The organism is Kitasatospora sp. NPDC058048 (assembly GCF_042885555.1).
Lineage (GTDB): Bacteria > Actinomycetota > Actinomycetes > Streptomycetales > Streptomycetaceae > Kitasatospora > Kitasatospora lactacystinica.
Genome location: NZ_JBHVRT010000023.1, coordinates 83,786 through 138,322 on the forward strand (window position 1 = coordinate 83,786; position 54,537 = coordinate 138,322).

Annotated in this window: 59 protein-coding genes (1 of these 59 running past the window's edge); 30 read left to right on the forward strand and 29 right to left on the reverse strand. The window is 73.4% G+C overall.

From position 1 onward, the window contains the following. The 4 genes from ACFVVA_RS23970 to ACFVVA_RS23985 form a co-directional block, all read right to left on the reverse strand. The coding region (locus ACFVVA_RS23970) for a DUF397 domain-containing protein (RefSeq protein WP_387692440.1) at positions 1-190 on the reverse strand (190 nt) is incomplete at its 3' end. Positions 191-340: 150 nt separating this feature from the next. Then, the gene (locus ACFVVA_RS23975) at positions 341-547 is read right to left on the reverse strand and encodes a DUF397 domain-containing protein (protein WP_387692442.1); all 207 of its coding nucleotides are present in this window, start codon (positions 545-547) and stop codon (positions 341-343) included. A 174-nt stretch (positions 548-721) separates the two neighbouring features. Then, positions 722-934: a DUF397 domain-containing protein gene (locus tag ACFVVA_RS23980; RefSeq protein ID WP_380356069.1), complete on the reverse strand. Its 213-nt coding sequence runs from the start codon at positions 932-934 to the stop codon at positions 722-724. Then, on the reverse strand, positions 931-1,761 hold the full coding sequence (locus tag ACFVVA_RS23985; protein ID WP_380356071.1) for a helix-turn-helix domain-containing protein: 831 nt from the start codon (positions 1,759-1,761) through the stop codon (positions 931-933). Before ACFVVA_RS23985 ends, ACFVVA_RS23980 begins: the two co-directional genes overlap by 4 nt. Before the next feature lie 344 nt (positions 1,762-2,105). Between ACFVVA_RS23985 and ACFVVA_RS23990 the strand changes: the two genes are divergently transcribed. The 3 genes from ACFVVA_RS23990 to ACFVVA_RS24000 all read left to right on the forward strand — a co-directional run bounded on the left by ACFVVA_RS23990 (position 2,106) and on the right by ACFVVA_RS24000 (position 3,745). Continuing rightward, positions 2,106-2,594, forward strand: coding sequence for an NUDIX domain-containing protein (locus tag ACFVVA_RS23990; RefSeq protein ID WP_387692445.1), 489 nt, complete (start codon positions 2,106-2,108; stop codon positions 2,592-2,594). Positions 2,595-2,758: 164 nt separating this feature from the next. Then, complete coding sequence (locus tag ACFVVA_RS23995) at positions 2,759-3,169, forward strand: ATP-binding protein (RefSeq protein WP_387692447.1); 411 nt, start codon at positions 2,759-2,761, stop codon at positions 3,167-3,169. A gap of 15 nt (positions 3,170-3,184) precedes the next feature. Then, complete coding sequence (locus tag ACFVVA_RS24000; RefSeq protein WP_387692449.1) at positions 3,185-3,745, forward strand: hypothetical protein; 561 nt, start codon at positions 3,185-3,187, stop codon at positions 3,743-3,745. Between the two features lie 559 nt (positions 3,746-4,304). Here ACFVVA_RS24000 and ACFVVA_RS24005 read toward each other — a convergent pair. Next, positions 4,305-5,054, reverse strand: a complete 750-nt coding sequence (locus ACFVVA_RS24005; protein ID WP_387692451.1) for an SDR family NAD(P)-dependent oxidoreductase — start codon at positions 5,052-5,054, stop codon at positions 4,305-4,307. Between the two features lie 92 nt (positions 5,055-5,146). Here ACFVVA_RS24005 and ACFVVA_RS24010 point away from each other — a divergent pair, with 92 nt between their 5' ends. The 4 genes from ACFVVA_RS24010 (at position 5,147) to ACFVVA_RS24025 (ending at position 8,666) form a co-directional block, all read left to right on the forward strand. Continuing rightward, the gene (locus tag ACFVVA_RS24010) at positions 5,147-5,557 is read left to right on the forward strand and encodes a winged helix-turn-helix transcriptional regulator (RefSeq protein ID WP_387692550.1); all 411 of its coding nucleotides are present in this window, start codon (positions 5,147-5,149) and stop codon (positions 5,555-5,557) included. A gap of 75 nt (positions 5,558-5,632) precedes the next feature. Then, positions 5,633-6,298, forward strand: a complete 666-nt coding sequence (locus ACFVVA_RS24015; protein WP_387692453.1) for an SMI1/KNR4 family protein — start codon at positions 5,633-5,635, stop codon at positions 6,296-6,298. Further along, positions 6,283-6,792, forward strand: a complete 510-nt coding sequence (locus ACFVVA_RS24020; RefSeq protein WP_387692455.1) for a PH domain-containing protein — start codon at positions 6,283-6,285, stop codon at positions 6,790-6,792. Before ACFVVA_RS24015 ends, ACFVVA_RS24020 begins: the two co-directional genes overlap by 16 nt. Positions 6,793-6,953: 161 nt before the next feature. Next, a complete protein-coding gene (locus ACFVVA_RS24025; RefSeq protein ID WP_387692457.1) occupies positions 6,954-8,666 on the forward strand; it encodes a DUF4157 domain-containing protein in 1,713 nt (570 codons plus the stop codon). An 80-nt stretch (positions 8,667-8,746) separates the two neighbouring features. On the opposite strand, the gene ACFVVA_RS24030 is transcribed toward ACFVVA_RS24025, so the two are convergent. Together ACFVVA_RS24030 and ACFVVA_RS24035 are read right to left on the reverse strand one after the other, a co-directional pair. Beyond that, positions 8,747-9,052 (reverse strand): hypothetical protein, encoded by a 306-nt coding sequence (locus ACFVVA_RS24030; RefSeq protein ID WP_359910675.1) that lies wholly within the window; start codon positions 9,050-9,052, stop codon positions 8,747-8,749. A gap of 204 nt (positions 9,053-9,256) precedes the next feature. Beyond that, the gene (locus ACFVVA_RS24035) at positions 9,257-9,754 is read right to left on the reverse strand and encodes an aegerolysin family protein (RefSeq protein WP_359910672.1); all 498 of its coding nucleotides are present in this window, start codon (positions 9,752-9,754) and stop codon (positions 9,257-9,259) included. Positions 9,755-9,969: 215 nt separating this feature from the next. On the opposite strand from ACFVVA_RS24035, the gene ACFVVA_RS24040 reads away from it, so the two are divergent. Continuing rightward, on the forward strand, positions 9,970-12,975 hold the full coding sequence (locus ACFVVA_RS24040; protein WP_387692459.1) for a BTAD domain-containing putative transcriptional regulator: 3,006 nt from the start codon (positions 9,970-9,972) through the stop codon (positions 12,973-12,975). A gap of 31 nt (positions 12,976-13,006) precedes the next feature. Here ACFVVA_RS24040 and ACFVVA_RS24045 read toward each other — a convergent pair whose 3' ends face one another. Beyond that, entirely contained in the window at positions 13,007-14,920 is a 1,914-nt protein-coding gene (locus ACFVVA_RS24045) for a protein kinase (RefSeq protein WP_387692461.1), read from the reverse strand. A gap of 499 nt (positions 14,921-15,419) precedes the next feature. Between ACFVVA_RS24045 and ACFVVA_RS24050 the strand changes: the two genes are divergently transcribed. Further along, on the forward strand, positions 15,420-16,301 hold the full coding sequence (locus ACFVVA_RS24050; RefSeq protein WP_387692463.1) for a MerR family transcriptional regulator: 882 nt from the start codon (positions 15,420-15,422) through the stop codon (positions 16,299-16,301). A gap of 452 nt (positions 16,302-16,753) precedes the next feature. After that, on the forward strand, positions 16,754-18,160 hold the full coding sequence (locus ACFVVA_RS24055; protein ID WP_387692465.1) for an MFS transporter: 1,407 nt from the start codon (positions 16,754-16,756) through the stop codon (positions 18,158-18,160). Between the two features lie 160 nt (positions 18,161-18,320). On the opposite strand, the gene ACFVVA_RS24060 is transcribed toward ACFVVA_RS24055, so the two are convergent. Then, positions 18,321-19,256 carry a hypothetical protein gene (locus tag ACFVVA_RS24060; RefSeq protein WP_387692467.1) on the reverse strand — a complete coding sequence of 312 codons (936 nt, stop codon included), beginning with the start codon at positions 19,254-19,256 and terminating at the stop codon, positions 18,321-18,323. 282 nt (positions 19,257-19,538) lie between these two features. Here ACFVVA_RS24060 and ACFVVA_RS24065 point away from each other — a divergent pair, with 282 nt between their 5' ends. Continuing rightward, the gene (locus ACFVVA_RS24065) at positions 19,539-20,642 is read left to right on the forward strand and encodes an NADH:flavin oxidoreductase/NADH oxidase (protein ID WP_387692469.1); all 1,104 of its coding nucleotides are present in this window, start codon (positions 19,539-19,541) and stop codon (positions 20,640-20,642) included. Between the two features lie 70 nt (positions 20,643-20,712). Here ACFVVA_RS24065 and ACFVVA_RS24070 read toward each other — a convergent pair whose 3' ends face one another. Further along, entirely contained in the window at positions 20,713-21,240 is a 528-nt protein-coding gene (locus ACFVVA_RS24070; RefSeq protein ID WP_387692471.1) for a hypothetical protein, read from the reverse strand. Between the two features lie 275 nt (positions 21,241-21,515). On the opposite strand from ACFVVA_RS24070, the gene ACFVVA_RS24075 reads away from it, so the two are divergent. Continuing rightward, a complete protein-coding gene (locus tag ACFVVA_RS24075) occupies positions 21,516-21,956 on the forward strand; it encodes a carboxymuconolactone decarboxylase family protein (protein ID WP_380636383.1) in 441 nt (146 codons plus the stop codon). Between the two features lie 24 nt (positions 21,957-21,980). On the opposite strand, the gene ACFVVA_RS24080 is transcribed toward ACFVVA_RS24075, so the two are convergent. Together ACFVVA_RS24080 and ACFVVA_RS24085 are read right to left on the reverse strand one after the other, a co-directional pair. Further along, the gene (locus tag ACFVVA_RS24080) at positions 21,981-22,394 is read right to left on the reverse strand and encodes a hypothetical protein (protein WP_387692473.1); all 414 of its coding nucleotides are present in this window, start codon (positions 22,392-22,394) and stop codon (positions 21,981-21,983) included. 98 nt (positions 22,395-22,492) lie between these two features. Then, positions 22,493-23,503, reverse strand: coding sequence for a zinc-binding alcohol dehydrogenase family protein (locus ACFVVA_RS24085; RefSeq protein ID WP_387692552.1), 1,011 nt, complete (start codon positions 23,501-23,503; stop codon positions 22,493-22,495). 191 nt (positions 23,504-23,694) lie between these two features. Here ACFVVA_RS24085 and ACFVVA_RS24090 point away from each other — a divergent pair, with 191 nt between their 5' ends. Then, positions 23,695-24,075 carry a winged helix-turn-helix transcriptional regulator gene (locus tag ACFVVA_RS24090; protein WP_387692475.1) on the forward strand — a complete coding sequence of 127 codons (381 nt, stop codon included), beginning with the start codon at positions 23,695-23,697 and terminating at the stop codon, positions 24,073-24,075. A gap of 74 nt (positions 24,076-24,149) precedes the next feature. Beyond that, the gene (locus tag ACFVVA_RS24095; RefSeq protein ID WP_387692477.1) at positions 24,150-24,569 is read left to right on the forward strand and encodes a hypothetical protein; all 420 of its coding nucleotides are present in this window, start codon (positions 24,150-24,152) and stop codon (positions 24,567-24,569) included. Here the strand turns inward: ACFVVA_RS24095 and ACFVVA_RS24100 are convergent. Genes ACFVVA_RS24100 through ACFVVA_RS24110 form a run of 3 tightly spaced genes read right to left on the reverse strand, consistent with a single transcriptional unit; the run spans position 24,560 to position 26,884 of the window. Further along, positions 24,560-24,901 (reverse strand): hypothetical protein, encoded by a 342-nt coding sequence (locus ACFVVA_RS24100; RefSeq protein ID WP_387692479.1) that lies wholly within the window; start codon positions 24,899-24,901, stop codon positions 24,560-24,562. The genes ACFVVA_RS24095 and ACFVVA_RS24100 overlap by 10 nt on opposite strands. Positions 24,902-24,959: 58 nt before the next feature. After that, complete coding sequence (locus ACFVVA_RS24105; RefSeq protein ID WP_387692481.1) at positions 24,960-26,192, reverse strand: sensor histidine kinase; 1,233 nt, start codon at positions 26,190-26,192, stop codon at positions 24,960-24,962. Further along, complete coding sequence (locus tag ACFVVA_RS24110; RefSeq protein ID WP_387692483.1) at positions 26,189-26,884, reverse strand: response regulator transcription factor; 696 nt, start codon at positions 26,882-26,884, stop codon at positions 26,189-26,191. Before ACFVVA_RS24110 ends, ACFVVA_RS24105 begins: the two co-directional genes overlap by 4 nt. Positions 26,885-27,029: 145 nt before the next feature. Between ACFVVA_RS24110 and ACFVVA_RS24115 the strand changes: the two genes are divergently transcribed. Continuing rightward, positions 27,030-27,704, forward strand: a complete 675-nt coding sequence (locus ACFVVA_RS24115) for a M15 family metallopeptidase (RefSeq protein ID WP_387692485.1) — start codon at positions 27,030-27,032, stop codon at positions 27,702-27,704. Between the two features lie 236 nt (positions 27,705-27,940). Then, a complete protein-coding gene (locus ACFVVA_RS24120; protein ID WP_387692487.1) occupies positions 27,941-28,840 on the forward strand; it encodes an endonuclease/exonuclease/phosphatase family protein in 900 nt (299 codons plus the stop codon). A gap of 44 nt (positions 28,841-28,884) precedes the next feature. On the opposite strand, the gene ACFVVA_RS24125 is transcribed toward ACFVVA_RS24120, so the two are convergent. The 6 genes from ACFVVA_RS24125 to ACFVVA_RS24150 form a co-directional block, all read right to left on the reverse strand. Next, the gene (locus tag ACFVVA_RS24125) at positions 28,885-29,550 is read right to left on the reverse strand and encodes a GDSL-type esterase/lipase family protein (protein WP_387692489.1); all 666 of its coding nucleotides are present in this window, start codon (positions 29,548-29,550) and stop codon (positions 28,885-28,887) included. 124 nt (positions 29,551-29,674) lie between these two features. Beyond that, positions 29,675-30,322, reverse strand: a complete 648-nt coding sequence (locus ACFVVA_RS24130) for a hypothetical protein (protein WP_387692491.1) — start codon at positions 30,320-30,322, stop codon at positions 29,675-29,677. A gap of 171 nt (positions 30,323-30,493) precedes the next feature. Next, positions 30,494-31,537 carry a hypothetical protein gene (locus ACFVVA_RS24135; RefSeq protein ID WP_387692492.1) on the reverse strand — a complete coding sequence of 348 codons (1,044 nt, stop codon included), beginning with the start codon at positions 31,535-31,537 and terminating at the stop codon, positions 30,494-30,496. Next, complete coding sequence (locus ACFVVA_RS24140; protein WP_387692494.1) at positions 31,534-32,472, reverse strand: hypothetical protein; 939 nt, start codon at positions 32,470-32,472, stop codon at positions 31,534-31,536. Before ACFVVA_RS24140 ends, ACFVVA_RS24135 begins: the two co-directional genes overlap by 4 nt. Further along, complete coding sequence (locus ACFVVA_RS24145; RefSeq protein ID WP_387692496.1) at positions 32,469-33,359, reverse strand: hypothetical protein; 891 nt, start codon at positions 33,357-33,359, stop codon at positions 32,469-32,471. Before ACFVVA_RS24145 ends, ACFVVA_RS24140 begins: the two co-directional genes overlap by 4 nt. Before the next feature lie 64 nt (positions 33,360-33,423). Next, the gene (locus ACFVVA_RS24150; RefSeq protein WP_387692498.1) at positions 33,424-34,377 is read right to left on the reverse strand and encodes a hypothetical protein; all 954 of its coding nucleotides are present in this window, start codon (positions 34,375-34,377) and stop codon (positions 33,424-33,426) included. A gap of 387 nt (positions 34,378-34,764) precedes the next feature. On the opposite strand from ACFVVA_RS24150, the gene ACFVVA_RS24155 reads away from it, so the two are divergent. Then, on the forward strand, positions 34,765-35,412 hold the full coding sequence (locus tag ACFVVA_RS24155; protein WP_387692500.1) for a hypothetical protein: 648 nt from the start codon (positions 34,765-34,767) through the stop codon (positions 35,410-35,412). Then, a complete protein-coding gene (locus tag ACFVVA_RS24160; protein WP_387692502.1) occupies positions 35,409-36,131 on the forward strand; it encodes a helix-turn-helix domain-containing protein in 723 nt (240 codons plus the stop codon). The genes ACFVVA_RS24155 and ACFVVA_RS24160 overlap by 4 nt, the downstream gene beginning before the upstream one ends. On the opposite strand, the gene ACFVVA_RS24165 is transcribed toward ACFVVA_RS24160, so the two are convergent. Continuing rightward, positions 36,107-36,763, reverse strand: coding sequence for a class I SAM-dependent methyltransferase (locus tag ACFVVA_RS24165; RefSeq protein WP_387692503.1), 657 nt, complete (start codon positions 36,761-36,763; stop codon positions 36,107-36,109). The two genes, ACFVVA_RS24160 and ACFVVA_RS24165, sit on opposite strands and share 25 nt — an antisense overlap. Before the next feature lie 34 nt (positions 36,764-36,797). Here ACFVVA_RS24165 and ACFVVA_RS24170 point away from each other — a divergent pair, with 34 nt between their 5' ends. Then, complete coding sequence (locus tag ACFVVA_RS24170) at positions 36,798-37,016, forward strand: hypothetical protein (protein ID WP_387692505.1); 219 nt, start codon at positions 36,798-36,800, stop codon at positions 37,014-37,016. Here the strand turns inward: ACFVVA_RS24170 and ACFVVA_RS24175 are convergent. Beyond that, the gene (locus ACFVVA_RS24175; protein WP_387692507.1) at positions 37,013-38,446 is read right to left on the reverse strand and encodes a PucR family transcriptional regulator; all 1,434 of its coding nucleotides are present in this window, start codon (positions 38,444-38,446) and stop codon (positions 37,013-37,015) included. The genes ACFVVA_RS24170 and ACFVVA_RS24175 overlap by 4 nt on opposite strands. A 281-nt stretch (positions 38,447-38,727) precedes the next feature. On the opposite strand from ACFVVA_RS24175, the gene ACFVVA_RS24180 reads away from it, so the two are divergent. Then, positions 38,728-39,777: an alpha/beta hydrolase gene (locus tag ACFVVA_RS24180; RefSeq protein WP_387692509.1), complete on the forward strand. Its 1,050-nt coding sequence runs from the start codon at positions 38,728-38,730 to the stop codon at positions 39,775-39,777. 54 nt (positions 39,778-39,831) lie between these two features. Here the strand turns inward: ACFVVA_RS24180 and ACFVVA_RS24185 are convergent, their stop codons facing one another. The 3 genes from ACFVVA_RS24185 to ACFVVA_RS24195 form a co-directional block, all read right to left on the reverse strand. Beyond that, entirely contained in the window at positions 39,832-40,812 is a 981-nt protein-coding gene (locus ACFVVA_RS24185) for a helix-turn-helix domain-containing protein (protein ID WP_387692511.1), read from the reverse strand. A 255-nt stretch (positions 40,813-41,067) separates the two neighbouring features. Further along, entirely contained in the window at positions 41,068-41,289 is a 222-nt protein-coding gene (locus tag ACFVVA_RS24190) for a DUF397 domain-containing protein (protein ID WP_387692513.1), read from the reverse strand. Then, positions 41,286-42,131, reverse strand: a complete 846-nt coding sequence (locus ACFVVA_RS24195) for a helix-turn-helix domain-containing protein (RefSeq protein ID WP_387692515.1) — start codon at positions 42,129-42,131, stop codon at positions 41,286-41,288. The genes ACFVVA_RS24190 and ACFVVA_RS24195 overlap by 4 nt, the downstream gene beginning before the upstream one ends. A 305-nt stretch (positions 42,132-42,436) precedes the next feature. Here ACFVVA_RS24195 and ACFVVA_RS24200 point away from each other — a divergent pair, with 305 nt between their 5' ends. Both ACFVVA_RS24200 and ACFVVA_RS24205 read left to right on the forward strand, forming a co-directional pair. Further along, positions 42,437-42,853 carry an ATP-binding protein gene (locus ACFVVA_RS24200; protein WP_387692517.1) on the forward strand — a complete coding sequence of 139 codons (417 nt, stop codon included), beginning with the start codon at positions 42,437-42,439 and terminating at the stop codon, positions 42,851-42,853. Next, complete coding sequence (locus ACFVVA_RS24205; protein WP_387692518.1) at positions 42,850-43,116, forward strand: hypothetical protein; 267 nt, start codon at positions 42,850-42,852, stop codon at positions 43,114-43,116. Before ACFVVA_RS24200 ends, ACFVVA_RS24205 begins: the two co-directional genes overlap by 4 nt. Before the next feature lie 328 nt (positions 43,117-43,444). Here the strand turns inward: ACFVVA_RS24205 and ACFVVA_RS24210 are convergent, their stop codons facing one another. Further along, on the reverse strand, positions 43,445-44,428 hold the full coding sequence (locus ACFVVA_RS24210) for a hypothetical protein (RefSeq protein ID WP_387692520.1): 984 nt from the start codon (positions 44,426-44,428) through the stop codon (positions 43,445-43,447). Between the two features lie 216 nt (positions 44,429-44,644). Here ACFVVA_RS24210 and ACFVVA_RS24215 point away from each other — a divergent pair, with 216 nt between their 5' ends. The 4 genes from ACFVVA_RS24215 to ACFVVA_RS24230 all read left to right on the forward strand — a co-directional run bounded on the left by ACFVVA_RS24215 (position 44,645) and on the right by ACFVVA_RS24230 (position 48,634). Further along, positions 44,645-45,796, forward strand: a complete 1,152-nt coding sequence (locus ACFVVA_RS24215; protein ID WP_387692522.1) for an alpha/beta hydrolase — start codon at positions 44,645-44,647, stop codon at positions 45,794-45,796. Between the two features lie 40 nt (positions 45,797-45,836). Continuing rightward, positions 45,837-46,946, forward strand: a complete 1,110-nt coding sequence (locus ACFVVA_RS24220) for an RICIN domain-containing protein (RefSeq protein WP_387692524.1) — start codon at positions 45,837-45,839, stop codon at positions 46,944-46,946. Positions 46,947-47,313: 367 nt separating this feature from the next. Next, complete coding sequence (locus ACFVVA_RS24225; RefSeq protein WP_387692526.1) at positions 47,314-47,838, forward strand: RICIN domain-containing protein; 525 nt, start codon at positions 47,314-47,316, stop codon at positions 47,836-47,838. A gap of 244 nt (positions 47,839-48,082) precedes the next feature. After that, a complete protein-coding gene (locus ACFVVA_RS24230; RefSeq protein WP_387692528.1) occupies positions 48,083-48,634 on the forward strand; it encodes a ricin-type beta-trefoil lectin domain protein in 552 nt (183 codons plus the stop codon). A gap of 52 nt (positions 48,635-48,686) precedes the next feature. On the opposite strand, the gene ACFVVA_RS24235 is transcribed toward ACFVVA_RS24230, so the two are convergent. Continuing rightward, on the reverse strand, positions 48,687-48,932 hold the full coding sequence (locus tag ACFVVA_RS24235) for a MerR family transcriptional regulator (protein ID WP_387692530.1): 246 nt from the start codon (positions 48,930-48,932) through the stop codon (positions 48,687-48,689). Positions 48,933-48,993: 61 nt separating this feature from the next. Beyond that, the gene (locus ACFVVA_RS24240; RefSeq protein WP_387692532.1) at positions 48,994-49,470 is read right to left on the reverse strand and encodes a hypothetical protein; all 477 of its coding nucleotides are present in this window, start codon (positions 49,468-49,470) and stop codon (positions 48,994-48,996) included. Between the two features lie 438 nt (positions 49,471-49,908). On the opposite strand from ACFVVA_RS24240, the gene ACFVVA_RS24245 reads away from it, so the two are divergent. From ACFVVA_RS24245 to ACFVVA_RS24260, 4 genes are all read left to right on the forward strand, one after another. Continuing rightward, positions 49,909-50,952 carry a Pvc16 family protein gene (locus ACFVVA_RS24245; RefSeq protein WP_387692534.1) on the forward strand — a complete coding sequence of 348 codons (1,044 nt, stop codon included), beginning with the start codon at positions 49,909-49,911 and terminating at the stop codon, positions 50,950-50,952. Positions 50,953-51,010: 58 nt separating this feature from the next. Next, a complete protein-coding gene (locus ACFVVA_RS24250; protein ID WP_387692536.1) occupies positions 51,011-53,122 on the forward strand; it encodes an ATP-binding protein in 2,112 nt (703 codons plus the stop codon). A 65-nt stretch (positions 53,123-53,187) separates the two neighbouring features. Further along, on the forward strand, positions 53,188-54,327 hold the full coding sequence (locus tag ACFVVA_RS24255) for a phage tail sheath family protein (RefSeq protein ID WP_387692538.1): 1,140 nt from the start codon (positions 53,188-53,190) through the stop codon (positions 54,325-54,327). A gap of 15 nt (positions 54,328-54,342) precedes the next feature. After that, positions 54,343-54,537, forward strand: partial view of a phage tail sheath C-terminal domain-containing protein gene (locus ACFVVA_RS24260; RefSeq protein ID WP_387692540.1) — the start only. It continues 1,509 nt past the right edge of the window; 195 of the gene's 1,704 nt are visible here — the first part of the coding sequence; the start codon lies at positions 54,343-54,345; its stop codon lies beyond the right edge, outside the window.

Here is a 54,537-nt window from a genome sequence, read left to right on the forward strand (position 1 = left end):
CGAACTCGCCGCTGCGGACGGCCGCGACGAATGACACCCAGGCCTCCGCCGGGAAGACAAGAGCCGGGCCCTGAGGATCCTTGGAGTCACGGACCCTGCCCGGATGTGCATCATCCACCTCGACACAGTTGCCACCCTGCTGGCTGTACGTGCTCTTCCGCCACCTGGCGTCGGCGAGGTCGAGTTCCATAGCGCTCACAGCCCTTTCCGTGCCCTCCCCCGCACGCACAAAAACGCTCGGCTGGGGCATCCCCCAGCCGAGCGCCCGACTACCTCTTCACAGCCTCGACTCGGACGGCAACCAACCACGTGCCGCCATGTCCGGAGACCGCCTCCCGCCTCAGATGTCGCCGAACTCGCCACTGCGGACAGCGGCGACGAACGACATCCAGGCCTCGGCCGGGAAGACAAGAGCCGGACCGTCGGGGTCCTTCGAGTCACGAACGGGAGCAAGACCCGGGAAGTCCGCTGCTACCTCGACGCAGTCGCCGCCTTGCTGGCTGTACGTGCTCTTCCGCCACCTGGCGCTGGCCGGATCGAACTCCATAGCGCTCACAGCCCTTCCGTGCCCTCCCCAGCGCACACAAAAACGCTCGGCTGGGGCAACCCCCAGCCGAGCGCCTGACTGTCTGTTCACAGCCTGACCCTGGTCAGCCGGCCACGTGACGCCATGCCCCCGGAAACTGCCCCCAAGCGGGGGCCGCCTCTTCCGGGATCGGACTCAGACGTCGCCGAACTCGCCACTGCGGACAGCCGCGACGAACGACTTCCATGACTCGGCCGGGAAGACGAGAGCCGGGCCCTGAGGGTCCTTGGAGTCACGGACAGGAGTCAGGCCGGGGAAGTCGGGAGCCACCTCGACGCAAGACCCGCCATTATTGCTGTAACTGCTCTTGAACCATGCGGCGTCTGACAGGTCTACAGGGGAAATCATGACGTTCCTCTCACGCCTTGCTTGCGGATCATCTCCAGTGACGCGGCCTTCGACAGCGCTTCCACCTGGAGCTGATGGTAGTCCCGTTCCCAGGCCTGGGCCGTATCAGCGTCTCGCGCGAGGAAGCCGCGCAGCTGGCACTCCGAGTATGCCAGGAGTGATCGATCCACCAGGGTAAGCAGCGTGACCATCATGGTGAACGGCAGCTCTTCTGCGAGCGAGAACGGCGCCACCTGGATGGTGACGTTCGGACGGCTCGCGAGGTCTTCAAGGTGCGCCAGCTGCCGCGCCATGACCCTGGGCCCTCCCACCCTTCGCAGGAGCGCACCTTCATCCAGGACGAAGTGCAGGCGCGGAACCGACCGCTGGTCGAGCAGCTTCTGCCGTGTGGCCAGGAAGTCGAGCCGATCTGCTGCCTGCTCCTCGGTAATGCTGCCGCGCCGCACGGCTGCGGACGCAAAGGCGTTGGCGTACTCCATGGTCTGAGCCAGGCCGGGCACGACGCCCAGCTCGAAGTGGGAGATGCCCTGAGCCTTCGCCTCTTGCGCCGCGTACTCGGGAAACCCTTCCAGCAATGACGACCGGCTCAGGCTCCAGTACGTCAGTTCCAATGTTCCACCGGCATCGATGACCTTGTCAGCCTTACGAACCCAGTCAAGCGTGGGATTGCGTGTCCCTCTTTCGAGGTTCGAAATCTGACTATCACTCAAGTTTGTACGCTGGCCGAGCTGGGTCTGCGTCAAGCCTGCCGCCTTGCGCAGCTTGCGCAGTTGGGCCCCGAACGCCTTGAGGGGCGAGGCCGATGGATCCAGCTGAGACTCACGCATCGTCAGACCTCCACTGCTACGCGAATACCACACGGGGGAACTGTCAAGTGGGAAAGCCTTCCGATCGTAGCGGGCGAGGCGCCACTATGGCTACACCCGGTGATTCATCGGGAGCACAGAGCAACCAGCGGAGACCTCATGCACCCCGCGCGAAATCCCGATACTCGCCTTCAACTCCACGAACTCGCACTGGACTTCACCAGCCCGGAGGAAGGCGATCCGCGCGGGAGCATCGTCGCGGAGGTCACGCCCGGGAAGGCCTACCGCCCGCCCGTCGACGGGCGGGCGCTGCCACCCTTCATCAACCCCTCTTACCTGGAGCAGAGTTGAGCAGGACCCGCATCATGAGCAAGCCCCCGGCCCGCCGGTCGGGTCAGCAGATCTTCGCCCTGCGCGAGGACCCCGACGGATCGGGCGGCCTGCTCGCCCTCCTCGTCGATCCCGTCTACATGGACGGCCTGATCCTCCCCGGCGGCAGCGCCGAGCAGGACGAGCTCCCCCACCTCGCGGCCCGTCGGCACCTCGAAACCGAAACCGGTCTCGTCCTGCCCCTCCGCACCGTCCTCACCATCGACTACATGCCCGCCGCCGAGTTCCCCGAGGGCCTCAACCTCGTCTACGCGGGCGGGATGCTCACAGCCCAGCAGGCCAACACCGCCAGCCACCACCAGCCCCCGGAGGAACTCCGCGCCCTCCACTGGGTCCCCCGTCACCAGCTCCGCGACCTCATGGCCGAGGACCAGTGCCGCCGTGTCGAGGACGCCTGGGACGCCTGGGAGCACGGCGACGGCCTCCCCCTCCTCGTCCGGGGCGTCCCGGTCCCGGTCGGCTGATCACGCCGACACCCCCGAGGCCGGACCGCCATCGCTGCGGTCCGGGCCCTCACTTCAGCAAGACCCCCGAGTCGGCGTCGTAGCGCACCGCACGACGCACTCCATTCGCACGCAATCCTCCCTTGAGGCACTCCCCCATGCTCAAAACCCACCGCCGTCCCCGCATGTTCGTCGCGCGCCTCGACTCCCGTATCGAGTCCACGCCCCTGGCCCGCTACCTGCTCCGCGCATACCTCTCCGGGCTGCCCTCCGGGGAGCGGTACTGCGACACCGCCGAACTGCTGCTCGGCGAGTTGTTCGCCAACGCCGTCCAGCACTCCGACGCCCCCGACGACCTCCACATTGAAGTCCGCTTCACCCTCGCCGGCTCCCGCCTGCGCCTGGAAGTCCACGACGCGGGCACCAACCACCCCACTCCCCGAACCCCGGCCCCCGACGACGAACACGGCCGCGGCCTGTTCCTCGTCAACGAGTTGGCCGAGCGCTGGGGCTGTACCTCCCTCCCGGGCGGTATCGGCAAGTTCGTCTGGGCCCTCGTCGCGCCCTCCCCCAGTCCCGCCCTCGTCACCGCCTGAAAGCCCAGAACCCCCATGCACCTCACCACCCTCGCCGGCCACGCCCTCTCCCGCGGCCGCACCCCCGCCGACACCTACGCCCTCCTCGCCCGCCGCACCCACAAACCGCTGCCCTCCGCGCGGGCGGTCTGCCTCGCCCTCACCATCCCCCTCGCCGAGACCCTCCGCCGCCTCAGCGAGTGCCACGACGCCCTCCTCGCCAACCCCCGCCCCAACTCCGAGACCGACACCGGCGAACTCCTCGAAGCCCTCGGCGTCTTCGACGTCCCCGCCTCCCTCACCGACACCGAACTCACCGTCGTCGACCACTTCCTCGTCGCCATCGACGCCATGGGCGGCATCCGACCCGGCCACCACCACGGCCTCCACCGCTGGTTCACCACCGGCAACCTCACCGCCGCCTACCTCTCCCTCGCCGCCGCCCGACCCGTTCCCCGCACCGGCGAGCCCGCCCTCTACTGGACCACCCTCGTCACCGCCGGCGAACTCCTCACCACCACCCCCAACCCCGACACCCGCCTCAAGTACGCCCTCACCCACTGCCGCACCCAGGTCCAAGCCGCCACCCGAACCTGACCAACACCCCTTGCTGCGCAGGAAGTCGGCCCCACCGACTTCCTGTACGCCAGCCCGGACAGAGCGTTCCGTGAGGGCACGAGAGGTGCGCCCGTTGTACCGAAGGCCGGCTCGGATCAACGCGGTTGACGTTCGACAAGGACGCGGTCCGACGGAGAGACAGGAACGGGCGCAGCCCTCCCCAAGCGACCTCTCGGCCGCTGGGGGCGCGTCCCAAATGTACGGCCCACAGACATTCGTTGGCGGCTTCGACCAGCACCGTTGCTTCGTGCCGGTCAGCGAGTTCGTCGTGTCCCGTCTCGTGGCTGCCGCGCGGTGGCGCTTGAAGCGGTGGATCACCATCACGCTGCCGCCGAGGCCGATGCGGCGGCGCCCGGCGCTCACCCTTCGGGAACGGATCCGTCACGACGGGCGACAGGGCCGGCCACCCGTCAGCTGTGCGAGCCACCCCGAGGCAACCGCACGGACCTCCTGCGGACGTTCACCGATCAGGCCGCAGGACTCGCCGACTGCGGACACGCGGGCACGCGGCGGAGCCCGTCCCGGAACGGACAGAGCGTCAGCGCATGCCACCGGAAGCGAGGATGACATCCCCGGTGATCCAGCGCGCGTCGTCGGAGGCCAGGAAGGCCACCAGCGGGCCGTAGTCGTCCGGGGTGCCCGTGCGGCCCAGTGGGGTGCCGGCGATCGCCTGTGCTTCCTGGGCCGAGCCGGGGAATCCCATGGCTCGGGTGCCCTCGGTGTCCGACGGTCCGGGCATGATCGCGTTGACCCGGATGCCGCGCGGGCCGAGTTCCTTGGCCGCCACGATGGTGAACGCGTTGACGGCGCTCTTGGACGCGACATAGAGCGAGGCGTACGGCGGGTGGGTGAGCGTTCCGGCCGTCGAGACGTTGATGATCGACGCGGCGCCGATGTCGTCCTGCGCGGCCAGGGCCTGCGTGGTGAGGATCGTCCCCAGCAGGTTCGTGGTCATCTCGCGCTGGAACTCCTCTTCGGTGATGCCCGACAGCGGCGCGAAGGCGGCGACGGCCGCGTTGTTCACGAGCACGTCGACCGGTCCGTACTCCTCGCGCGCGCGATCGAACAGATGGCGCACGTCGTCGCCGCGGGCCACGTCCGCCCGGACCGCGATCGCCCGGCCGCCGTCGGCGGTGATGCCCGCGACGACCCGTTCGGCGCCCTCCGCGTCCTCCCGGTAGTTCACCACGACGGCCGCGCCGGTCCCGGCCAGCGTCTTGGCGATCCCCGCGCCGAGGCCCTTCGATGCTCCCGTGACGATCGCCGTACGTGCGTTGCTGCTGATCACAGTGACTCCTCGAGCGTTGGTGCCTGCGGAGTCACCGTAGGAAAGCTGGTTACCACTGGGAAGTACGTACTTTTTTGTAAGCTCATGACGTGATGGAAACTCAGCACGTCGCGACGGCCGCCCGTCTCCTGGCCCACGACACCTTCGACAACAGGTGCGTGCTCAGGCCGATCATGGACCGGACGACAAGCCGCTGGGCGACACTGATCATCTCGGCCCTCGTCGCCGGCCCGCACCGCTTCGCGCAGCTGCACCAACGGGTCGGTGGCATCAGCCAGAAGATGCTGTCGCAGAACCTCAAGGCACTGGCCCGGGCCGGGCTCGTCGACCGCCGTGTCGCGCCCACCACCCCGCCCCAGGTCACCTACGAGCTGACGGAACTCGGTGTCAGCCTGGCCGGGCCGCTGACCGAACTCATCCAGTGGTTCGGCCGGCACGGGGACGAGCTCCTCGCCGCCCAGGAGCACTACGACAGCCGGCAGGAGCCACCGCACGCGTCCTGAGCGGGGCGGCCGCCTGTCGGAGCCGTCGCCTAGAGTGCGGCATCGGATGCGACGACGGCCGACAAGGGATGGGCGATGACCGAGGCGTGGGACCGACTGCGGGCAATCATGGGAGAGCCGGTGTACACCCCGGCGCGGGTCCCGTGGGAGCTGGCGCCCGCCGAACTCGGGGTCCAGCTGCCCTCGGACTACCGCGCGTTCGTCGACCTGTACGGCGGGGTGAGCCTGAACGGCGAGTGGGGGGTGTACACGCCGAGCGAGAAGCCGTCCTTCTACGAGGCGCCGGGCGGCCTGGCGGACTGGCGCATCACGAACGACCTCGATCTCCGCGACCAGATCGAGGGCGAGGAGCACCGGTGGGACCAGCCGGGCCCCACCCCGGTGTTCCCGGACCCGGGCGGCCTGCTGTCCTGGGGCTGGAACAGCAACCACAACCAGTGCTGCTGGCTGACGACCGGTCCGGACCCCGAGCAGTGGCCGGTGGCGGTGTTCTACGAGGACCGGCTCGACCACTTCGACGGGGGTTTCGCGGAGTTCGTGGCAACCGTGCTGACCGGCGGCTACGCGGCGGAGGACGAGCTGCTGGTCCGCGCGGACCCCGAGGTGTGGGGGCCTCAGCCGGCCCGGCCCCTCTGGTCTCCCAAGAGCGACTGGGCGGGCAGGAACTGGGGCGCCGATTGGGGTATCGAGGGATTCCTCGACGCGCCCGGGTCGACGGAGATGCCGTGGGTCAGGACGTGACGGGCGATCGGCGCGACGGGCAGCTCCGCTTCAAGGCGCCGATCCGGTACCGGCGGACGGGCCGGCGGACCTTGGTCCTCTTCCCGACCGCTCTGGCCTGCGCCCTTGCCTTCGTCCTCGCCGCAGGGGCCAAGGGCCGGGATCCCGCGATGATCGCGGCCTTCACGGTCTGCCTGATCGTCGCCTACGTCGTCGCCGCCTCCTTCGTGGGCCCGTTCTGCGGCAGTACCACGGTGGATTCCGCGGGCCTGACCACGCGGACCCTGCTGAGGACACGTGTGGTCACCTGGCCGCAGGTGCGGTCGTTCGGGTTCTCGCCGGAGGTCAACCGCGGCATCGAGCACTGCCTCCTGGAGGTGCGCCTGCACCGGGGGCGGGCGGTCGTCCTGCCGGGCCTGGTCGCGTCGAGCGCGGACGACCCGGAGCTCCGGTCGCGCCTGTCCCAGCTGCGGGCCGCGTGGACCGCGCACCGATCCGCTGCCGCGGCCGGGTGACGCGGCTCGACGGGCCTGCTGCCCCGGCCGGGACGGCCGGGCGGCCCGGCCGGGTCTGCCCCGCGGGGGCAGTGACTCTGCCCCCGCGTACCTGGCCGGGCGCCGACCGCGGCACGTATACAGGAGGCTGAGCCGTCCTCCGCCCCGAAAGGGTCCCCCTCATGCACGCACGGGAAGCCGCCAGAACGCCGGACGGCGCCCGCTCCGGCCGCCAGGGCGCCGACTCCGCGCGGACGGCCCGCACCGCGGCCGTACCGGTGCGGCCGGGGGCGGGCCTTCCGTCCCCGCAGGAGGTGGCCGCCCTGCAGCGCAGCGTCGGCAACGCCGCCGTGGCCCGGATGTTCGAGGAGGCCCGCCACCGGCACGTCCCGGGCTGCGGCCACCAGGAGCCGGGCGGCGGGCACCAGGAGCCGGGCGGCGGGGAGCCCGTGCAGCGCTCCGCCGTGCACCGGGTCCTCGGCTCGCCGGGCCGGCCGCTCGACGCCGGGCTGCGGGAGGAGATGGAGCAGCGGCTGCGGGCGGACTTCTCCGACGTGCGGGTGCACACCGGCACGGCCGCGCAGCGTTCGGCGCAGGAGGTGGGCGCCCGCGCCTACACCTCGGGCAGCCATGTCGTCCTCGGTGCCGGAGGGGCGGACAAGCACACCCTGGCCCATGAGTTGACCCATGTGATCCAGCAGCGCAACGGCCCGGTGGCCGGCACGGACCACGGGAACGGCCTGCGGGTCAGCGACCCGTCCGACCGCTTCGAGCGCGAGGCGGAGGCGACCGCGCGCCGGGTGATGGCGGCGCCGGTGCAGCGGGCCGTCGCCGTCCCGGACGCGCCCGGCGGTGCGGACCGTGCCCCGGGCGGGGCGGTACCGGGCGGGGCGGTACCGGCGGTGCAGCGGGTCGTCACCGTTGCCAGGGGAACCCTCAGCACGGCGGAGGAGACCGAAAAGGTCCAGTGGAAGGCCGAGCGTCACAAGAGGCTGCCGGCGGCGGACAAGCAGGCGATCCTGGCCGAGATCGGGAGGATGGCCGAGGCGGACGGGACCGAACACTTCACCTCGTACGAGAAGCTCATCGACGCGGCCCACGCCCGGGTGCGGGCGGCGAGCGGGCAGAACCTGGCGCCGGTGACTCCCGTCGCCATCGCCACCGGTGGCTTCCAGCACGCGTTGACGATCTCCGACGAGGAGCAGATGAAGCGCCACAGGGAAGTGCGCCGGCGGCTGTCCCTGCGCGGTGTCGGCCTCGATCTGGAGGCGTTCCGCAACCGGCAGGCGATGGTGAACCCGTTCACGTACAGCGACGTGGAGGACGGCGCCTCCTACACCATCGGCGCCGGCGGGAACTTCGTCCTCGGCAGTGTGCAGGAGGGCGACTACTCCCAGCTGTTCGACCTGGCCAGGAGCAATTCGGGGCTCACCGAGCAGCAGTTGGCGAACCGGTTCATCAAGGCGCTGGTCGAGAGCGGCAGCAAGCCGTTCGACGATCTGCCCAAGGACGCGCAGAAGTACTGCGCCAAGATCGTGGCCATCATCCAGGGCGCCGAGTTCCGCCGGGCCGCCGCCAACCCGACCGCGGCCGTCTCGGCGTTCAACAAGGTGGTCACCGGTGAGACGGCCACGCTCCACGAAGCGATGAACCGGTTCACCCTGTTCGCCAAGGCCGGCGGCGGATCGGCGGACTCGCAGTACCACCGCGACAGCAAGGAGCCCGACGCGGAGCTCAACGCCCGTATCCTCCAGGAGTTCAGGTCGCTGGCCCAGCTGGTGTCCGCGAACGGCTTCGACCCCAACGACGAGAAGCAGTTCTACACGGCCTGCGAGACCATCGCGGTCGGCTCGATGAACTCCTTCAAGTCGAACTTCAGCTACACGATGACGTGAGCGGGCCGGCCCCCCGGATCCCGCAGGCGCCGAGGTGTCGGCCGTCGCCGCGACGACGGCCGACTCCCGTGTGCGGTGGGTCAGTTGTCGTTGTTGACCTTGGTGTAGGCCGAGCTGTAGCCGGTCGGACAGTAGAGGGTGTCGCTCCCGTTGCCCATGTGCCAGGAGCCGAAGACCGTCGTCTGGTTGCCCTTGACGTTGTCGTTGTTGCAGACCAGTACCAGCTGCCAGTGGTTCTTGGTGGCGGTGGTCTGGCAGCTCACCGACCCCCAGTTCGTGCCCTGGGTGGTGCTGCAGTACGAGGTCGCCGACGCCCCCGGCGCCGCCATCACACCGGCGGCGACCAGCAGTGCCGCACCGGTTCCCAGAGCCGCAATTCGACGCATGGCCTTCTCCTTCGTCGCATCTCGAACAATCGGTGCGGTCAGCATGCCGAAGATGTGATCAGTTGTATCCACCGTCGGCGCGACTGGCCGAAACCGGCCCGTCCGCTTCCCCGGGCAGCAGCTGCCGGAGCCGCCGCGCGCCCGGGGCGCCCGGCCGGGGAGGGAAGGTCCCGGCCGGGCGCCCGACGGTCAACCGGCTACCGCTCAGGGGCCCGTGATCGTCCAGTACACGGCGGCGTTGTTGCCGCTGCCCCCGCTCTGCGCGAACCGGAACATCGGGTCGGAGCCGGCGGAGTCGTAGCCGTTGCTGCCGGCGTACGGGTTGTTCCAGTGCAGCTGCACGCGCTTGCCGTTGAGCCCGGGGTTCCCGCAGTTCTCCGCGTCGTAGATGACGTGGCCCTCGGTCCCGGTGAGGAAGCCGTTGCTCTCGGACTGCCAGCGCCCGGTGTTCCCGTCGCGCACGATGGCGTCCGGGGCCAGGCCGCTCGACCAGATGCCGTGGTCCAGCCAGGCGTTCTGCAGGCGCAGTTCGCAGCCCGTCCAGTTGACGACCGCGACCTGCGTGCTGCGCGCCGCGCTGAGCGCCTGCGCCGGCTGCTGGTCCGCGGTGGCCGCGCCGGCCGGGGCGGCCGTCGCGAACAGCGCGGCGGCGACGCCGGCCGCGGCCAGGGCCGAACGGACCAGGGACTTCCGCTGTGCCATGGAGTACTCCTCTCGTTCCCGGACCGCGTCGGTGCGGTCCGACTGCTCGAAGCCTCGGCCGGGCCCGTCAACAGGCGGTCGACAATGTGTTGACAGGTGATGGACAAGCAGCGCGCCGTCGACCGCCCGAACCGGGCACGGCGCCTCTGACCAGGGGTGATGCGGTCGGTATCATGCGCCGGGGGGATCGTTGCGCGGGCGGAGGGGGACGGCCGGTGGGTGGTTTGCGGTTCGCGGTGCTGGGGCCGCTGCGGGGGTGGCGGGACGGCGGCGAGCTCGTGCTCGGGTCGCCGCAGCAGCGGAGCCTGCTGCTCGCGCTGCTGCTGCGGGCCAACCACCCGGTGTCGACCGGTCAGCTCGTCGACGACCTGTGGGGCGAGGAGCCGCCCGCCAAGCCCTCCGCCGTGATCCGCACCTACGTCCACCGCCTGCGCCGCGTCCTGGGGCCCGACGTGCCGACCACGCTCAGCGGGGGCTACCTGCTCGCCCTGGACCCGGGCGCACTGGACACCCACCGCGTCGAGGAGCTCCTCGACGAGGCGAAGGAGCTGCGCGCCGACGGCGAGCACGCCCACGCCGCCGGAGTGCTCCGCTCGGCGCTGGCCCTGTGGCAGGGCGAGCCGATGACCGCGCTCCCCGGCCCCTACGCCGAACGGCAGCGCGGCGAGTGGGCCGAACGCCGGGTGACCGTCCTGGAATCCTGCCTGGAGGCCGAGATCGAGGCCGGACCGTCCGGCGAACTCGTCGCCGAACTGACCGCCGTCGTGGCCGAACACCCGCTCAGGGAACGGTTCTCCGAACTGCTGATGCTCGCCCTCTACGGAACCGGCCGGCAGGCCGAGGCCCTGGGCGTCTTCCGCACGGCGGACCGGCGGCTGCGCGAGCAGCTCGGCGTCAGCGCGGGGCCCGGGCTGCGCGAACTGCAGCGCCGGATCCTGGTGGCCGACACCGGCCTGGTGGCGCCCGCGCGGCCCCGGGCCGCCGCCGCGACCCGCCCGCCGTACCGGGCGGCGGTCCGGCCCACCCAGGTCCCGGCCGACCTCGCCGACTTCACCGGCCGCGAGGCGCAGACCGAGGCCCTGCGGGCCGTCCTGCTCGCCCCCCGCACCGTGCCCGTCGCCACCGTCTCCGGCCTGGGCGGCGTGGGCAAGACGGCGCTGGCCGTCCACGTCGCGCACGAGCTGGCCGCCGACTTCCCCGACGGCCAGCTCTACCTCGACCTGCACGGCGCCGACGGCCGCCCGACCCGCCCCGAGGAGGCCGTGGGCACCTTCCTGCGCTCCCTCGGCGTACCGGCGGACGCACTGGCCCCCGGGCTCGCCGAACGCTCCGCCCAGTTCCGCTCGCTGCTCTCCGACCGACGCGTGCTGGTCGTCCTCGACAACGCCCGGGACGCCGAACAGATCCGGCCGCTGCTGCCCGGCCGCCCCGGCTGCGCCGTGCTCGTCACCAGCCGGGCCAGGCTCGGATCGCTGCCCAACGCGCACGTCGTCGAGCTCTCCGCCTTCGCCCGGCAGGAGGCCCTCGGCCTGCTCGGCCGGGTGATCGGCGGGCAGCGGCTGCGGGCCGAGGAGCGGACGGCCGCGGAACTCGTCCGGCTCTGCGGGCACCTCCCGCTGGCCGTGCGCATCCTCGCCGCCCGCCTCGCCTGCCGGCCGGACTGGACCATGGCCCGGCTGCTCGACAAGCTGTCCGGCCACGGGCGCCGACTGGACGTGCTGCGCGCCGGGGACCTCGCCGTCGAACCGGCGTTCCGCTTCGGCTACGACCAGCTGACGCCCGAACAGGCCCGGGCCTTCCGGCTGTTGGCGGTGCCGGAGGTGCCGGACCTGTCGCCGGGCGCGGTCGCGGCGGTGCTCGGCCTGCCCGAGGAGGAGGCCGAGGAACTGGCCGAGTCGCTGGTCGACTGCTCGATGCTGGAGACCGCGCCCCCGGACCGCTACCGGTACCACGACCTGCTGCGCGCCTTCGCCCAGCAGCTCGCCCCGGCCCCGCAGGCCGGGCCGCAGGCGGGGGCCGGGCCGCAGGCGGGGGCGGAGGCGGCGGAGGACTTCCCGGCCGCCGTGCTCACCCGGCTGGCGGCCCACCACCACGCCGAGACCGTCGCGGCGCTCGGCCCGTCCGCCGCCCGCGCCGCCCTGCCCGGTGCCGGCTCCGGCACCGGGGCTGGAGCCGGCACCGGAGCCGCCTCCCGCGCGGCGGCACCGCCCCACGGCCGCGTCGACTACCACGGCATCGGCGCACTGGTCGGCCAGTACGCCGGGCTCCCCGAGCCTCCCCGGCTCGACCTGGTCGCCGAACTGCTGCTCGGCTGCAGCCTGTTGTGCGACACCGGCCAGGCCACCCGGCCGCTCGGGCACGCGGCCAAGGTCCTGCTCCGGGCCGCCCTCCGGCAGGGCGACCGCACGGCCGAGGTCAGGGCCCGGCTGGTGCTCGGACGGCTGCTCACCGAGGTCGGCTCCGAACCCGCGGCCCTCGCCGAACTGCTCAGGGCCCGCGACCTGTGCACCGCCCACGACCTGCCCGGGCCGCTGCTCGCCCTGGCCCACGCCTCACTCGCCGCCCTGTTCGTCCAGGTCGGCCGGCCGGGCGACGCGGTCGCCGGCTTCACGGCGGCGGTCTCGGCCTGGGAGAAGCTCGGCGACCGGCGCTCGGTGGCGGCCGAACTGCTCAACCTGGCCCGCGCGTTCACCGAACTCGGCCGGTTCGACGCGGCCGTCCGCGTCGTCGACCAGTCCCTGCTGATCTGCCACCGGCTCGCCGACCACGACCTCCAGGCGCTCGCCCTCGACTCGATGGGGACGATCGCCCACGACCGCGGCGAGTTCGAACAGGCCCTGCACCACCACCGCAACGCCCTGTCCCTGCTGCGGCCGGACGACCGGCGCCGCACGGGCCGTACGCTGCTGCGGCTCACCGAGTCGCTGCGCGCCGTCGGCCGCGGCGAGGAGGCCGTGGCGGCGGCCGACCGGGCGGTCGAGGTGCTGACGCTCGACGGCGACCGCCGCGGACGGGGGCTGGCCCTGGCGGCACTCGGCGACGTACTCGCCGAGCGCGGCGGGGACGGCGACGGCGACGCGGCCCGGGCCCACCGGTCGGAGGCCTACGACATCCTGGCCTCCCTCGGCTCCCCCGAGGCCAACCGGCTGCGCGCCCTGATCGGCCCGGGCGGGCCCGCCGTGCGGCCCCGCCGGCAGTGGCCGTCCTGGCTGCCGGAGTGACCCGCCCAAGGCCCGGCCGGCGGCCGGCGGCTCACCTCAACGTCCACACCTGGTTGTCCGCGCCCGAGCAGGGCGCCACTCGCACCCAGTGGCCCACGCCGTCGGACGTCAGGCACAGGCTGGTGTCGGCGTTGACGATCCGGTGGCCGCCCGGAACCGGCGTGATGGCCCAGACCTGGTTCCAGTTGGACGGCGGGCTCGTCCAGATCTGCACCCGGCCGCTGTCCCTGTCCTGGTCCAGCCCCTTGGTGAAGTTGCTGGAGGCGTTGCGCAGGTAGTACCTACCCTCGTCGACCTTGTCCAGCCGCCACACCTGCGCCAGCGTGCCGTTGGCATCGAAGGTGTCGACCTGGTTGCCGTCCCGGTCCTTGGAGTAGGAGTTGTCCAGCGTGCCGCCGTTGCTGCTGATCCGCGCCAGCTCGGGCAGCGGCGCCACCGGCTGCCGGGTGGGCTGCGTCGGCGTCGCGGACGGCGTGGGTGTGGCCGTTTCGGCGGGATCCGGCCGGGCCGGGGCGGTGGGGGTCGGCGCGGGCGCGGCGGGGTTCTCCCCGGTGGTGGAGGCGGGGGCCGGGAGCGGGGCGGAGCCGCGGGTGGGCACGGCGGCGGCCGGGGCGGGGGGCGTGACGAAGGGGCTCCGGGTGGTCGGCGCGGGGGCGGCCGGGGCGGGAGCGGGACTCTCGCCCGCGCCCGGCACGGCCGGCGGGGGCGGGAGCGTCGCCGAGGCGGACGGCTGTCCGGTGAGCGGGCTGCCGGCCTCCACGAACGCGGCGGCGTCCGGCCGGGCGGGGCCGTCCGTGGGCCCGGCGACGGCGGCGGTGTCCTGCGGCGCGCCGTCCCGGCCGGGCCGGACCACCGCCGCCCCGGCGGCCCCGGCCATGCAGAGCAGGGTCAGGGCCGTCGCCCCGGCCAGCGCCCGCAGGCGGTGCCCGGTCCGCGGGGCGGGTCCGGTCCGCGGGGCACGCCCGGTTCGTGGGGCACGCGCCGCGACCGGCCGGGGACCGGTCCCGGTCCCCGGCCAGGACGGGGACCGGGACGGGCCCGGCGACGGCGCCGCCTCCACCGCAACGAGGGCGCGGCGTGCGGCGGTGGCCATCGTCGCCGCGTCGGGCCAGCGCTCACCGGGTTCCTTGGCCATCGCCCGCTCGACCAGCGCCCGCACCGGCGCGGGCACCTCCCCGGGAAGCGGCGGCACCGGCTCCGTCAGGTGCTTGAGGATCACTTCGAGGGCGGTCTCCCCCTCGTACGGGAGCCGGCCGGCGAGACACTCGTAGAGGACCACGCCGAGCGCGTAGAGGTCGGCCGAGGCGGTGACCGTCCCGGTGGAGGCCTGTTCCGGTGCCTGGTAGGCGGCGGTGCCCAGCACCATCCCCGGGACAGTCGTCCGGGCGTCGCAGTCGGGCCGGGCGATGCCGAAGTCCGCGATCACCGTCCGGTCGCCGCGGACCATCAGGTTGGCCGGTTTGATGTCCCGGTGCACCACCCCGGACCCGTGCGCGGCCTCCAGCGCGTCCAGCACCTGCAGGGCCAGCTCCAGGGCCTCCGCCACCGGCAGGGCTCCGCGGCGCTCCAGGACGGCGCTCAGCGGTTGCCCTTCGATCAGCTCCATGACCAGGTAGCCGACCGGGCGCCGCCCGTTCGCGGCGCCGGGCCCGGCGTAGGGCCCGTGGTCGTCGCCGAGCCCGTAGTCGTGGTCGTGGCCGGGCCCGCGGTCGTGCCCGTAGTCGTACACGCCGACGATGCCCGGGTGCCGCAACCGGGCCATGACCCGGGCCTCGGCGTGGAAGCGCTCGGCGAAGCCGGGCTCGTCCAGCAGGGCGGGCTTCACCACCTTGACCGCCACCCGGCGGCCGAGGACCTCGTCCTCGGCGAGCCACACATCGCCCATCGACCCGCCGCCCAGCCAGTCCACCAGTCGGTAGCGGTCGGCGAGCACGGTGCCGCGCATGCATCCCCCTGAATCGAGCCCGAGGACCGGAGCGGATCCGGGGACCGGCCCGGTTCCCCGGGCACGCCCTGGTCCGGGCGCACTCCGAGGATCATGACACCGGCAATTCAACTACTGAATTCCCATCATATGAACCGCTCTCGGCCCGGGCCATCACCGGCCCCCGCCCCCCGGCGGGCCGGCGGCGGGCCCGCTCTCCCCCGGCGGCGTACGGGGCGCCGGATCCGTCGTTCGCCCACGGACGGCGCCGCCCAGGGGCGCCTCCGCGCAGGTCGCAGGCAGCCGACCGTGCACGGACGGCCTCCGGTCCGCGGGCCGGTGAACCGCCCCGCCCGGCACCGCGAACAGGCGGCGGATCCGGCGGGCCTTCACGGACTTCCGCCGGCTTCCGCGGGTTCTGCGGGCTTCCGTGGGCGGTTCCGGTGCGAATGCTGACGTACCGCCGCATAGCGTTCCGGGGTTTGCCCCTCCCCCAGGGGAAGGCGGCACAGTGGCGGGCGTGCAGGAGAACGTGATCACCATCGGCGAACTCGCCGCCCGGACCAGGCTCAGCCTCAAGGCCCTGCGGCTCTACGACGAGCGGGGGCTGCTGCCGCCCGCCCTGGTCGACGCGCGCACCGGAGTGCGCCGCTACGGCCCGGCGCAGGTCGAGCGGGCCCGGCGGATCGCGCTGCTGCGCGCCGCCGGGCTGCCGCTGGCGCGGATCGCGGCCGTGCTGGACGCGGCCGGGCCGGACCCCGGCGCGGACACCGACGCCGACGCGGACACCGACGGCAACGCCGACACCGACGGCAACGCGGGCGAGCGGGAGCTGCTGGCGTACTGGCGGGAGCGGGAGGCCGAGCACGCGGCCCGCCGGGAGGCGGTGGGCTACGCCCGGGAAGTTCTGAGTGGAAGGAGCACCACCGTGTTCGAGATCGCCGAGCGCGACGTACCCGAGCAGCGGGTCCTGTTCGTACGCCGGCACGTGGACGCCGCCGCGCTGCCCGGCTTCCTCGCCGAGGCCGGCGAGCTGCTGCTCGGCCGGCTGCGGGAGGTCGGCGCGTGCCTGTCCGGACCGCTGTTCGCGGTGTACCACGGCCTGGTGGGCGAGGACTGCGACGCCCTGGTCGAGGTCTGCGCCCCCACCCCGAACGACGTCGGGCCGCACGGCCCGTTCGCGGTGCGCATCGAACCCGCGCACCGCGAGGCGTACACCGCCCTGACCCGGCGGGGCTTCACCGCGATGGCCGCCGCCCACGACGCGGTGGGCGCCTGGGCCGCCGCCCGCGGGTACGGGCGGGGCGGGCCGAACCGGGAGGTGTACTACCCGAACCGGGAGACCGCCGGACCGCGGGAGCACGTCGTGGACGTCGCCGTGCCGCTGGCCGCGGGCCGGTAGCCCCGCGGCCCCGGCCGGGGGCTGACGGCGAGCCGACACAGGGCCCGCCGCGGCCCGCCGAGGCCCGCCGAGAGATGACGCACCGGGGTCGCCCCCGTACGGACGGGCACCGCCCGGGTGTGGAATGGGCCACAGTTCCAGGGCTGTTGGGGGCCGCGGGTGAGAAGGGTCACGCCCGGAGCGCTTTCGCGGCCCGCGGCGGCGGCCGCCCCCGGCAGGACTGGGCGGGCGCCGTTCCGGCACGGGCGAAGGGCCCGTCCGCTTCGGGACCTTGGTCGTGAATCCCCTCGACCTTCGGCCCGGTGGCGGCCCCACGGGGCCGGGGCAACCGTGGACGGTCGCCCGTTGTGACCGGGCGATGGCGCCGTCCGAGGTGGGCGGCGTCTTCCCCTGCCGTCTACCCGGCGCACGGTGCGCAGTGCGTGCCGTACGCTCCGGAGGACCCCCAGCACATGTCCCAAACCATCGACAACGCCCCGTATACCGCGTTCCACCGCAGGCTGGCCCTGGCCTGTTCGGGCGGACCCCTGCTCGACGGCTACATCCTGAGCATCGTCGGCGTCGCCCTGATCGGGATGCGCCCGGACCTCGGGCTGTCCACGGCCGAGGTCAGCCTGATCGGCGCCGCCGCGCTGGTGGGGATGTTCGTCGGCGGCGCGCTCTTCGGCGTGCTGACCGACAAGATCGGCCGGGAGGTGATGTACACCGCCGACCTGCTCGTGATGGTCGCCTGCTCGGTGCTCTCCTTCTGGGTGGACGCGGTGTGGGCGATCGCCGTGCTGCGCTTCGTGCTCGGCATGGCCGTGGCCGCCGACTACCCCATCGCCACCTCGCTGCTCGCCGAGTGGCTGCCCGCCAAGAAGCGCGGCCGCCTGCTCGGGCAGCAGATCGTCGCCTGGTACGCCGGCTCGGTGCTCGCCTACGTGGTGGGCTACCTGTTCCTGGAGCTGGCCGGGCCGGGCAGCTGGCGGTGGATGCTGGCGAGCTCCACGGTGCTGTGCGTGGTGTTCCTGGTGATCCGGCGCGGCTCGCCGGAGTCCCCGCGCTGGCTGGCCGCCAACGGGCGGGTCGGTGACGCGGTGCGCGTGGTCGAGAAGCACCTCGGGGTCCGGGTCGACGGCCGTGAGCTGATGCCCGATCCGGCCGAGCGCGGCCGCCCCGCCGGGCTGCGCCTGCTGATGACCCAGCCCTACCGGCGCCGCACCCTGTTCTGCGGCCTGTTCTTCATGTGCCAGGTCGGCCCGCTGTTCGCGATGCTCACCTTCGGCCCGCAGATCCTCTCCTCCTTCGGCATGCCGGGCGGCACCGTGATGGAGACCCTCGGCACCGGCCTGATCAGCCTGGTCTTCCTGCTCGGCTGCTACCCGGCGCTGCGCCTGATCGACACCCGCGGCCGGCGGCCCGTCATCATCTGGTCCTTCGCGCTGATGACCGTCCCGCTGGCGCTGCTGGGCGTGTGGCCCACCGCCCCGGCCGCCGTCGCGCTGCTGGCGCTGTGCGCGTACGCCTTCCTGTGCGGCGGGCCGAACGTGCTCGACTGGACGTACCCCAACGAGCTTTTCCCCACCGAGATCCGCGCCACCGCCGTGGGCGTCGCCACCTCGGTCAGCCGGATCGGCGCGGCCGTCGGCACCTACCTGCTGCCGCTGTCGCTGACCGGGCTCGGCACCGGCCCGACCATGCTGATCGCCGCCGGGACCACCGCCGTCGGCCTGCTGGTCTGCGTCCTGTGGGCCGAGGAGACCCGCGGCACCGCGCTCGGCGCCTCCCCCGCGGCCTCCGCCGGCGCCTCCGGCTCCGCCCCGCGTTCGGCCCGGGCCGCCGTCCCGACCCAGCGGGTCCCGCAGACGGCGCGCTGACGGCCGCCGCTGCGCACGGCTCCCGCGTCCCGCTTCCGACGGCGCCGCCCGGTTCCCCCGGGCGGCGCCGTCGGGCGTTACGGAGCGCCGACTCCCTTTTCCCGCACCACCGACGGCGCCCGCCCGACTCGCACCGGCACCGGCGGCACCGACCGCACCGTCATGAGCCGCCGACCCCCGCGCCCCGAAGGTGTTCCAGGGTGGCGTGGTAGGCCCGCCACAGGGGGCGCGGGCCGCACCAGGCGTGGGGCGGCAGGAGGTCGTCGCGCTCCACGTCTGCGGGCAACCGGCCGGTGACGGGGGTGACCACGCGTCCGCGGTGGTGGGCGAGGTAGGTCCAGAAGCCAACGGCGAGCGGTGCGGCGGCCACGCCCGCGGGGACCGGCCAGGTCTCGCCGGTCTGCGGGTGCCGTGGCACCACGGCGATGTCCGGGAACGGGCCGGGCAGCGGCAGGCCGGGACCGGCCAGAGCCACGCGCCGGGGAGGGCGCCCGGCCGCCCGTCCCGGGGGGAGCAGTTGGTCGAGCAGCGCGTGGAAGGCCTCGGCGAGGGGGCCGCCGGGCAGGACGACGGGCGAGCCGTCCGCGGCGGCGACCAGATGGGCGAGCACCACGGCCGACTCCGCCTCCCAGCGCGGGTCCCACCGCCCCGTCTCGTCGAACGGCTCGGCGGCGCACCACCATTGGGTGAGCGCCGCCCAGTCCGCGACCGGTCGGACGGAGCCCGCGGGGACGGGGCGCACCGCGTCCGGCTCCAGCCAGGTGGCCTGCCACAGCGAGCAGTCGTCGATCCTGGTCGCGACCTTCCGGCCGCAGCCGGCGCAGGTGACGTTCGGGCCGTTGCGGCCGTCGATGCCGCAGCAGGCACCGGGTTCGCGCCGCTGGACGAGGGTGGTGCCGTGGGCGTCGCCGGGGGCGATCACGATCGAGCGGGAGGCGCTGCGGGGGTGGTCGTCGACGGCGTAGGTGCCCGATTCCATGAGGACGGGCATGGGGTGGCCGTTGCCGTAGCCGAAGCCCGCGTAGGCGGGGTACGGGACCCGTGACAGCGGCACGGTCAGTGCGTGTCCGCACCGCCCGCACGCGAAGAACTCCATGCACTCCCCTGTTCCGGCGCCGGGAGCGGTCGTGCGCGGCGCCGGTGGGTGAGTATCGCGGGCCCGGCGGCCGAAGCCAACGGGTTTTCCGCCGGACCCGGGCCCGATCCCGGACCCAACCCCGTGGCCGACCCCGGGGCGGGGCCGGCCCGACGGAGAACCCTTGCAAGTCCCTGCGTGCGCAACTATTGTTTGCGAACGTAAATGCAACTGCAAAAGTTGCACACCAGCCCTTGATTCGCCTCCGCGTCCTGGCGCCGGCCGACCCACCGGGAGTCCGACATGAGCACCTCTCTCTTCGCCCCGCTCACCCTGCGGTCGCTGACCGTCCCCAACCGCATCTGGATGCCGGCGATGTGCCAGTACAGCGCCGCCCCGAACGGGGACGCGGCCGGCGTGCCCACCGACTGGCACTTCGCCCACCTCGCGGCCCGCGCCGCCGGCGGCACCGGGCTGATCATCACGGAGGCCACCGCGGTCAGCCCCGAAGGACGCATCAGCCCGTACGACCTCGGCATCTGGAACGACGCGCAGGTCACCGCCTTCCGCCGGATCACCGACTTCCTGAAGAGCCAGGGCACCGTTCCCGCCATCCAGCTCGCCCACGCCGGGCGCAAGGCCTCCACCGAGCGCACCTGGATCGACCGCGGACGCCCCGTCACCCCGGACGAGGAGCACGGCTGGACCCCGGTCGGCCCCAGCGCTGACGCCTTCTCCCCCGCCCACACCACCCCGGACGAGCTGACCGAGGAGCAGATCGGCGAGATCGTGCGGCAGTTCGCCGACGCCGCCCGGCGCGCGCTCGACGCCGGCTTCCAGGTCGCCGAGGTCCACGGCGCCCACGGCTACCTGGTCCACCAGTTCCTCTCCCCCGCGTCCAACCACCGCACCGACGGCTACGGCGGCTCCTACGAGGGCCGCATCCGCTTCGCGCTGGAGGTCGTCGACGCCGTCCGCTCGGTGTGGCCCGAGGACCTGCCGGTCTTCTTCCGCGTCTCGGCGACCGACTGGATCACCGAGAACCCGCAGGACGGCCGCGAGGGCTGGACCTCGCAGGACACCGTCCGCCTCGCCAAGGAGCTCCGGGCCCACGGCGTCGACCTGCTCGACGTCTCCACCGGCGGCATCGTCCCCGACGCCCGGATCGAGGCCGGGCCCGGCTTCCAGGTGCCCTTCGCCGAGGCCGTGCGCCGCGAGACCGACCTGCCGGTGGCCGCCGTCGGCCTGATCACCGACCCCGCCCAGGCCCAGGACATCCTCACCGACGGCCACGCCGACGCCGTCCTGATCGGCCGCGAACTGCTGCGCGACCCCTACTGGGCCCGCCACGCCGCCGCCGCGCTCGGCGGCGAGGTCGCCACCCCCGCCCCGTACCACCGCGCCTGACGCCCGCATGCGGGTGGGGCGGGGAGCCGATCCGGTCGGCTCCCCGCCCCACGCGCGCACCGGGGACTGCTCAGGCCCCCTGTCGCCCCGAGTCCTCGGCGTCCTCGTCGTCCTCGTCGTCCACGGCCGTGGCGTCGCTCAAGTCCTCCACTCTCACCGGCCGTTGGCCTTCGAACACGACCGCGAGGCCGTAGGGGTCGCAGATCGGCAGGCGACCCTCGGCGAAACGCAGGTGCCACTCGTCGAGGTAGAAGTTGAGCTGCGGGCAGTCCAGTGGGAAGTCCTCGACGGGCAGGCCGCGGTAGGGCCGCGCCTGCGCTTCGGTGAGGCCGAAGAAGGCCGGGTCGGCCTCCACCTGCTCGCGCACGAAGCGGATCCCCGTCCCGATGTAGTGGTCGACCCTGCCGAGCACCTCGCCGACCAGGGGAAGATCGGCCCGGTCGAGGTCGTCGGTGCCTTCGAGCAGGACGGTGGCCTCGACGGGGGCACCGTACAGCGCGCTCCTGGGCGCCCGGGCCACGCTCCAGACCCTCAGCCCGTCGGGCCCCTGATCGGGGAGCAGCTGTCCGATGCCGCTGCGGAAGACGTTCGAGGACACGGCTGCTCCATCTCGCGAAACCCGGGAACGGACGGACAACGCTACCCCGGCGCAGCGCGGCCCGTCCGGTCGGGTGCGTGGTCCACAGGAAATCTTTCGGCTCCAGTAGCGCGCGGTGATGCCATTTCAGGGGGTCCTGACCGCAAATCTTCCTGTTGAGGTGGAGCTGCGTGGCGACTTGAATTGGAGTGCACTCCAAGTTCTACGGTTCCTTCCGTGGTCGCCGCCGTCGTGGTCGGCGGCCGGGAAACGGGAGAGGAGCGGCGCAGATGAGCATGTCCGCGAGTGAGGCCGAGGTCCGCCGGGAGCGTTTCGCGCACGGGGCCGAGGTGCTCGACCGGATCGACGGCGAGGCCGGGCGGCGGGTGGTGGAGTCGCTGGGCGAGGTGAGCCCCGAGCTCGGGCACCAGGTGGTCGCCTGGGGGTTCGGGGAGATCTACAGCCGTCCCGGGCTGGCGCCGCGCGAGCGGCAGTTGGTCACCCTGGGCATGCTCACCGCGCTCGGCGGGTGCGAGCCGCAGCTGGAGGTCCACGTCAACGCCTCGCTGAACGTCGGGCTGACACCGCAGGAGATCGTCGAGGCGCTGCTGCACTCCGCCGTCTACTGCGGGTTCCCGAAGGCGCTGAACGCGACCTTCGTCGCCAAGAAGGTGTTCGGCGAGCGCGGCCTCCTGCCGGTCGTGACGGACGGGCAGGAGGACCGGTCGGTCGGCTGAGCGGCAGTCGGGCCCGTCGGCGTGTCAGGCCGTGGCCGGTGGTGCTTCCTCGGGCAGCAGGTGCCGGCCGAGGTGCGCCGTGAGGAACGCGGCGATCGTCTCCGCATCGGTGGACTCCGCCGGCAGGTCACCCGGGCGGGGCCGGTGGAGCCCGATGAGTTCGTCCCGCAACCGGGCGTCGAGAAGCGGCGCCTGGTAGCGGTCGATGGTCCCGCGGTAGAACAGCCAGTTGGAGATCCTGACGGCGGGGCAGCGGCCGGACTGCGGCTCGTCCGACAGATGGCCCTCGTGCCAGGCGCCGACGTAGACGTAGTCCGCGCGCCTCAGCGCCCCGTCGAGGTTCGGGGTGGGGAGGTCCTTCAGGTTCCAGTAGCTGCGGGCCTCGGCCTCGGGTACGGGTTCCGGGAGTGCGGCGAGCCAGAGACGAAATTCGAACACCGAAGCAGCTTGGCAGATCTTCACCGGATCCGCCGTCGCCGCCGCAGCCACCGGTGGCCAGGAGGGCCCCGACCCGGCCGGTGCGCCGGGGCACCGGCTCAGAACCCGGTCAGGGTCGTCTTGCCGATCGCCGCACCGGACTCCTGGAGGCGGTGGGCCGCCCGGAGGTTGGCGGCGTTGACGGGGCCGAGGTCGCGGGTGGCGGTGGTGGTCAGGACTCCCGCGTCCACCAGGCGGGCGACCCGGTCGAGGATCCGGTGCTGCACCGCCCGGTCGGCGGTGGCGTGCAGGGAGCGGGTGAACATGAACTCCCAGTGGAAGGAGATGCTCTTGCCCTTGAGGACGCCGATGTCCAGGGAGTCGAAGTCGTCGATGGCGACGATGCCGCCGAAGGGGTTCAGGGCCTCGGCGTAGGCGGCGAGGTTGCGGTCGGTGGCGACGGTGCTGAAGACGTGGTCGAGGCCGCCGGGGGCGGCCTTCGCCAGCTGCGGGCCGAGCGGGCGCGTGTGGTCGATCACGTGGTCGGCGCCCATGCGGCGGGCGAAGTCGGCCGACTCCGGGCGGGACGCGGTGCCGATCACGGTCAGGCCGGTGAGGGCGCGGGCGAGCTGGGTGACGAGGGAGCCGACGCCGCCCGCGGCGGCGGTCACCAGCAGGGTGCCGCCCTGCTCCGGGCCGCCGGTGCCCAGACCGAGGCGTTCGAAGAGGCCCTCCCAGGCGGTCAGCGCGGTCAGCGGCAGCGCTGCTGCCCCGGCGTGGGAGAGGGTGACCGGCTTGTGGCCGACCAGGCGCTCGTCCACCGCGTGGTAGCGGGAGTTGGTGCCGGGCCGGTCCAGGGCGCCGGCGTAGTACACCTCGTCGCCGACCTCGAACAGTTCCGTCTGCGGGCCGACCGCGACCACGGTGCCGGACGCGTCCCAGCCCAGCACCCGCGGCTCACCGCCCGGGTCGGCGTTCTGCCGGACCTTGTGGTCCACCGGGTTGACGGCCACCGCCTCCACCCGCACCAGCAGGTCGCGCGGGCCCGGCCGGGGCACGGGCAGCTCGACGTCGAGCAGGCTCTGCGGGTCGTCGACCGGCAGGCTCCTGCGGTAGGCGACGGCGGGCATCGTCGCGGGGATCGCGGCCGTCCCGGGGGTCGTGGTCGTCTCGGGCATCAGAAATCTCCTCGTCGGAAGGAATGGGCGGCGCACCGCCGTCCGGGCACGTCGGCGACGGTATGCGAGGGGTGGTGGTTACCCGCAAGGACCATTGGTACCCATCGGGTACCGAAGCAGTACCCGATGGGTACCATCGGCGGGTGACGACGACCCGTACGACGAGGACCCACGCCCCCGACTGCACCGACCCCAGGTCCGTCTACGCCGCGGCCTGCCCCTGCCGCGACATGCTCGACCTGCTGGCCAACAAGTGGAGCGCCCTCGCGCTGGGCGCCCTGGAGGACGGCCCGCAACGCTTCGGCGCGCTGCGCACCCGCCTGCAGGGCGTCAGCCCCAAGGTGCTCACCCAGACCCTGCGCCGGCTGGAGGAGCACGGCCTGGTCGACCGCGAGATCCACGCCGAGGTCCCCCCGCGGGTCGAGTACAGCCTCACCGCACTGGGCGCGGACGCCTGCGTCCCGCTGGCGCACCTGCGCACCTGGGTGGAGCACAACATCGACCGCTTCCCCGGCCCCGCCTGAGCCCGGCCCGCCCGAAGCGCCCCGGGGCGAAACGCGCATGCGCTTCGGTCGGGACGTCTGCCATCCTCGGGCGCATGCCAGCCCGCAACCGCCGACTGCCGCGCGATCTGTCGTGGCCGCTCACCCCGACCGACATCCGCGCCGTCCTCGGCGCGCAGGAGGCGGAGGCCGCCCACCTGGAGTTCGGCAACCGCCCGTGGGAGGACGGGACCGCGCTGCACGTCGAGTGGGTGCCGGGCCTGTCCTCCAACCACGGCGGCGGCATCCACCCCCGGTGGTGGTACACGGTGCGGATCGGGGTCGCCCCGCTCCCGGCCTCCGAACGGGCCGCGGCCCGGCACCTCCTGCGGCAGAGCGCGCTCCCCGAACTCGCGGCCTGGATCGACGCCGCCCGCCGGGCACCGCAGACCTGGACCCTGGCCCGGCACAGCCGCTCCTGGCGGCCCGACGGCAGCGGCACCGCCCACCGCGACGACCTCCGGCCCTATGCCTGAACCGGGCCCGGCGAGGAGCGGGAACCGCCCTTCGCCCGGTCGGACCGCACCCGCGGCTGCCGTCCCGGATCACGGCCGGAACCTCGGCGCGCTCCATTCTGTGCGAGACCAGCCTGGCCTCGGTCCAGCGCCCACAGGAGGAGTTCGACCGGGGTGCCGGGGACGCCGACGGTGAGGAAGCGTCCGCCGGGGTTGGGGAAGTCGATGCGCTTCTCCAGGCCGAGTTGCTCCGTGCAGAACGTCAGGGCGCGGTCCTGGTCGGTGACGTAGAGCGTCACGTACATGAGGTCGGTGAGCACGGTGCGGTCCTTCCGGCTGTCGGTCGCTGTCACCTCACCGACGGATCCCGGCCCGGGGATGTGACGGGCGGGCGGAGGGATCTTTTTCCGGTCATCCGGCTGCGCGCGGGCCGGGCCGTTCCCGGTCGGCGGCCGGGCCGGGCAGGGCGAGGGTCGCCCGCAGGCCGCCGGCCGGGTCGGGGGCTAGGTGGAGTTCGCCGTGGTGGGCCTCGGTGACGGCGGCGACGATCGCCAGGCCCAGCCCGTGGCCGCGGCGGGCCGGGTCGGTCCCGGCGGTGCGCCCGCGTCCGCGCAGGAAGGGTTCGGTGAAGGTGGCCACGGCCTCCTCCGTCAGCCGCGGGCCGGTGTTGGTGACGGTCAGGTGCACCCGGCCGGGCCGCTCGGGGTCGGCCCCGGTGGCGACGGTGACCCGCCCGCCGGCGCCGGGCGGCAGGTTGTGCCGCAGCGCGTTGTGCAGCAGGTTGACGGCCGCCTGGCGCAGCAGGACGGGGTTGCCGGTGGTCGGGGCGGGGCGCAGGTCTGCGGTGAGGGTGATGCCGAAGGCCTCGGCCTCGTCGCGGACGGCGGCCAGCGCCTCGCCGGTGGCGGCGGCGAGGTCGGTGGGGGCGAGGTCGGGCGGGGCGTGGCCGAGGTCGGCGAGCTGGAGCAGGGCCTCGCTGATCTCGATGCCGCGCTGGTTGGTGTCCTGGAGGCGGGTGACGAGGCGGCCCCAGTCCTGGCCGGCCGGGTCGGCGGCGGCGACCTGGAGCATGGTGCGGGTGATCGCGAGCGGGGTGCGCAGTTCGTGGGAGGCGTTGGCGGCGAAGCGCTGCTGGGCCTCGAAGGAGCGCTGGAGGCGCGCCAGCATCTCGTCGAAGGCGTCGGAGAGGTCGGTGAACTCGTCGCGCGGCCCGGTGAGGGCGATGCGGTGTTCCAGGGCCCCGCTCGCGGCGCGGTGGGCGGCGCGGGTGATGTCCTGCAGCGGGCGCAGCACCCGGCCGGCGATCAGCCAGCCGCCGATCAGGCCGACGGCGGTCAGCAGGGCCAGGGCGTAGCCGCTGGCCCTGAGCAGCGAGTCCAGGATCTCCTGGCGGGAGGGGGCGTCGGAGCGGTAGCGCGGGTTGGAGGAGGTGAGGGGGTAGTTGGGGACGTAGCGCATGCCGACGTAGACCACGGCGAGGGAGAGGAGGCCGGCGGTGACGGCGAAGAGGGTGTAGCTGAGGGTCAGGCGCATCCGGGCGGTCAGGCGGCGCGGGCGGTTTCCGGTGCGGCGTCCGCCCGTGCGGGGCCCGGGGCCGGAGGGGTCGGAGGGGTCGGAGGGGTCGGGGCCGGGGTCGGGGTTCACCGCGGGGTGCCTTCCTGGCCGGGGTCGGTGGAGGGGTCGGTGAGGCGGTAGCCCACGCCCGGCACGGTCTGGATCACCCACGGGTCGCCGAGGCGTTTGCGCAGGCCGGAGATGGTGATGCGGACGGCGTTGGTGAAGGGGTCGGCGTTCTCGTCCCAGGCGCGTTCCAGCAGGTCCTCGGCGCTGATGACGCCGCCGCGCGCCGCCATCAGGACCTCCAGGACGGCGAACTGCTTGCGGGACAGGCCCACGTAGCGGCCGTCCCGGTAGACCTCCCGGCGGAAGGGGTCCAGGCGCAGCCCGGCGTACTCCAGGACGGGCGGGGCGGCCTGGGCCGGGCGGCGGGCCAGCGAGCGCAGCCGTACGACGAGTTCGGCGAGGTCGAAGGGCTTGGTGAGGTAGTCGTCGGCGCCGAGTTCGAAGCCGGCGACCTTCTCGTTCAGGCGGGCGGCGGCGGTGAGCATCAGGACCCGGCAGCCGAGGCCGCCGCGGACGATGCTGCGGCAGACGTCGTCGCCGTGGGTGCCGGGGATGTCGCGGTCGAGGACGACGACGTCGTAGCTGTGGACGGCCAGGCGCTCCAGCGCCGCGTCGCCGTCGGTGACGATGTCGCAGGCGATCGCCTCCAGTCGCAGGCCCGCCTGGACCGCCTCCGCGAGGTAGATCTCGTCCTCCACCACCAGGACCCGCACGTGCTGTTCTCCCTAGCTCTTCGCTGTTCGTACCCATTGGACCCGATGGGACCTATCGAAAACGTATCGGCCTGCGCAGACGTCCTCGCAACACCGGTTCTCCTCCAATGGTCCGGCAACGGACGAGCAACACCGGGAGGCAGGAATGGACACGACGGACACCCCGACGGGGACGGGCACGGGCACGGGGACCGGCACGGGCACGGCGGCGCGGAGCGGACGGCGGCGGCTGGCCGCGGGCGCCGCCGCGACGGCGGTGCTGACCCTGGCCGGGGCGTGCGCCGCCGCCGACCCGCCGGGCACCGAGGCCGTCCTGCGCACCCTGGCGTCCACCGTCACCGCCCAGCCCGTCACCGCCTCGCCCGCCACGACGCAGGCGTCGGCGGAGGCGGAGGGGGAGATACCCGACGGCCGGACGCTGACCCCCTCCGACACCGACTCCCCCGCCGTGGGCAACCTGGACGGGCCGCTGCTCGAGGCCCTGCAGCGGGCGGCCGTCGACGCCCGGGCCCGGGGCATCGAGATGACCGTCACCTCCGGCTGGCGCAGCAAGGCCTACCAGCAGCGGCTGCTGGACCGGGGGGTGGTCAAGTACGGGAGCCTGGAGCAGGCCCGCAAGTTCGTCAACACCCCGGAGAAGTCCGCGCACGTCAGCGGCAAGGCGGTGGACGTCGGCCCGACCAGCGCCGACTACTGGCTGATCCAGAACGGCGCCCGGTACGGGCTGTGCCAGGTGTACGCCAACGAGATCTGGCACTTCGAACTGCTCACCCCGCCGGGCGGGACCTGCCCGGCTCCGCTGCCGGACGCCGCAGGGTGAGGGGGCGCGCCGTGACGTCTTCCGTGCCGTCCGTACCGTCCGTACCGTCCGTCCCGTCCGAGACGCCCGCCCGGCCCGGCCCGCCGCGCCGGCGGCGACGGGCCGCACCGACGTGGCCGGCCGCGCCGAAGTGGCTGATCGCACTGAAGCGGCTCCTCGCGTCGAGGGGGCCGGGCGCACCGGGGCGGGGAGCCGCACCCGCGTGGCGGGCCGTGCCCCGGTGGCGGCGCGGGCGCGTGCCCGCCGCGCTCGGGCTGCTCACCGCGCTCGCCCTGGGCGGCCACCGGCTGGTGCCGGAGCTCGGTGTGGGCCTGGGCAGCCTGTGGGAGAGCGCCCTGCCGTGGAGCGGCCTGGTGGCGGTGGCGGCGCTGCTGTGCGCGGCGCTGCGCCGGGCACCGGCGGCGGCCTGCGCGGGCGGGGTGCTGGTGGCGGTGTGGGCGGCGGTGTTCGGGCCGCTGCTGCTGTCCGGCGGGGCCCCGGCGGGCGGGGCCGGCGGGCCGGGCCTGACGGTGGTCACCCACAACGTGAACGCCGCCAACCAGGACCCGGCCGGCACCGCCCGGGCGCTGCTCGCCGCGGACCCGGACCTCGTCGCGCTGGAGGAGGTCACCGACGCGGCCCTGCCCGCCTACCGGAGCGTGCTGGACCGGGCACTGCCCCACCACGCCCGCACCGGCACCGTCGCCCTGTGGAGCCGCTACCCGGTGACGGAGTCCCGGCGGCTGGTCATCGACCCCGGCTGGAACCGCTCCCTGCGGGCCGAAGTCAGCGCCCCGGGCGGGCCGTTGGCGGTGTACGTCGCCCACCTGGCCTCGGTGCGCACGACCTTCTCCGGCTTCGCCACCGCCCACCGCGACCGCGACATCGCCGCCCTCGCCGGGGCCCTGGACGCCGAACCGCTGCACCGGGTCGTGCTGCTGGGCGACCTCAACACCGCCGCCGACGACCGCGCCCTGGCCCCGCTGGCCCGCCGTCTCACCCCGGCCCGCAGCGGCTTCGGCTTCAGCTGGCCGGCCGCGTTCCCCCTGGTCCGCATCGACCACGTGCTCACCCGCGGCCTCGCCGCCACCGGCACCTGGACCCTCCCGGCCACCCCCAGCGACCACCGCCCGGTGGCGGCGAGGCTGCGGGGGTGACGGCAGGGCCCGGCGGTCGGGCCGGGACCGTGCTCCCGGCCCGGTCAGGCGACCAGGCGCAGCCAGGCGGCCGCGAGTGCGGCGTGACCGGCCGGGGTCGGGTGGACGCCGTCCGCGGACCAGTGCTCCGGTCGGGTCGTCGCGCCGAGTTCGGCGAACCTGCCGTCGGCGGCGAGCAGTTGGGCGCCGTACCGGCGGGCGAGCCTGCGCACGGCCTGGATCTTCGGGTCCAGGTCGGCGCGCCACTGCTCGCGTTCCTTCTCACCGATGAGCACCGCGTCGCCGGCCTCGACGACGCCGCGGATCGGCACGAGGAACGGCTCGACGAGGACCAGTCGGGTGCCCGCCTCGGCGAGGGGCGCGAGCAGGCGGTCGTAGGTCGCCTCGAAGCGCTCCGCGGGGATCGGGTACCCCTGCGGGTCGAGGGTGTGCCAGCCCGTGTCGTTGATCCCGACGAGGATCGACACCACGTCCGGGCGCGCGTCGAGCACGTCCGTGCGCCAGCGGGCCTCCAGGTCCATCGCCTTGTCGCCGGCGTTCGCGGTGTTCAGCCAGGTCACCGGCCGGTCCGGGTAGCGGTGGCCCCACTCGCCCGCGACGAGCAGCGGGTAGCCGGTTCCGAGGCCGTCCTCGCTCTCCCGGCGCCGGCCGTCGGTGATCGAGTCGCCGGTGAACATCACGGTGCTTCCCGGCCGGATGGTGATCGTCATGTGCGCTCCCTGGAAGAGATGGGGCAGGACCTCTTCCAAGGTGCCGGGCCGCACCGTCAGCACACCGGCGGCCGACGGCAGTCCACCGTCATCCAGCTTTCACCGGCGCCGATGTGACGTGGCGTCAGTTCGCGGGGACGGCGTCCTTGGGCAGGGTGTGCCAGTTGGTGACGACCGGCTTGTCGACCGGAGTGGTGCCGACGGGGACGCTCGCCGGGTTCGGGTCGGGGGTGCCGATGCCGATGATGACGTCGGTGTACTGGACGGCCTGGTTGCCCTTGGTGGTCTTGGCCATGATGCCCGCGTAGGCGGTCTTGGCGCCGCTCAGGGTGATCGCCTCCCCGGTGCCGTGCTCGAAGGGCCCGGCCTCGATGCCGCCGGAGCCGAACGCGATGACGGGGTGGGTGCCGGGGAGCGTGCAGGTGATGCCCTGCTTGGCCTTGGCGCTGATCAGGATGTAGCCGCCGGCCTGGCTCTCGGTCTTCGCGGTGAAGTCCAGGTCGTTGGCGCCGCAGGCCTGGCCGTACCCGCTCTTGTCGGCGGAGGGGGCGGAGGGGGCCGGGGAGGACTTGGGCGGGGCGGTCTTCGTCGGCGCGGCGCCGGCCGGGGCGGCCGTGGTGGGCGCGGCGGCGGGTGCTGCGGGCCCGGTGGCGGCGGGGCCGGTGGCGGCGGGAGCGGCGCTCGTGTCGCTGTTGTCCGGTCCGCAGGCCGTGGCGGTGGCGGCGATCGCCGCGACGGCGGCGGCGGTGAGGACGAGGCGGCGCTTGCGCATGGGTTCTCCTGCTGTCGATTTTCGGCGGTGCGTTCTCCGATGCGTGATCACCGTACGCGGGGGTCGTTCACGGGCCGGTGCGGGAAATATCCCGATCCTGTCCCAGAAGGCGCGCGGGAGGACGGCCGGGCCGGCTCCCCGGGGGGAACCGGCCCGGTCGCTGAGGCGGAGTCAGGACAGCAGGTCCGCCTGGAGGGTGACGACCTGCCGGAACGGCGCGGTGGGCACGCCGGCGGGGTTGGTCATGGTGACGACGGCGAGGACGTCGGCGGCGGAGAGGTAGGCGACGCGGGCGGTGGGGGCGCCCTTGGAGCCGGCCGTGGTGGACTCCACGGTGGTCAGGCTCATGCCGTCGAAGGTGTCCCAGTCGTCGTGGGGGGTGCTCCTGGTGTCGGCGGCGGCCTTGGGGCGGCCCTTGGAGCGCAGGTCGGCGAAGGCCCCCCAGGACTCCCGCACGGAGCCGAAGCGCAGCAGCCGGATCTGGGTGCGGGTGCCGTCGGAGGCCGTCCACTCCCGGACGGTGGCCGCGCGGCAGGCGTCCTCCAGCAGCAGGACGCGCACCTTGACCGGGTCCTGCTGGTCCTCGGCGAGCGCGTCGCAGGGCACCCACTGGCCGAACCCGGAGCCGGCGGCGGGCGCGCCGGCGGAGGCCGAGGGCTCCGGGGAGGCGGTCGGCGACCCCGAGGCGGTGGACGACCCCGAGGGGACGGCACCGGCACCGGGGGCCGGGAAGACGGGCGGGGTCAGCGAACCGCCGGCCTCCTTGGGCGCGGGCAGCAGCAGGTGGCGCAGGTCCGCGTGGTGCAGGGACTTGCCCTTGTCGTCCGGGGCGTTCTTGCCGGCCGGCAGCGGCGGCAGGGTCAGCGGCGCGAAGGTGTAGCGGCCGTCGCTCGCGGTGGCCAGGCCCGGCAGGTCGGTGCGCTCGGGCGCGGTGACGGCCAGGGCGGTGCCGGTGCCGGCGAGGACGAACACCAGGGCGGCGCCGCCCCAGCGCACCGCGGCCTTGCGGCGCAGGGCCCGGCGGGCCTCCCGCTCCGCGAGGACGGCCGGGTCCTCGGGGACGGCGACGGGCGCGGCGAGCGCCGCCAGGAGCGGATCGGGCGCGTTCTGCGGCGCGTTCGCGGGCGCGTTCTGCGGTTCGGGCGCGGGGACGTTCCCGGGCGCAGGCGCGGGCGCGCTCTCGGGCGCGGGCGGCGGGGTGGCGTGGTCGGTCATACGGACGCTCCCGGGCGGGCGAGGCGGTCGAGCTGGGCGGTGAAGAGGGCGACGATCCTGTCCTTGGGCAGCGGTGCCACGCCCTCGGCGCTCATGATCACCAGGAGGTCGCCCTCGGCGGCCGAGCACTCCAGGTAGTCGATCGGCGCGGACGGCGGCGCCGGCATCAGGTAGCAGTGCGCCTCGGGGTGGCCGGGGATCGCCGGGCCGATCCGGAACAGGCCGGTGTCGCCGGTGAAGACCGCGGTGTACTCGTTGATCCGCTGCACTTCCTGCTGGTTGAACTGGCGCAGCTTCAGGCCGATCACCAGGTCGTCCCCGTCGGCGCGGTAGGTGCGCACGCCGGTGGCCTTGACGTGCATGCTCTCCCAGTAGGAGCGCATCTTGTCGCGCTTCTCCTTGGGGAGCTGCTGGAGGTCGGCGTCCAGCTCGGCGGCCAGCTGCTCGCCGCCCAGCTCGGTGTCGTTGCCGTAGCCGCCGTCGTCCGGGCCGGGCCGGTAGCCGGCCGGGACGGGCAGCAGCAGGTCGCGCAGCGAGCCGAAGTGGCTGCCGTTGGACTTGGCGCCGTACGGCGTGGCGGTCGCGGTGGGCGTGGGACCGGTGGACGGGGCGGCGACGGTGACCGGCGCGGGGTCGTCGTACCGGGTCTTGATGATGCCGACGCCGATGACCACGCCGACCAGCGCGGCCGCGGCGGTCGCGGCGCCCGCGCGCAGCAGGCGGCGGGAGGCGGGGCTCGGACCGGCGGGTGCGGCGGATGCGGCGGATGCGGCGGATGCGGCGGGATCGACGGATGCCGCGTCGACGGACCCGAGCGGCGGAACGGACCCGCCGGGCGGAACGGATCCGATGGGCGGGCCGGTCAGGGCGGACGGGGCGCCGGGCGCCGGCTCGGGCGCGCCCGGGGCGGCGGCGGTCACGGTGTCGTCGTTCATACCAGCCGCTCCCACTGCCGCTTGGCGAGGTCCTTGAGGGTGTCGGGGTTCACCGGCTGGGGGCCGAAGACCTCGACCTTCATCTCCAGCGGGCCGCGCTTGGCGACGGCCTCGCCGAAGTAGTACTGCTCGTTGCTGTCGGCCCAGTGGTGCGGCGCGGCGTCCACCTTGTAGCCGCCGGGAGCGCCGTCGGCGAACGCCGGCAAGGTGACGGAGCGCACCTGGTCCGCGTGGTCCGCGGTGTACTGGGTCAGCGTGACGCGGTAGCGGACGTCGTCCTTCTTCCAGGCCACCTCGGCCGCGCGGCGGAAGCCGTTGGAGGCGAGTTCCTTGAAGGTGCCGGCCGCGTTGCCGTTCTCCTCGGCGAGTTCGCCGATCGACACCCAGCTCGGCTTGTCCGCGAAGTCCGCCCAGGGGGCGCTGCCCTCGGGGACGGTGATCAGCAGCTTGGTCAGGTCGCCGTCGATGGCCAGCGGCTTGGGCTGTTCGGCGGCGAGGGCGGCCGGGTCGACCGTGCCGGCCGGGTAGGACGGGTGGGCGACCTGGAGCGGCGGCAGCGGCGTGGGCGGGCGCTGGGCCTGCACGGCGTAGCCGATGCCGCCGCCGGCCAGGGTGCCCAGCACCAGGGCGCAGGCGCCCAGCAGCACGGGGCGGGGGCGGCGCGGGGCGCGCGGGGCGGGGGCGGGCTCCGCCGCGAACGGCTCGGCGGGGACGGCGGGTTCGCCGTGCTCCGGCGCGACGGGCGCGACGGGCGGCGCAGCGGGCGCGGCCGGCGGGGCGGCGGGCGGCGGCGGCGGAACAGCGGCCGCGGGCACGGCAGGCGCGGGCACGGCAGGCGCGGGCACGGCGGGCGCGGCGGGCGCCGGCTCCGCGGGTTCGGTGGTCACGGAAGTGGCTCCAGAGAAGGGGGAAGAGGAAGGGGCGGCATCGGGCGGGCGGTCGGAGCCTGGCTCAGCCGCCAGTGGTGAGCCACTCGCGCTGGCGCTTCATCAGCTCGTTCAGCAGCGCCTTGTCGGGCGTCCCCTTCACGTCGACGTCGACCGTGTACTGCACGTCGCCCTGACTGGAGATGCCGCTCATCGATCCGGTGTAGGCCTGCTGCTTGGGGGCCTGCAGGTAGCCGTGGCCGCCCGGGTCGCCGTCGATGTCGAACGGGCTCAGCGACTTGACCTCGTAGCCCTTGACGAAGTCGCGTGCCGCACCGGTGGAGCCGAACTTCAGCAGGGTGACGGTGACTTCGGCCTTGCCGTCGGCGGTCCGGTACGTCCGGGTCGCGCCGCTCCTGTAGCCGTACGAGCCGAGGATGTCCATGATGCCGTCCTGCTTGCCGAAGAGCGCGGCGACGTCGTCGTTGGTCATGGTCATCCCGTCCGCGGGACCGTAGGACTCGCCGCCGGCCGGGATGGGGAGCAGGAAGTAGCGCAGGTCGCCCTCGTGCTGGCCGTTCTTGACCGTGCCCTTGACGGTGCTGGCGGGGGCGGGTTCGGCCGGGGCGGCGGTGGGCACCGGGACGGGCGCGGCCGAGGGCGTCGCGGACGCGGTGGCACTCGCGGTGGCACTCGCACTCGCGCTCGCGGCCACCCTCGACGGGGCGGGGGCGGCCGCGGCCGAGCGGGCGGCGGGCTTGCCGACGGCGACGGTCACCGCGGCGCTGGCCGCGGTGACGGCGAGCAGGCCGGCGGTGGCCAGCGCGACGCCGACGGCGCGCGGCAGCCGGCGCGGGGCCTGCTGCGGCAGGGCGGTCGGCTCCGGCGCGGCGGTCTGCTCCGGCGGGGCGGTCGGCGTCGGCAGCGCTGCCGGCTCCGGTGCGGGCGCGGCGGCCGGCACGGGCGGCGCGGCGGCCGGCTCGGCCGGTGCCGGAGGTGCGGCGGCGGCGCCCTCGTTCTCGGGCTCAGGCTCGGGCAAGGAAATCCCCCCAGGAAGAATGCGGAATCCCACGCGCGGGCCCCTCGCGGGCACCACTGCCCCAGCGGGTTCTCCGGGAATTCCGTCACGCGTGTCGGCAGGAATTATGAGAGGCCGCCGACACCGCTGCCAAAACAGTTAACCGCCACACTTTCCCCCAATGTTCGACGAATCGGACACACCGTGATCGAACCGCAATGGGCGCTGTCCTGCGGTGATGACACTGTGTCGACACATCGATTCGAACATGGCCTCCTCCCGCCCGGGCGGCCCGTGACGATGTCGCGGTCCCGTCACCGCTCGGCACGAAGGCGCGCCCGCGGGGCCGGGGCGGCGTCAAGAACGGGCAAGGACGGGGAGAAGGACGGGAAAAAGGGGGGACGTGCCGTGACGAGGGGGGAATCCGGTCGCTGGCGGGCGTGGCCGGCCGTGGTGGCGCTCGCGGCGCCGGCCGCCGCCGGAGCGCCGGTGGTGTGGGCGTGGTCGCTGGACCGGCCGGTGGGCGCGGGGCCGCTGTGGCTGTGCGCCGCCGCACTGGCGGTGGGCGCGGCCGCCTCGGTCCGGCCGGGCCGACGAGCGGCCCGGCGGGCGGGAGGCGGCGGGGACGCGGCGGTCCGCGCGTGGGCGGTGGTGCTGCTCGCGGCCGTGTGGGGGACGGCGTTCGCGACGGCCCAGGCCGTCCACACCGTCCAGGTGCGGGCGCACGAGCCGCGCGGCGTCGCGGCGGTGGTGACGCACTGCCGGGCGACCGGCCAGCGGCCGGTGGAGGGCGGCGGTCTGGGCTCGAAGACGTACGGCTGCACCTACCGTTGGAGCGTGGACGGACAGGAGTTCAGCGAGGAGCGCCCGGTCGACGAGCCCTACCCGGACGGCCAGGAGGTCCGGGCCTGGCTGGAGGACGGCGGGCGGATGGTCACCGGCCGGCCGAGCCTGGCGGCCGTCCCGTTCTGGATCGTGCTGGCCCTGCTCGGTCTGGCCGCCGTACCGTACGCCGCCGTCCGCCTGGCCGCCCAGGTCCGGGAGGCGGACCGGTGAGCAGCGGCAGCGGGACCGGCCCGCGGTTCGCCGTCGGCCCCGGGTACGCGCTGTACCGGGGGCCGCTGGCCGACAGCGCCTTCCACCGGCACACCACCTTCCAGGTCGCCGTCGCGGGCGCCGCCCGCACGGTGGCCATCGAGGACGACACCGGGCGGCGCCACCGCGGCCCCGCGCTCGTGGTGCCGCCGATGGTGCGCCACCGGATGGCCCCGACCCGGGAGGTGCTGACCTTCTACGTGGATCCGCACTGCGCCTTCGCCGACCGGCTGCGCACGGGCTGCGGGCAAGGGGTCACCGTCGCCCCGCAGTGGCACGGCCTGACCGAGCGGGAGGTACGGCCGGACGGCGGGCTGCCCGCCACCGGGCTGGACCCGAGGCTGCGCGCGGCCATGGCGGCGCTGGCCGACCACCAGGAGCCGCTGGAGGGCCTCGCCGCGCGCGTCGGGCTGTCCCCGCAGCGCCTGCGGGCCCTGGCGCGGCGGCAGTTGGGGGTGCCACTGGCGCGCTGGCGCAGCTGGCAGCGGCTGTCCCGGGCGGCGCTGGCGCTCGGCGAGGGGTGCTCGCCGGCGCAGGCGGCGTTCGCGGGCGGATTCGCCGACCAGGCCCATTTCACGCGGTGGATGCGGGAGTTGACCGGGCTGACGCCCTCGCAGGTGCTGCCCGCACTGCGCGGGGCGGAGGGCGGGGCCGCTCAGGCGGGGCGGCGCGCGGTGTAGAGGGACATCGAACCGGTCACCGTCGCGACGGTGTCCGTCTCGCGCACGCCCTCGAAGCCCGCCTCGGCGATGAGGCGGGGCAGGATGCCGTCGGCATTGGGCTGGGTGTCCTGCTTCCCGTCGGCGAACTGGACGATCCGGAAGGCCAGGCGCATGGCCGCCGTGCGCTGCCGCCCGTAGTCGGCGATCACCAGTTTGCCGCCGGGGCGCAGGGTGCGGTGCATGGCGGCGAGGATCGCCCGCTTCATCGGAACGGGGCACTGGTGGAGGACGAGGCTGGAGACGACGGTGTCGGCCGCTTCGTCGCCGACGACCTCGGCCACCGCGTCGCCCAGGCCGGTGCGGAAGTCGGGGGTGGCGCCGGCCGCGGCGGCCTTGCGGCGGGCCAGGCTCAGCACGGCGGGGTCGGGGTCGACGCCGATGACGGTGGCCTGCGGCTCGGCGCGGTGGAGGAGGACGGCGAAGGAGCCGGTGCCGCAGCCGACATCGACGATGACGTCGCCGGGGCGGGCGGCGGCGTGCATGGCCAGCAGGCTGCGCCACAGGCGTTCGCGGGTGAGCGAGACGATGGGGTCGTAGAGGCCGAGGGCGAAGCGTCCGGCCGCGGGGGTGAAGGTGTCGCTCGGTGTCATGGGGCCAGTGTGGGCGGGTGGTTGGGGCGGGGTCTTGAACGAATCGCTCGCCCGCCGAGGCGCCCGCGGGGGCTGCGCGCGGCGCCGACGCGCCGGGACCGCCGTCGCCCAGGACCCCGGCACGATACCGACCGGCACCGAGGCGGCCTGCGTCGCCCTGGTCCAGGGCTATCTGGAGGGGGCCTACGGTGTCCCGAGCGACGAGCAGTACGCGGCCGACCGCAAGGGCTGCGACCTGCCAGTGAAACGCTAGGCGGCTTCGACCCGTCCGTGGCCGTCGGCCGTGACGGGCAGGGCGGTGCGCTCGCGGGCGGTGCGGGTGCGCTGCGGCGGGACCTGGTGTGCCGGGTGGACGTTCGCCGTGCGCCGGGCCCGGTCCTGCGGTGCGGCGGAAGGTGTCCGGGCAGCGGCGGTGCCCCGGCCGGCGGTGGTGGCGGGCTCGCCGGCCGTGCCGAGGGAGACGAGGAGGTCCCGGATGCGCAGGCCCAGGTGCAGGGTCATGCGGTCCGCTCCGCTGTCCAGGTCGAACCCGGTGATCTCCTGGATCTGCCGCAGCCGGTAGTGCAGCGAGGTGCGGTGGATCCGCAGGGCGTCGGCGGTCCTGGTCGTCGATCCGGCGTGGTCGAGGAAGCAGCGCAGGGTCTCCGCCAGGCGGTGGCCTCCGCTGGATTCCAGCAGGGTGTGCAGCGGCTTCGGGAGGAGTGACGTGTTCAGGGCGTGGTCGGGCAGTTGCAGGAGCACGGCGAGTTCGCCGAGTTCCTCCCAGGAACCGATGTCGTTCAGGGCGGGTATCCGGCGTGCCGCGCGCACCGCGACGAGCGCCTGTTCGTAGGAGGCCCGGGCGCAGGAGAGGCCGCTGTGGTGGCCGCCGATGCCGATGACGGGAGCGGCCGAGGCGTCCAGGCGGGTGCCGAGGATGTCCAGGATGTGCCGGGACTGCTCCCGCAGTGCTTCGGTTTCCAGCGGCCGGTCGGCGAGTTGCAGCAGGACGACCCGGTCCGGGGCGACCGCGAAGGCGCCGTGGGCCGACCGGGTGCGCCGGAATCCCTCCAGCGCGCCGGAGAGCGCGGCCGCCACCTGCCCGGGTGACGCCTGGCAGCGCACCGCCTGCACGACGCTGACCACCGCGTGGGGGGCGTCCGGGAGCAGCCCGTCGTCCAGGATCCGATGGCGGGACCCGGCGCGGGTGGCGGGATCCGGGTCCAGCAGCGACAGCAGGAGTTCCTGTTCCCTGGCCCGCTCGGCGTCGGCCAGGAGGTGGTCGGCGTACAGCTGGCCGACGATGGCGGGCGTGGCCCGGGCGATGGCCTCGGTCTCCTCCGGGGCCAGGGTGGCGTCCGGGGCGATGACCATCAGCAGGCCGAGGAAGTGGCCGCGTTCGCGCAGCGGTACGCAGTAGCGGGGTTGCAGTCCGAGATCGTCCCGGCCCTGCAGGAACCCCGGCCGGGGCCAGCGGGTGACTCCCTGGTCGAGGACGTGGCGGGAGACGTCGCCGCTCGCCCGTCCCTGGAGGAGGCTGTGGACGCGGGCCCGGTCCGCGTCGCCGAAGTGCCGGCTGGCGCGGACGCCCCGGACCAAGGAGTCGGCCACGGCCACGGACCGGCCGAGCGACTCCGCGAGTTCCTCGATCAGCTGTCGCAGCGCGGCACTGCCGAGGGGGGCTCGCCGCCGTTGTTCGGTCATGGCAGTCCTCATTCGTGGTCGTCCCGGTGCGGCGCGGGGCCGGCGGGGCGGGATCGGCCGGGATCCGGCGGCTTCCCGCGCGCCGGGATCGGCCCTGGTGCCCGGATCGGTTCCGGTCCCGCTCGTCCCCGGACCACCGTGTCACCGCCGCGATGCCCCACGGTGCACGGCTCTTGCCCGTGCCTGCGGGGTTGCCCGGGCCCTCGTGCATCCGGTGCGCGACTGCCCCAGGCTGATCCCCCGGTCCGTGGTGAGCGGGCGGTGAACCAGGAGGAGTACTCGTGCCCGAAGACGTCCACGTTCCCCGGGTGGCACCCGTCCTCGGGCGGCAGACGCGTGCCTTCGTCGAGTCCTGCCCGTGGCCGGCTCCCCCGCGGGCCGGCGGCCCCACGGCGAGGGAGCGGATGGCGGCGCTGTGGGACGGCGGCGGCCGCGAGGAGCCCGAGGTCGAGGAGGAGTGGCTGGCCGTGCCCGGCGGGGACGGCGGGCGCGGGGACGGCGGGCGCGGGGACGGCGGGCGCGGGGACGGCGGGCGCGGGGACGGCGGGCGCGGGGACGGCGGCCGCATCCGGGTGCGGATCCTGCGTCCCGCGGGGGCCTGCGAGCCGCTGCCGGTGGTGCTCTACCTGCACGGGCTCGGCTGGATGCTGACCGACGCCCACGCGCACCAGCAGCTGCTGGTGGACCTGGTGCTCGGGGCGGACGCGGCCGTGGTGGTGCCCGAGTACGACGGGCCGGAGCACGCCCGCCACCCGGATGCCGTCGAGCGGGCATACGCCGTGGCCCGGTGGATCGCCGGGCACGGCGCGGGCTGCCGGCTCGACGGAAGCAGGATCGCGGTGGTCGGCGCCAGCGCGGGTGCCCAGCACGCGGCCGCGCTCACCCTCCTCGCGCGGGCGCGCGGCGGCCCGCGCCTGCGCCACCAGGTGCTGGTGTGCCCGGTGACGGACGCGGCGATGGACACCCCGTCCTACCGCCGGTTCGCCGAGGGGTACTTCCTCAGCCGCGCCGCCATGCGGGAGTACTGGCAGCAGTACGCGCCGGACCCGCGGGACCGCGTGCGGGGCGCCGTCTCACCGCTGCGCGCGCCCGTGGAGAGCCTGGTGGGGCTGCCGCCGGCGCTGGTCATCACCGCGGAGGCCGACGTCCTGCGGGACGAGGGCGAGGCGTACGCGGCGCGGCTGCGGCAGGCGGACGTCCCGGTGGTGTCGGCCCGCTATCACGGGACGATCCACGGGTTCGTGCTGTTCGACCGGCTCCGCGGCACGGAGGCGTCCGGGGCGGCGCGCATCCAGATCACGGACGCCCTGCACACCGCCCTGCACGCGTGACGTCGCGCGGGCCCGCGCGGACGTGACGTCACCCGGGCCCGCGCGGACGTGAGGTCACCCGGGGTCGTCCACGGGGACGGCGCCGCCGAGCCGCCGCCACTCGCTCGGGGACACCCCGCAGGCCGCCTGGAAGCGGCGGCTGAAGTGGCTCGGGCTGCTGAACCCGCACCGGGCGGAGACCGCGGCGACGGTCAGGCGGTCGTAGCGCGGGGAGGCCAGCATGCGCCGGGCCTTGCCGAGCCGCTCCTCGATCAGCCACTGCTCCAGGCTGATGCCCGCCCCGCTGAGCAGTGTGTAGAGCCGGCGGACCGAGACGGCGTGCTCGGCCGCGATCCGCTCCGGCGTCAGGTCGCGGTCCGCGAGGTGGGAGCGCGCGTAGGCGAGGACCCGCGTGAGCAGGGTGTCGTCCATCGTCGACCTGACCTCGACGCTCTCCTCGGCGTGCGCGGCCGACAGGAGCAGCGCGCGGACGAGTTCCGTCGTGGCGGACCCCAGGGCTTGCGCGCCGGGATCGGCCTCCAGTCGGCCGGGATCGTGCCACAGGCCCCGCAGGTGCTGCAGCACCAGGCCGTGGAGCGGGCTGGAGCGCAGTTGCTGGGAGGCCCGCGCCACGTCCTCGACCGGCACGCCCAGGCGGTCCATGTCGAACATGACGGCCTGGGAGGCGCCGTCGCCGGACCAGCCGTACACGCGGGGCGACAGCTCGTGGAAGACGCAGATGTCGTCGGCGCCGAGGAGCGTCCGCCGGCCGGCGACCTCGGCCCGGTGGACGCCCACGGGCTGGAGCGAGACCGAGACGATGGGGCTGCTCCGGTGGTGACGCACGTGCTGGGCCGTCCGCCGCACCTCGAAGCCCGAGTTCCGGGTCGCGAAGAGGTCCAGGCCGCCGACGCGCCAGAGTTCCATGCGCGCGTGGATGCCGGTCTCCGGCTCCTCGTGGAAGACGTCGTTCGGCACCAGCGAATCCGTCAACGCATGGTGGAAAGCGTCCACACGCTCACGGGGAGACACCGTGTCGAGGTCGAGCAGCAGCACACACCCTCCCGAAAGGCCCGAATTCGGCCAGTCTGCCGCAGACGGTGAGCGCTCCCCGCCGCCTCGGACGTCCGGGGTGGATGCCGTGCGCTCTCGGGCAAGAGGGCGTGCACTGCCAGGCAGGTGGTCCCGCAGAGCACGCGGGCCTGCCCGGCAAAGCACTTCAGGGATTGGCCGGGAAGTCACCGGCCCGGATACCGCAAGCAGACCGGGCGGCCTCGCGTGCTCCGCGAGGCCGCCCGGCAAAAAAGCGCTTCAGGATCCGGCCGGGAAGTCGTTGGCCTGGATACCCGCAACGAACGACCGCCACGCCTCCGGGGCAAAGCCGAGGGCCGGCCCGTGGGGGTCCTTGCTGTCGCGGACCGGAACGATGCCGGTGATGCCCTCGGCCACTTCGACGCAGTCATCGTTCGGGTTGCTGGCGGTTGCCTTCCTCCACTGAACAGGGAGTGCGGAGGCGACAGAGAAGTGGGTCACTTGAGCATTTCTCTCTTCTGTGTGATGAGGTTGCGCGACTCGTCGAGCGACATGGCGGTTGCCATGATCTCGTCGAACGCCTCTCGGTAGATGTCGACTTGATCCGGATCCTCAACCCAGTCACTGCTGAGCATCCCGCTGAGCAGAACCAGGTCGAGATCACGCTGCCGAAACTCCAGGAGTGCGAAAGGCCCTGTCATCCCGGGATGCGGCGGTGCCATGGCCGGCATGATCTGAACCTTGATGTTGGGGAGTTGGCTGAACTGCACCAGCTTGTCCAGCTGGTCGATCATCACGCCCGGCGCGGCACTCATGGTGAGGGCCGCCTCGTGGATCACGGCCCACAGTTTCAGTGGGTTCTCGGATCGAGTGAGAACTGACTGCCTGTTGATCCGGACCTCGACGCGCTCTTCGACGCTGGAGTTGTTTATCACGCCGCTGGCGATGATGGCGTGAGCGTACTGCCGCGTCTGAAGCAAGCCCGGGATATAGGCGGACTGATAGGACTTGTTGCCCACGGCCGTCTCTTCAAGGCGAATCAGGTCCGTGTAGAGCGGGTTCAGCTGCTCGTAGCCCGCCATCCAGCCGGGACGGCGCTTGTCCCGGAGGATTTCTACGAGGACGTCCTTGAGCTCCTCGTCGCACTCGTAGAAGTCGAGCAGAGCTCGGACGACATCAGGCTTCAGCTGGACGCGCGCGTTCTCGTACCTGCTGAGCTTCACCAGGTTGACGCCGTCGACCTGGGCGACCACCTCTTCGGCCGACAAGCTCTTCAGCTCGCGAAGCCTCCTCAGTTCAGCGGCGATGCGCCGATACCGCACAGCTGGCACTGCGACAGCCATCTACGTAACCCTCCAGAACGTTCAGACACCAGTGTGCATGCGAGTGGTGACGGTTCGCCACCACTGACTGAAGCGTAGAGGGTGCACCTTGCCATCAGATCTGAAAGTTTTCACTTTTGGTTGACATGTCTTGCGGTGCGACATCCACATGCTCCATGCTTTGCGTAACGAAATGGTGGCTATGCGTGACATGCATGGCACGCTGCTACGCCACGCCCTGATGGGCGCTCCCTGATGGACGCGTACGGGTCGCCGCTTCCGCGGCCCGGTCAACTCCACTCGCGTGTTTGGAAGGTGCATTCGCCGTGTCCTCCCACTCCTCCACCACCTGGCTGCCGCGCAGCCGCCGCGCCCCCTCCGAGGGGCGTTCCCTTCTCGCCTCGTTCCTCGCCTCCGCCCCGAACGGGAATCAGTTCCTCGACTCGGGGCTTCTGATCGTCTCGGAGCTCGTGACCAACGCCCTCCTGCACGGCACCCCGCCGGGGCACCGCATCTACCTCTCCCTCGACCTCGACTTCGACCCGGACTTCACCCCCGACCCCACCTGCCTGCGCATCGAAGTGCACGACGCCCGGCAGGATCGCGAGCCCGTCCTGCGCGCCCTCACCCTCGACGGCGAGGCCGGGCGCGGCCTGCACCTCGTCAAGTCCCTGGCCAAGGAGACGGGTTGCTCCCCGCGTCAACCGATCGGCAAGATCGTCTGGTGCGAGGTGGCCGCGTGAGGGCCGATCACGACATCCGCGTGGAGGTCCCGGGCCACCGCCCGCCCGCTGTCCACACCCTCAACGCCGATGCCCTCGAACGGATCTGGGCCTCGGTCTGCCACCTGCCGATGTCCCGCTTCCAGCACTACGCCCTGGAGCGCCGCCTCACCGGCCCCTGCGCCCGGCGCGACATCGTCCGCGACCTCGCCGACGCCCCCGTCCTCGCCCTCCCGCTCGGCGACCGCGAGATCCGCATCAGCTGGGCGGACACGGCCCGCTAGCCATCCGGCCCGGACGCCGCCGCATCGCCGGGCCGCTCCACAGGCAGACACGACCACTACCCCACGTGAGAAGTCGGCCGGTCCGACTTCTCACGCCGAACTACACCGAGCAGCCACACCCGAAGCCGGCCCCACTCACGCCCACCCCCCGCCGCGCCGCCCACACCCGCACGAGAAGTCGATCGGCCCGGATTCTCGCGCCAAGCCACACCAAGGCGCCGCACCCGAATCCGACCCCACTCACCCCCGCCACCCACCCCCGCACGAAAAGTCGGCCGGCCCGACTTCCCACTCCAAACCGTGCCGAGCAGCACTTCGCCCCCGCCGGTCAGAGCCACCCCCGCCGGGCTGCCTGCACCCCCGCCTGGAACCGGGTGGTGGCGCCCAGGTGCGCCAGCAGGGTCGACACCCGGCGCACCACGGTGCGCCGCCCCAGCCCCAGCCGGCGGGCGATGGCGTCGTCCGTGGCGCCTCCCGCCATCAACGTGAGGATCCGCCGGTCGCGTTCGTCGATCCGCAGGTCGACCTCGGCCATCGACGCGGGCACGGCCAGGCGCCACAGCGTCTCGAACACCGCCGTGAGCGCGTTCAGCAGCCCGGAGGGCCGGATCAGCAGTGACACCACCCCCGGCCCGTCGTCGGCGGGCAGGGTGACGATGGCCAGGTCGTCGTCGCCGATCGCGAGTTTGAGCGGCGGCTCGTCCAGGGTGCGGGCCTGCTCCCCCGCCTCGATCATCCGGGCCATGTTGGGCCCGACCACCGGGTCCTGGAACGCGCAGCCCTGGTAGATCACCCGGTAGTTGACGCCCGCGGCCATCCGGCGGCGCTGCAGCACCTCCTGGTCGAGGTAGTGGGCGGGGCTGCCGGAGTACGGCGGCACGTCGATGACCCGTAGCTGGTGGCGGGCCGCGAGTTGGAGGCGGCGGCTGGCGGCCAGTACCTCGGCGGGGTCCTCGACCACCTCCAGGGCGCCGTAGCTGCCGGTGTCGCGGCGGGCGAAGCGGTAGAGCCGTTCCAGTTCGGCGCCGGCCCGGCGGGCGGTGGCCTGGCGCAGCGCGTCGTGCTGCAGCACTGCTTCCACCACCCGGGCGGGTGGCAGCGCCTCCCAGGCGTGGTCGCGGTCGTCGGCGCTGTCGGTGGTGTCGAAGGCCACCGCGACGCCCTCGTCGGCGAGGTCGCGCAGGACGGCCAGGACGGCGTCCTCGTCCAGGCCGCTCTCGCGGGCGAGTTCGGGCACGCGGGCCCGTGGCCGGCCGACCAGGCCGTGGTAGACGCGGCCGCGTTCGGAGTCCGGTTCCAGCACGTCGTGCACGACGCCCCCCAGTCATCGCGTCCCGCCACTGTGTCATGTCCAGGGCAGATTCAGGGGAACCTACCCACCCCTGCGGCGCACATGCGCCAGTGGCCCAGGTGCGCCGCCGGGGGCCCTGGCGCCGGGGCGGGGCCACTGGCAAGAGTTGTCGGCGATCAGTCAGATCACCGAGGATCACCGAAGCTCGCCAAAGGTCGCTGAAGGTCGAGGACGCCCATGCCCCCTGCCCGGCTCCGGCGCGCCCGCGCGGCACTCGCCGCCCTGGCCGCCTGCCTGCTCCCGCTCGCCGCGACGCCCGCGGCCTCCGCCGCAGCGGCGCCCGCGGCGCCCGCAGCACCCGCGGCACCCGCCGTACGCGCCGAGGTCGCCGTACGGGCCGACACCGACGCGCCGCCGCCGCTGACCGACGGCTTCGGGCTGACCCAGGTCGGCGCCGCCACCGGCACCGCCACCAACTTCGTCATCACCGTCACCACGGCGAAGGTCGCCGGGCCGCACACCATCCGCATCCTGCTGCCCGCCGACTACGCGCAGCGGCCGGACAAGCGCTACCCGGTGCTGTACTTCCTGCACGGCGCCTCGGACAACCCGAGCGACCCGGCCCTGGCCTACCCCGCGCTGACCGCCGCCCAGTCGATGATCACCGTCATCCCGGACGGCGGCCTGCGCGGCTGGTACACCGACTGGCTCGACCAGAACACCGCCGCCGGCGCCCAGAACTGGGAGACCTTCCACCTCACCCAGGTCCTGCCGTTCGTCGACGCCAACCTGCGCACCCGCACCGACCGCGCCCACCGGGCCGTCGGCGGGCTGTCCATGGGCGGCTTCGGCGCCCTGCACTACGCCCAGGACCGCCCCGACCTGTTCGGCCAGGTCCTCACCATGTCCGGCGCCAACGACCTCTCCACCGACGAGATGATCATCCGCGGCGCCGTGGTCGCCACCCTCACCAACGCCGGCACCGTGCTCTGCGGCCCCAGCGACGGCCACCCCTGCGGCCTGGACTTCGGCCCCACCGTCTCCAGCGACGCGATCTTCGGCACCCCGTACCCGGTGTTCAACGCCGACTGGCGCTGGAACGCCGCCGACCCCGTCGCGCGCGCGGGCCTGCTGGAGCACACCGGCATCGCCGTCTACACCGGCAACGGCAACAACAACCCCGCCGACATGGAGTTCTGGGCCGAGGGCACCGCCAAGCGCCTCAAGCAGCGCCTGGACGCGCTCGGCCTGCCGTACCGCTACGTCGGCTACGGCGACGGCACCGGCTGGGGCGCCGACTGCCACGGCGGCCACACCGCGGGCTGCTGGGCGCAGGACCTCGCGGACTACGTCCCGCGCCTGGAGGCGGCCTTCGCCGCCGCGCCCTGAGCCCGGGCCCCGCACCTCTCCCCCGACGAAAGGAAACCCCTTGCCCACCACGACCCCCGGCCGTACGGCGCCCTGGCTGCGCCTGTTCGCGGCCCTCCTGGTGACCTGTTGCGCCGCCCTGGGCCTGACCGCCGCGCCCGCCCGCGCCGCCGCGGCCACCCCGGAGGCCGCGCCGGCCCCGCTCGCCGCCTGCGCCTCGCCGCAGCAGTGCCTGACCATCAAGTCGCTCAGCAACGGGCGCCAACTCGACGTCCAGAACGGCAACATGGGCGACGGCGCCTACATCGTCACCAACTCCGCCCCCGGCTACCACCAGTCCTGGCGGCTGAACGTCGACCCGTCCGACTCCTCCTTCACCATCGTCAACAACGACACCGGCAAGTGCATCGACCTGGCCTTCTTCACCCCGGCGCTGCGCCAGCAGAGCTGCGCCGGGCAGGCCAGCCAGCGCTGGTACTTCCAGCCCGCGGCGGCCGGCGGCGCGGACTCGTTCATGATCCGCCACGCCGGTGACAACACCTGCCTGGACCTGCTGCTCGGCGGCAACTACGACGACGCCTGGACCGACCAGTACAGCTGCAACGGCACCGTCAACCAGCAGTGGTCCACCGGCTTCGCCCAGGCCGCCCGCAACCTGGCCGTCGACCACGGCGCCAAGCAGTGCCAGAAGGACCCCTCCAGCTGCTCCTGGGCCACCAAGAGCGAGGCCCCGGCCGCGCCGCTGCCGCGCGCCTGCGCCTCCGCGGTCTGGTTCAACAACACCAGCAGCGCCGTCCAGCAGTCCTTCGCGGTCACCGACGACAGCGGCTGGTCCAACAGCATCGGCGCCGACATGGGCACCCAGATGTCCGCCGCCGCCCCCGGCAACGTCCTGACCGGGACGGTCAGCTCCACCCTGCACTACACCAACGAATGGCACGGGTCGCGGAGCGTCAACAACAGCGTGACCGTCACCGTCCCGACCCAGGAGTACGGCTGGGTGACGCTCGCCAAGGTCGCCCGCAAGGTCACCGGCACCTGGACCTTCGACGCCCACGGCATCCCGTGGACCGCCGAGGACACCATCACCGTCCCGCTCGCCTCCGACCCCACCGCCGGCGCCACCCTCTACATCGCCAACACCAGCGCGACGTTCAGCAGCTGCTCCTGACACCGCGCCCGCTCCACGGCCGCCGCCCGCGCACCGCGCCGGGCGGCGGCCCCGCGTTTCCGGCCGGTCGGCAGGGCCGTCCGGACGTGCGCCGCCGCGCAACCCGCCGTACAGTGCCCCGGCTCACCCCGCCCGCACGGCCGTGACCTGCGCATTCACCCGAAGCTGCGGGCGGACGGACCTCTGGCTAGCCTGGTCGTCGGGTGGGTGCGAAGCATCGCCGTGCCCACCGGGCCCCGGAGGCCCAGCGGCCGGTGCGAGCCACAGCGACCCACAGGGACCCACAGGGTTTCCGGCGTCATCCGCGGAAGAGCCCGCGCACCTCTCGGACCACCTCACAAGGGAAACCCCCATGAGAGTGACAACCATGTCTCCTGCCAAGCGCATCGCGACCGCGGCCGTCACCGCCGTCCTGCTGGGCGCCACCCCAGGCCTGGCCACGGCCGCCACCCCGCAGACCGCACTGCCATCCCAACTGACCGGCGAATGGCACCAGTTCAAGATCTACCCGCTCAACCTCCCGGCCAGGAACCTGGACGTCGACAGCGCCGGCAGGGCCGTCGTGGCCGTCGTCGACCCCGAGAGCGCACGCCAGCAGTGGAGCCTGAGCAACACCGGCGGACTGCCGCTCATCGAGAACAGGGCGACGGGCACCTGCCTGACCGCGCCGGACGACACCCTGGACGCCGTCACCGTCCGGGCCTGCGACAGGAACAACCCGAACCAGCGGTGGGACGTGCACTACGTGACGGCCGGCCAGGTGGCGATCTCACCGAAGGCCCACCCCCGCCTCGCCCTCACCGGGGGCACCCAGGCCGGCAGCAACACAGCCCTCCTGCGGATCTACGCGGCGCAGGACAACCAGCAGTGGTCCATGCGGTCCGTGAAGTAGTGGCCCCCCGGGCGACCCCCGCCCCCGGCAGGCCCTCCGACGCCCGCGGCACGCCCGTGACCTGCACGTTTCCTCGGAGCTGCGGACGGACCGACCTCTGGCTAGCCTGGTCGGGTGGGTACGGGGCATCTCCGTGCCCACCGGCCCACGGCCCCGTGACCCGCAGGGCTTCCGGCGCAATCCGCCGAGGAACCCGCACGCCTCTCGGACACCCCACAAGGGAAAACACATGAGAGTGACAACCATGTCTCCTGCGAAGCGCATCGCGACCGCAGCCATCACCGCCGTCCTGCTGGGCGGCACGCCCGGCCTGGCGACGGCAGCCACCGGAACGGCCGGATCCCAAGCCCCGCAGCAGACGACGCAACCGTCCAAACAGACCGACACCTGGAACCAGCTCCGGGTCTGGCCACGGGGCGACGACTCGGCCAGGAACCTGGAGGCCGGCCGCGGCGGCCGGGTCATCGTGGCCACCCCCGAGCGCAACAACGACCGCCAGCAGTGGAGCCTGAGCACCGTCGCCGGGAAGCAGCTCGTCAAGAACAAGGCGACGGGCACCTGCCTGACCGCGCCGAACGGCTCCCGCGGCCCCGTCACGCTCCGGCCCTGCGACCAGAACGACATGAACCAGCAGTGGACCGTACGGAACGTGGGGCAGGGCAAGGTCAGGATCTCCCCCGCCACCCACCCCGACCTCGCCCTCACCGGCGGCACGAGGCTCGGCAGCGCCGTCGCCCTGCGGATGTACGACGGGGCGCGCTCCCAGCAGTGGAGCACGGTGCCGCCGGGATCCTGAGCCCCGGCCGACCACCGTGACCGCCATCCCCGGCAGCCGCCGGGGATGGCGGTCAACTCGCCCGCCGTGAGCGGCAGTCGCGCTCGGCGAAGAGGACGTGGTCCTCCCGATAGAGGTTCTCCCGGCCCCGGCGGGCCACCGGCCGCAGACGACCGCGGACCGTCCACTGGCGGATGCAGGCCGCCGTGACACCGGCCGCCTCAGCCGCCTCCCCGGTGGTGAGCAGGCGGCACCGGGGAACACCGGCGGCGGCGGCCGCGACGGCGGCGAGGTCTCGACGGGTCGGCCCGTTCGGCATGGTCATCTCCTCCGGGTTCGATCTCTGCCACATCGGAATGCCGGGCGAACGCGGTACCCGGTCATGCGGATCCCGCGCTCCGGAAGGCACTGCGCGGCCATCGGGAACGGCAGCTGCGACATAGGACGGTGTCCTGCGCGACGGCGAGCGAGCGGAGGTCGCAGACCGGGCAGGGCTCGGCCAGACGGACCGGCGGTGCCTCCCGTCCGAGGAGGGTTCGCCCCCGGGCGTACGAGGCCCACACCGCCGCGGCGTGGCGGCCGTCATCGGCCGTCCGCAGACAGCGCGACAGATTGCCCGTCAGGTGCTCGCACAGGGCCTGCAACTGGGGCCCCGGGCGCTCCGGGAGGAGGGAGGGGCGGCAGGGCAGCGCGTGGTCGGCCCACGCCCGCACCGATCCGACGCAGCGTTCGCACTGGTCGAGCAGCGCCAGCCGCACGGGCTGGGTGCTGTCCCGGCTCTTCCAGGGCACCCGCGCGACGACCTGCTCCAGCCGGCTGTGCGGTGTGCCGTGAGGCAGCGCCAGGTGCAACTGCACGTAAAGGGAGGGTAGTTCGTCCAGGGCGCGGCGCAGCCTCGACAGGCAAACGGTGCAGGTCGTCCCCTGCCGGCCGCCGGCCACGGGACCGGCACACAGCAGGCAGGATTGCGTGCCGCAGGGTACGGAGTGGGGTGGCATGCCGCCCTCCTGGTCCTGATCCGTGATTCCATGACGCCCCGACACAGCGGCTCGTGTGCGTCGGTGCACGCCCATCAGGTTTCCCAGCCCCCAGTGTGCCTCGGCCGAACCGACCGCGCTGTTCGGGAGATCGGCCGGGACGCGACCCACCGACCGCGCTCCGGTGCGGGGGTCCTCGCTGCGTTTGCCGGGCGGCACCCGGCATGTCACATTAAGGATGAATCATGGTGGTGCGTGCCCGGGAGCCGGGTACGCACCTTTTGCTTCCCGGGCCCGCTTCGTTGAGGAGCCATCGCCATGAACGCCCTGCCCAAGCCCATCACCATCAAGATGGTCGACTTCTCACTCGCCCGGCTCATGGCCACGGACAAGACGCTCCAGGGAACGTACCTCTCCCTCGCCACACCGACCGCCTTCGCCGAAACCCAGCAGGACAAGCCGGTGGTGAACGTGTTCCTCTACCGGATCAGGGAGGAGGTGCAGCGGCGCCAGGCCGGGACCGTCCGGCTGGACGGGCGAGACGTCGCGGAGCCCCGGTCCATCGAACCGCCCCGCTACGCGGAGCTCACGTACATGATCTCCGTCAATTCGCACCGGGCCGAGGCCGCGGACCCCGAAGGGATTCTCCTGACGGAGGCAGGCCTGACCGAGAAGCACCTGTCGATGGACATCCACGTGCCGTACCAGAGCCTGTTGATGCTCTTCACGTCGACGTACCGCCTCCCGCTGTACGACCCGGACGACTCCGAACATTCGGGTTCGGCGTACCCGTACGGCATTTCTGCGCTGCTGCGCCTCAATCAGCCGCCGGAGGACGCGCGGAGCGCCGGCGAGCTGTGGACGGCGCTCCAGGTGCGCCCGCGGCCGTTCCTGGACCTCTCGGTGATCATTCCCTTGCTGCCGGCCGAATCGGGCATCACGCAGGGCAAGCGGTTCACGCGGGCGAATCTCGATTTCACGCCCTCCGTGCCCGGGACCGGCAAGCCGTCGGAGCAGAGAGCGCTCACCACCGTGCAGCTCCCGCCCCCTTCCTGGGGCGACGCCGAGGTACACAGAGAGCAGCGGAAGATCTCGGTCGTGGGAAAGATCCCGGCGCCTGCCACCGGAGTTCGAGCCTGGATCTGCGATGAGAAGAACGTGCACCTGTCGGACATGACTGTGTCCATGACGCCAACGAACGGCCCTGACATGGCCTTCACAGCGGCCGGTTGGTACCCGACGGCCGACCGGACCTACACCCTGCACGCCGTGGCGGTGGGCGACGGCCTGGCCGTGGACGGCAGGGTCCTCATTGACTCGATGGAGATGACCCAGCAGGTAGTCACCGGTGCGAAGGCCTGATGTACGGCCCGTGCGCTACGCCGGCGAGCGCGGCCCCTCGATGGTGAGGACAGTCCAGATGGTTGTGCGAGGTCACCACACGCCCCCCGAGTCCCGCGGAGTGCGCACCGCCGACGTGCGCTACCTCCAGGCCCATCTTTGGGTACTGGCGACACGCGCGGGGCTGCTGCTCGAGCGGCAGGCCGACGGAATCCGCGCCGGGACCGGGCCGTCACCCTGCGGGCCCGAACCACCGCCGCCGCAGGAGGAGGGCGACGCCAACCGCATCGGCCAGGTGGAGGCCTGGGCGGACCAGGTCGAGCGGGAGGGACGTGAACTGCGTCTGCGCAGGATCCGACGTGCCTTCGGCCTCAGTGCGTCGGAGCTGGACGCCCTGGTGGCGGTCGTGGCTCCGCACCTGGAATCCCGCTTCGCGGCGCTGTACCGGACCATCGGGGGCATCGGCCCGCCCGGCGACGCCACGCCGTCCCTGACCGTTCGCCTGGCCGGACGCCCGGAGGCCGACGCCTACGAACTCTGGTCCGGTGCGGCACCGTTGAGGTCGGCTGGGCTGGTGGAGCCGGCCGACTCGGTGGACGCCGGGTTCCTGTCGCGGCCGCTGCGGCCGGCGCAGCGGGTGGTCGCGTTCCTGGCGGGCCACGACCACCTCGACGACGCGCTGGTCCCGGCCGCACGGCTGGTCGAGAAGTCCGCCCCCGTCCGCAGTGGACAGGACCGTACGTTGTCGGGCCTGGTGGCGACGACGGGCGCGTCGGTCCCGTTGGTCTATGTGCGCCAGGAGCCCGGCGGTTGCGCGCTGGAGGAGGTGCTGTCCGCGTTCGCCGGTTCCGGTCGCACCGTTCTCCACCTCGACCTGCGCCGTGTCGGCACGGCGGAGGGGGCCGAGAGCGTACTGGCCGCGGCCCGGCGCGAGGCGCGGCTGCGCGACTGCCCCTTGGTCGCCGGACCGGTCGAGGCGCTCCGAGCGCCGGAGGAGGCACCCGCGGTGCGTGAGCACCTCCTGCGGAGGCTGACCGGGCTGCGGGACACCTCGACCGGTCCGCCCCTCGTCCTGGTCGGCTCCGAGCCGTGGGAGCACCATGTCGGCGACCCGGTCCCGCTCCACGTCACCGCGCGCGCCCCGACCCCGGAGGAACGCGGCCGGCTGTGGGAACGGCTGCTGGCCGGGACACCCCTTGCCGGAAGGGCGCACCTGTGGGCCGATTGCCGACTCTCCCCGGCACTGGCCGAACAGGCGGTGACCTCCGCCGACCGACGGGCTTCCCTGGAGGGACGACCGCTCGACGCCACCGACGTCGATACGGCCGTACGCGCCCACACCCCCGGCGGCCTCGAGCGTCTGACCCGTCGGGTCGAGCCGGCGGCCACCCTGGACGACCTGGTCCTGCCGCCCGGCCCGCGCGCCGAGATCGACGACCTGGTCCTGCGAGCGCGCCGGCGCGACCTCGTCCTGCGCAGATGGCGCATGCGTCCGGGCCGCGTGCGGGGCCACGGCGTGACGGCGCTGTTCAGCGGCCCGTCCGGCACGGGCAAGACGCTGGCCGCCGAGGCCCTGGCGCACGCCGTGGGCGGCGACCTCTACGTCGTCAACCTGGCCACGGTCGTCGACAAGTACATCGGCGAGACGGAGAAGAACCTGGACCGCGTCTTCACCGCCGCCGCCGACGTGCACGGCGTCCTGCTGTTCGACGAGGCCGACGCACTGTTCGGCAGACGCGCCGAGGCCAAGGACGCCCACGACCGCCACGCCAACACCCAGACCGCGCACCTCCTCCAGCGCCTCGAGGCCTTCGACGGCGTGGCCGTGCTCACCACGAACCTCGCGGCCAACATCGACGACGCCTTCACCCGGCGCCTGGACCACATCACCCACTTCCCCTTCCCCGACGCCGACCAGCGCCGGGCCCTGTGGCACGTCTGCCTGGGTCCCCGCGCCCCGCGCGCCCCCGGTCTGGACCTGGATCTGGTCGCCGACGCGTTCCCGCTCGTGGGCGGATCGATCCGGTCGTGCGCGGTCACCGCCGCCTACCGCGCCGCCGCCCGCGGCCACCCGCTCACCACACACGACCTCATCGACGCCGCGGAGACCGAATACCGGAAGCTGGGGCTCCTGATCGACACGGAGGAATTCGACGCCCACCGCCGCGCCGCCGCCCCACCCGCCGGCTGACCGGCGCCGGACACCGGAAGGGCCCGGGCACCCACCACACACGCTCCCGCAGGAGGAGGACGACCATGACGACACCGATGCCAGGGATCACCTTCATGGAACTGGCCGGCGGATCCCGCCCGATCACCGGCCTCGGCACCAGCACGGCGGCGTTCCTCGTCACCGGAGTGACCAACCCCACCGACACCATCGAGAAGGCGAGGTACTTCGGCTGGAACGCGTTCGACACGGCCTATCCGGTCACCAAAAAGACGCTCACGGCGACCGCCTACGCGGCGGTGCGGGGGTTCTTCGAGAACGGTGGCACCGACTGCTACGTCGTCAAACTGGACACAACGTCGGACGCCACCGTCGGAACCTCCGCCGACGTACTGAAGGGCTGCCCAGACGTCGCGATCGTCGCGGCCCCCGAACTTCCCCTGAGCGACGGCAACAAGCCGAAGGTCCAAAAGATCCTGAAGCACTGCCACGACATGGGCGACCGGGTCGCCGTCCTCAGCCTTGACGACAGCGCGACCGACCCGGCCACAGGTACCGATCCCAGGAGCTTGGCCGGGGACAGTGCCCCCTTCGCAGCCCTCTACCACCCATGGGTCACCGTCCCCGCTCCCTACGATCCATCAAAGAACACAGAAGTACCCCCGGTGGGACACCTGGCGGGGATCTTCGCCCGGGTCGACGACGAACGGGGCGTGTTCAAGGCCCCCGCGAACGAGAGCCTCGACGGAGTCATCGGCCTGCTGCACGCCTACTCGCCCACCGAGATCGGCACGTACAACGACAAGGGGATCAACTGCCTGCGGACGCTGCCGGGGCGAGGGCAGGTCGTCTGGGGGGCCCGTACCCTCGCCGGCTCCACCCAGGCCTCCGACTGGCTCTACATCAGCGTCCGCCGCCTGATGTGCTTCCTGGAGGACTCCATCACCACCGGCACCGCCTGGGCCGTCTTCGAACCCAACGACGAACGCCTCTGGTCCGCCCTGCGCCGCAACATCGGCGCCTTCCTCACCGAACAGTGGCGCCACGGCGCCCTCAAGGGCACCACCCCCGCCGAGGCCTACTACGTCCAGTGCGACGAGACCACCAACCCCGACGACCAGATCCGACAAGGCATCCTCACCTGCCACATCGGCGTCGCCCCCGTCCGCCCCGCCGAATTCCTCCGGTTCACCATCCAACAACTCGCCCCCCAACCCACCGCCTGACAGCGGAGGTCCGCCATGAGCAGCGCGACACCGCCCGGCATCACCTACACCGAGCTCTCCAGCGGCTCCCACCCCATCGTGCCGACGGGCACGAGCACCGCGGCCTTCCTCGGCCCCACGCCCTACGGGACGCCGCTCGCCCCGGTCCGCATCCGCTCGCTGGAGCAGCTCCGCGAAGCGTTCTTCAAAAAAGACGGAGTCGACTTCATC

What these genes read in the sequence shown, in the direction of transcription:
- ACFVVA_RS24245 (WP_387692534.1), top strand. Translation starts at nt 49,909, where the DNA reads ATGAACGCCCTGCCCAAGCCCATCACCATCAAGATGGTCGACTTCTCA.
- ACFVVA_RS24135 (WP_387692492.1), bottom strand. Translation starts at nt 31,537, where the DNA reads ATGACCGACCACGCCACCCCGCCGCCCGCGCCCGAGAGCGCGCCCGCG.
- ACFVVA_RS24025 (WP_387692457.1), top strand. Translation starts at nt 6,954, where the DNA reads ATGCACGCACGGGAAGCCGCCAGAACGCCGGACGGCGCCCGCTCCGGC.
- ACFVVA_RS24085 (WP_387692552.1), bottom strand. Translation starts at nt 23,503, where the DNA reads ATGCCCGCCGTCGCCTACCGCAGGAGCCTGCCGGTCGACGACCCGCAG.
- ACFVVA_RS24140 (WP_387692494.1), bottom strand. Translation starts at nt 32,472, where the DNA reads ATGAACGACGACACCGTGACCGCCGCCGCCCCGGGCGCGCCCGAGCCG.
- ACFVVA_RS24215 (WP_387692522.1), top strand. Translation starts at nt 44,645, where the DNA reads ATGCCCCCTGCCCGGCTCCGGCGCGCCCGCGCGGCACTCGCCGCCCTG.
- ACFVVA_RS24175 (WP_387692507.1), bottom strand. Translation starts at nt 38,446, where the DNA reads ATGACCGAACAACGGCGGCGAGCCCCCCTCGGCAGTGCCGCGCTGCGA.
- ACFVVA_RS24235 (WP_387692530.1), bottom strand. Translation starts at nt 48,932, where the DNA reads ATGCCGAACGGGCCGACCCGTCGAGACCTCGCCGCCGTCGCGGCCGCC.
- ACFVVA_RS24010 (WP_387692550.1), top strand. Translation starts at nt 5,147, where the DNA reads ATGGAAACTCAGCACGTCGCGACGGCCGCCCGTCTCCTGGCCCACGAC.
- ACFVVA_RS23985 (WP_380356071.1), bottom strand. Translation starts at nt 1,761, where the DNA reads ATGCGTGAGTCTCAGCTGGATCCATCGGCCTCGCCCCTCAAGGCGTTC.
- ACFVVA_RS23995 (WP_387692447.1), top strand. Translation starts at nt 2,759, where the DNA reads ATGTTCGTCGCGCGCCTCGACTCCCGTATCGAGTCCACGCCCCTGGCC.
- ACFVVA_RS24030 (WP_359910675.1), bottom strand. Translation starts at nt 9,052, where the DNA reads ATGCGTCGAATTGCGGCTCTGGGAACCGGTGCGGCACTGCTGGTCGCC.
- ACFVVA_RS24165 (WP_387692503.1), bottom strand. Translation starts at nt 36,763, where the DNA reads ATGACACCGAGCGACACCTTCACCCCCGCGGCCGGACGCTTCGCCCTC.
- ACFVVA_RS24000 (WP_387692449.1), top strand. Translation starts at nt 3,185, where the DNA reads ATGCACCTCACCACCCTCGCCGGCCACGCCCTCTCCCGCGGCCGCACC.
- ACFVVA_RS24195 (WP_387692515.1), bottom strand. Translation starts at nt 42,131, where the DNA reads ATGGCTGTCGCAGTGCCAGCTGTGCGGTATCGGCGCATCGCCGCTGAA.
- ACFVVA_RS24060 (WP_387692467.1), bottom strand. Translation starts at nt 19,256, where the DNA reads ATGGAGTTCTTCGCGTGCGGGCGGTGCGGACACGCACTGACCGTGCCG.
- ACFVVA_RS24250 (WP_387692536.1), top strand. Translation starts at nt 51,011, where the DNA reads ATGGTTGTGCGAGGTCACCACACGCCCCCCGAGTCCCGCGGAGTGCGC.
- ACFVVA_RS24115 (WP_387692485.1), top strand. Translation starts at nt 27,030, where the DNA reads ATGGACACGACGGACACCCCGACGGGGACGGGCACGGGCACGGGGACC.
- ACFVVA_RS24075 (WP_380636383.1), top strand. Translation starts at nt 21,516, where the DNA reads ATGTCCGCGAGTGAGGCCGAGGTCCGCCGGGAGCGTTTCGCGCACGGG.
- ACFVVA_RS24125 (WP_387692489.1), bottom strand. Translation starts at nt 29,550, where the DNA reads ATGACGATCACCATCCGGCCGGGAAGCACCGTGATGTTCACCGGCGAC.
- ACFVVA_RS24225 (WP_387692526.1), top strand. Translation starts at nt 47,314, where the DNA reads ATGTCTCCTGCCAAGCGCATCGCGACCGCGGCCGTCACCGCCGTCCTG.
- ACFVVA_RS24065 (WP_387692469.1), top strand. Translation starts at nt 19,539, where the DNA reads ATGAGCACCTCTCTCTTCGCCCCGCTCACCCTGCGGTCGCTGACCGTC.
- ACFVVA_RS23980 (WP_380356069.1), bottom strand. Translation starts at nt 934, where the DNA reads ATGATTTCCCCTGTAGACCTGTCAGACGCCGCATGGTTCAAGAGCAGT.
- ACFVVA_RS24055 (WP_387692465.1), top strand. Translation starts at nt 16,754, where the DNA reads ATGTCCCAAACCATCGACAACGCCCCGTATACCGCGTTCCACCGCAGG.
- ACFVVA_RS24130 (WP_387692491.1), bottom strand. Translation starts at nt 30,322, where the DNA reads ATGCGCAAGCGCCGCCTCGTCCTCACCGCCGCCGCCGTCGCGGCGATC.
- ACFVVA_RS23975 (WP_387692442.1), bottom strand. Translation starts at nt 547, where the DNA reads ATGGAGTTCGATCCGGCCAGCGCCAGGTGGCGGAAGAGCACGTACAGC.
- ACFVVA_RS23990 (WP_387692445.1), top strand. Translation starts at nt 2,106, where the DNA reads ATGAGCAAGCCCCCGGCCCGCCGGTCGGGTCAGCAGATCTTCGCCCTG.
- ACFVVA_RS24015 (WP_387692453.1), top strand. Translation starts at nt 5,633, where the DNA reads ATGACCGAGGCGTGGGACCGACTGCGGGCAATCATGGGAGAGCCGGTG.
- ACFVVA_RS24045 (WP_387692461.1), bottom strand. Translation starts at nt 14,920, where the DNA reads ATGCGCGGCACCGTGCTCGCCGACCGCTACCGACTGGTGGACTGGCTG.
- ACFVVA_RS24095 (WP_387692477.1), top strand. Translation starts at nt 24,150, where the DNA reads ATGCCAGCCCGCAACCGCCGACTGCCGCGCGATCTGTCGTGGCCGCTC.
- ACFVVA_RS24230 (WP_387692528.1), top strand. Translation starts at nt 48,083, where the DNA reads ATGTCTCCTGCGAAGCGCATCGCGACCGCAGCCATCACCGCCGTCCTG.
- ACFVVA_RS24035 (WP_359910672.1), bottom strand. Translation starts at nt 9,754, where the DNA reads ATGGCACAGCGGAAGTCCCTGGTCCGTTCGGCCCTGGCCGCGGCCGGC.
- ACFVVA_RS24255 (WP_387692538.1), top strand. Translation starts at nt 53,188, where the DNA reads ATGACGACACCGATGCCAGGGATCACCTTCATGGAACTGGCCGGCGGA.